49 protein-coding genes and 2 pseudogenes (2 of these 51 cut by a window edge) are annotated in these 56739 nt (G+C 74.2%); 30 read left to right on the plus strand and 21 right to left on the minus strand.

The window, feature by feature from the left end; genetic code table 11:
* From ftsH to ACZ7RU_RS28900, 5 genes are all read right to left on the minus strand, one after another.
* A protein-coding gene (gene ftsH / locus ACZ7RU_RS28880) for an ATP-dependent zinc metalloprotease FtsH (protein ID WP_470343904.1) crosses the window boundary here: on the minus strand, positions 1 to 1796 show its 5' portion. Its footprint begins 49 nt before the window's first position; the window shows 1796 of its 1845 coding nt (coding positions 1-1796); its start codon is at positions 1794 to 1796; its stop codon lies beyond the left edge, outside the window.
* A gap of 424 nt (positions 1797 to 2220) precedes the next feature.
* Positions 2221 to 2775, minus strand: coding sequence for a mycothiol-dependent nitroreductase Rv2466c family protein (locus tag ACZ7RU_RS28885; protein ID WP_470344048.1), 555 nt, complete (start codon positions 2773 to 2775; stop codon positions 2221 to 2223).
* 279 nt (positions 2776 to 3054) lie between these two features.
* Entirely contained in the window at positions 3055 to 4680 is a 1626-nt protein-coding gene (locus ACZ7RU_RS28890; protein ID WP_470343905.1) for an alpha/beta hydrolase, read from the minus strand.
* 470 nt (positions 4681 to 5150) lie between these two features.
* Positions 5151 to 5864 carry a DUF6461 domain-containing protein gene (locus ACZ7RU_RS28895; protein WP_470343906.1) on the minus strand — a complete coding sequence of 238 codons (714 nt, stop codon included), beginning with the start codon at positions 5862 to 5864 and terminating at the stop codon, positions 5151 to 5153.
* 249 nt (positions 5865 to 6113) lie between these two features.
* On the minus strand, positions 6114 to 7349 hold the full coding sequence (locus tag ACZ7RU_RS28900; RefSeq protein ID WP_470343907.1) for a glycosyltransferase: 1236 nt from the start codon (positions 7347 to 7349) through the stop codon (positions 6114 to 6116).
* Between the two features lie 804 nt (positions 7350 to 8153).
* Between ACZ7RU_RS28900 and ACZ7RU_RS28905 the strand changes: the two genes are divergently transcribed.
* Positions 8154 to 9548, plus strand: a complete 1395-nt coding sequence (locus tag ACZ7RU_RS28905) for an erythromycin esterase family protein (protein ID WP_470343908.1) — start codon at positions 8154 to 8156, stop codon at positions 9546 to 9548.
* Positions 9549 to 9621: 73 nt separating this feature from the next.
* Here ACZ7RU_RS28905 and ACZ7RU_RS28910 read toward each other — a convergent pair.
* Positions 9622 to 9833 (minus strand): annotated as a pseudogene (locus tag ACZ7RU_RS28910) (cytosine deaminase); the annotation flags it as partial.
* A gap of 197 nt (positions 9834 to 10030) precedes the next feature.
* Between ACZ7RU_RS28910 and ACZ7RU_RS28915 the strand changes: the two are divergent.
* Positions 10031 to 10522 (plus strand): HPP family protein, encoded by a 492-nt coding sequence (locus tag ACZ7RU_RS28915; RefSeq protein WP_470343909.1) that lies wholly within the window; start codon positions 10031 to 10033, stop codon positions 10520 to 10522.
* A gap of 100 nt (positions 10523 to 10622) precedes the next feature.
* On the opposite strand, the gene ACZ7RU_RS28920 is transcribed toward ACZ7RU_RS28915, so the two are convergent.
* On the minus strand, positions 10623 to 10883 hold the full coding sequence (locus tag ACZ7RU_RS28920) for a hypothetical protein (RefSeq protein ID WP_470343910.1): 261 nt from the start codon (positions 10881 to 10883) through the stop codon (positions 10623 to 10625).
* 924 nt (positions 10884 to 11807) lie between these two features.
* Positions 11808 to 12392, minus strand: a complete 585-nt coding sequence (locus ACZ7RU_RS28925; RefSeq protein WP_470343911.1) for an SRPBCC family protein — start codon at positions 12390 to 12392, stop codon at positions 11808 to 11810.
* A gap of 219 nt (positions 12393 to 12611) precedes the next feature.
* Between ACZ7RU_RS28925 and ACZ7RU_RS28930 the strand changes: the two genes are divergently transcribed.
* Positions 12612 to 13532 (plus strand): LysR family transcriptional regulator, encoded by a 921-nt coding sequence (locus tag ACZ7RU_RS28930; RefSeq protein ID WP_470343912.1) that lies wholly within the window; start codon positions 12612 to 12614, stop codon positions 13530 to 13532.
* A 116-nt stretch (positions 13533 to 13648) separates the two neighbouring features.
* On the opposite strand, the gene ACZ7RU_RS28935 is transcribed toward ACZ7RU_RS28930, so the two are convergent.
* Both ACZ7RU_RS28935 and ACZ7RU_RS28940 read right to left on the minus strand, forming a co-directional pair.
* On the minus strand, positions 13649 to 14449 hold the full coding sequence (locus tag ACZ7RU_RS28935) for a GNAT family N-acetyltransferase (RefSeq protein WP_470343913.1): 801 nt from the start codon (positions 14447 to 14449) through the stop codon (positions 13649 to 13651).
* A gap of 104 nt (positions 14450 to 14553) precedes the next feature.
* Positions 14554 to 15516 (minus strand): helix-turn-helix transcriptional regulator, encoded by a 963-nt coding sequence (locus ACZ7RU_RS28940; RefSeq protein WP_470343914.1) that lies wholly within the window; start codon positions 15514 to 15516, stop codon positions 14554 to 14556.
* Between the two features lie 94 nt (positions 15517 to 15610).
* On the opposite strand from ACZ7RU_RS28940, the gene ACZ7RU_RS28945 reads away from it, so the two are divergent.
* Complete coding sequence (locus ACZ7RU_RS28945; RefSeq protein ID WP_470343915.1) at positions 15611 to 16153, plus strand: DinB family protein; 543 nt, start codon at positions 15611 to 15613, stop codon at positions 16151 to 16153.
* 61 nt (positions 16154 to 16214) lie between these two features.
* On the opposite strand, the gene ACZ7RU_RS28950 is transcribed toward ACZ7RU_RS28945, so the two are convergent.
* A complete protein-coding gene (locus tag ACZ7RU_RS28950) occupies positions 16215 to 16430 on the minus strand; it encodes a heavy-metal-associated domain-containing protein (protein WP_470343916.1) in 216 nt (71 codons plus the stop codon).
* A gap of 372 nt (positions 16431 to 16802) precedes the next feature.
* Here ACZ7RU_RS28950 and ACZ7RU_RS28955 point away from each other — a divergent pair, with 372 nt between their 5' ends.
* The 3 genes from ACZ7RU_RS28955 to ACZ7RU_RS28965 all read left to right on the plus strand — a co-directional run bounded on the left by ACZ7RU_RS28955 (position 16803) and on the right by ACZ7RU_RS28965 (position 18856).
* Positions 16803 to 17012, plus strand: a complete 210-nt coding sequence (locus tag ACZ7RU_RS28955) for a hypothetical protein (RefSeq protein ID WP_470343917.1) — start codon at positions 16803 to 16805, stop codon at positions 17010 to 17012.
* Positions 17009 to 17707 carry a DUF3152 domain-containing protein gene (locus ACZ7RU_RS28960; RefSeq protein ID WP_470343918.1) on the plus strand — a complete coding sequence of 233 codons (699 nt, stop codon included), beginning with the start codon at positions 17009 to 17011 and terminating at the stop codon, positions 17705 to 17707. The genes ACZ7RU_RS28955 and ACZ7RU_RS28960 overlap by 4 nt, the downstream gene beginning before the upstream one ends.
* A gap of 237 nt (positions 17708 to 17944) precedes the next feature.
* Positions 17945 to 18856: a glutaminase gene (locus ACZ7RU_RS28965; protein WP_470344049.1), complete on the plus strand. Its 912-nt coding sequence runs from the start codon at positions 17945 to 17947 to the stop codon at positions 18854 to 18856.
* Between the two features lie 34 nt (positions 18857 to 18890).
* On the opposite strand, the gene glmS is transcribed toward ACZ7RU_RS28965, so the two are convergent.
* Entirely contained in the window at positions 18891 to 20717 is a 1827-nt protein-coding gene (glmS, locus tag ACZ7RU_RS28970) for a glutamine--fructose-6-phosphate transaminase (isomerizing) (protein ID WP_470343919.1), read from the minus strand.
* Between the two features lie 53 nt (positions 20718 to 20770).
* Complete coding sequence (locus tag ACZ7RU_RS28975) at positions 20771 to 21046, minus strand: hypothetical protein (protein WP_355254796.1); 276 nt, start codon at positions 21044 to 21046, stop codon at positions 20771 to 20773.
* A gap of 216 nt (positions 21047 to 21262) precedes the next feature.
* On the opposite strand from ACZ7RU_RS28975, the gene asnB reads away from it, so the two are divergent.
* The 4 genes from asnB to ACZ7RU_RS28995 all read left to right on the plus strand — a co-directional run bounded on the left by asnB (position 21263) and on the right by ACZ7RU_RS28995 (position 26673).
* A complete protein-coding gene (gene asnB, locus ACZ7RU_RS28980) occupies positions 21263 to 23113 on the plus strand; it encodes an asparagine synthase (glutamine-hydrolyzing) (protein ID WP_470343920.1) in 1851 nt (616 codons plus the stop codon).
* Positions 23114 to 23387: 274 nt separating this feature from the next.
* On the plus strand, positions 23388 to 24506 hold the full coding sequence (locus ACZ7RU_RS28985; RefSeq protein WP_470343921.1) for a hypothetical protein: 1119 nt from the start codon (positions 23388 to 23390) through the stop codon (positions 24504 to 24506).
* A gap of 194 nt (positions 24507 to 24700) precedes the next feature.
* Entirely contained in the window at positions 24701 to 26182 is a 1482-nt protein-coding gene (locus tag ACZ7RU_RS28990; protein WP_470343922.1) for a pyridoxal phosphate-dependent decarboxylase family protein, read from the plus strand.
* Between the two features lie 77 nt (positions 26183 to 26259).
* Complete coding sequence (locus tag ACZ7RU_RS28995; RefSeq protein ID WP_470343923.1) at positions 26260 to 26673, plus strand: hypothetical protein; 414 nt, start codon at positions 26260 to 26262, stop codon at positions 26671 to 26673.
* A gap of 107 nt (positions 26674 to 26780) precedes the next feature.
* Here the strand turns inward: ACZ7RU_RS28995 and ACZ7RU_RS29000 are convergent, their stop codons facing one another.
* Together ACZ7RU_RS29000 and ACZ7RU_RS29005 are read right to left on the minus strand one after the other, a co-directional pair.
* Positions 26781 to 27023: a hypothetical protein gene (locus ACZ7RU_RS29000; protein ID WP_470343924.1), complete on the minus strand. Its 243-nt coding sequence runs from the start codon at positions 27021 to 27023 to the stop codon at positions 26781 to 26783.
* A gap of 113 nt (positions 27024 to 27136) precedes the next feature.
* Entirely contained in the window at positions 27137 to 31078 is a 3942-nt protein-coding gene (locus tag ACZ7RU_RS29005; RefSeq protein WP_470343925.1) for a non-ribosomal peptide synthetase family protein, read from the minus strand.
* A 285-nt stretch (positions 31079 to 31363) separates the two neighbouring features.
* Between ACZ7RU_RS29005 and ACZ7RU_RS29010 the strand changes: the two genes are divergently transcribed.
* The 5 genes from ACZ7RU_RS29010 to ACZ7RU_RS29030 all read left to right on the plus strand — a co-directional run bounded on the left by ACZ7RU_RS29010 (position 31364) and on the right by ACZ7RU_RS29030 (position 36894).
* Entirely contained in the window at positions 31364 to 32068 is a 705-nt protein-coding gene (locus ACZ7RU_RS29010; protein WP_470343926.1) for a GNAT family N-acetyltransferase, read from the plus strand.
* Between the two features lie 282 nt (positions 32069 to 32350).
* Positions 32351 to 33613: a MurT ligase domain-containing protein gene (locus tag ACZ7RU_RS29015; RefSeq protein WP_387759178.1), complete on the plus strand. Its 1263-nt coding sequence runs from the start codon at positions 32351 to 32353 to the stop codon at positions 33611 to 33613.
* 46 nt (positions 33614 to 33659) lie between these two features.
* The gene (locus ACZ7RU_RS29020) at positions 33660 to 34388 is read left to right on the plus strand and encodes a type 1 glutamine amidotransferase (RefSeq protein WP_470343927.1); all 729 of its coding nucleotides are present in this window, start codon (positions 33660 to 33662) and stop codon (positions 34386 to 34388) included.
* A 351-nt stretch (positions 34389 to 34739) separates the two neighbouring features.
* Complete coding sequence (locus ACZ7RU_RS29025; protein WP_387759175.1) at positions 34740 to 35765, plus strand: 6-phosphofructokinase; 1026 nt, start codon at positions 34740 to 34742, stop codon at positions 35763 to 35765.
* A gap of 133 nt (positions 35766 to 35898) precedes the next feature.
* Positions 35899 to 36894 (plus strand): 2-hydroxyacid dehydrogenase, encoded by a 996-nt coding sequence (locus tag ACZ7RU_RS29030; RefSeq protein ID WP_470343928.1) that lies wholly within the window; start codon positions 35899 to 35901, stop codon positions 36892 to 36894.
* Positions 36895 to 36993: 99 nt separating this feature from the next.
* Here ACZ7RU_RS29030 and ACZ7RU_RS29035 read toward each other — a convergent pair whose 3' ends face one another.
* Positions 36994 to 37959: an NAD-dependent epimerase/dehydratase family protein gene (locus ACZ7RU_RS29035; protein WP_470343929.1), complete on the minus strand. Its 966-nt coding sequence runs from the start codon at positions 37957 to 37959 to the stop codon at positions 36994 to 36996.
* A 202-nt stretch (positions 37960 to 38161) separates the two neighbouring features.
* Between ACZ7RU_RS29035 and ACZ7RU_RS29040 the strand changes: the two genes are divergently transcribed.
* Complete coding sequence (locus tag ACZ7RU_RS29040; protein ID WP_470343930.1) at positions 38162 to 39190, plus strand: cytochrome c oxidase assembly protein; 1029 nt, start codon at positions 38162 to 38164, stop codon at positions 39188 to 39190.
* Positions 39191 to 39351: 161 nt separating this feature from the next.
* Positions 39352 to 39939, plus strand: coding sequence for a YdcF family protein (locus ACZ7RU_RS29045; RefSeq protein ID WP_470343931.1), 588 nt, complete (start codon positions 39352 to 39354; stop codon positions 39937 to 39939).
* A gap of 113 nt (positions 39940 to 40052) precedes the next feature.
* Here the strand turns inward: ACZ7RU_RS29045 and ACZ7RU_RS29050 are convergent, their stop codons facing one another.
* On the minus strand, positions 40053 to 42275 hold the full coding sequence (locus tag ACZ7RU_RS29050; RefSeq protein ID WP_470343932.1) for an NADP-dependent isocitrate dehydrogenase: 2223 nt from the start codon (positions 42273 to 42275) through the stop codon (positions 40053 to 40055).
* Between the two features lie 402 nt (positions 42276 to 42677).
* Here ACZ7RU_RS29050 and ACZ7RU_RS29055 point away from each other — a divergent pair.
* Positions 42678 to 42899 (plus strand): annotated as a pseudogene (locus tag ACZ7RU_RS29055) (SAV_915 family protein); the annotation flags it as partial.
* A 392-nt stretch (positions 42900 to 43291) separates the two neighbouring features.
* Here the strand turns inward: ACZ7RU_RS29055 and ACZ7RU_RS29060 are convergent.
* Positions 43292 to 43552 (minus strand): hypothetical protein, encoded by a 261-nt coding sequence (locus ACZ7RU_RS29060; protein ID WP_470343933.1) that lies wholly within the window; start codon positions 43550 to 43552, stop codon positions 43292 to 43294.
* A gap of 82 nt (positions 43553 to 43634) precedes the next feature.
* On the minus strand, positions 43635 to 44513 hold the full coding sequence (locus ACZ7RU_RS29065) for a DMT family transporter (protein ID WP_470343934.1): 879 nt from the start codon (positions 44511 to 44513) through the stop codon (positions 43635 to 43637).
* Positions 44514 to 44789: 276 nt separating this feature from the next.
* Between ACZ7RU_RS29065 and ACZ7RU_RS29070 the strand changes: the two genes are divergently transcribed.
* Positions 44790 to 45710 (plus strand): threonine/serine dehydratase, encoded by a 921-nt coding sequence (locus tag ACZ7RU_RS29070; RefSeq protein ID WP_470343935.1) that lies wholly within the window; start codon positions 44790 to 44792, stop codon positions 45708 to 45710.
* Between the two features lie 422 nt (positions 45711 to 46132).
* A complete protein-coding gene (locus tag ACZ7RU_RS29075) occupies positions 46133 to 47692 on the plus strand; it encodes an APC family permease (RefSeq protein WP_470344050.1) in 1560 nt (519 codons plus the stop codon).
* Between the two features lie 61 nt (positions 47693 to 47753).
* Here the strand turns inward: ACZ7RU_RS29075 and ACZ7RU_RS29080 are convergent, their stop codons facing one another.
* Entirely contained in the window at positions 47754 to 49379 is a 1626-nt protein-coding gene (locus ACZ7RU_RS29080; protein ID WP_470343936.1) for an FAD-dependent oxidoreductase, read from the minus strand.
* Between the two features lie 301 nt (positions 49380 to 49680).
* On the opposite strand from ACZ7RU_RS29080, the gene ACZ7RU_RS29085 reads away from it, so the two are divergent.
* The 9 genes from ACZ7RU_RS29085 (at position 49681) to ACZ7RU_RS29125 (ending at position 56476) form a co-directional block, all read left to right on the plus strand.
* A complete protein-coding gene (locus ACZ7RU_RS29085) occupies positions 49681 to 50856 on the plus strand; it encodes a SchA/CurD-like domain-containing protein (protein WP_470343937.1) in 1176 nt (391 codons plus the stop codon).
* A gap of 30 nt (positions 50857 to 50886) precedes the next feature.
* Positions 50887 to 51312 carry a cupin domain-containing protein gene (locus tag ACZ7RU_RS29090; protein WP_387759150.1) on the plus strand — a complete coding sequence of 142 codons (426 nt, stop codon included), beginning with the start codon at positions 50887 to 50889 and terminating at the stop codon, positions 51310 to 51312.
* The gene (locus ACZ7RU_RS29095) at positions 51309 to 52565 is read left to right on the plus strand and encodes a beta-ketoacyl-[acyl-carrier-protein] synthase family protein (protein WP_470343938.1); all 1257 of its coding nucleotides are present in this window, start codon (positions 51309 to 51311) and stop codon (positions 52563 to 52565) included. Before ACZ7RU_RS29090 ends, ACZ7RU_RS29095 begins: the two co-directional genes overlap by 4 nt.
* Before the next feature lie 5 nt (positions 52566 to 52570).
* Positions 52571 to 53809 (plus strand): ketosynthase chain-length factor, encoded by a 1239-nt coding sequence (locus ACZ7RU_RS29100; protein WP_470343939.1) that lies wholly within the window; start codon positions 52571 to 52573, stop codon positions 53807 to 53809.
* A 35-nt stretch (positions 53810 to 53844) separates the two neighbouring features.
* Positions 53845 to 54105, plus strand: coding sequence for an acyl carrier protein (locus ACZ7RU_RS29105; protein ID WP_387759145.1), 261 nt, complete (start codon positions 53845 to 53847; stop codon positions 54103 to 54105).
* A 1-nt stretch (position 54106) separates the two neighbouring features.
* Entirely contained in the window at positions 54107 to 54562 is a 456-nt protein-coding gene (locus ACZ7RU_RS29110; protein ID WP_470343940.1) for an SRPBCC family protein, read from the plus strand.
* Positions 54559 to 54888, plus strand: coding sequence for a TcmI family type II polyketide cyclase (locus tag ACZ7RU_RS29115; protein WP_470343941.1), 330 nt, complete (start codon positions 54559 to 54561; stop codon positions 54886 to 54888). The genes ACZ7RU_RS29110 and ACZ7RU_RS29115 overlap by 4 nt, the downstream gene beginning before the upstream one ends.
* 354 nt (positions 54889 to 55242) lie before the next feature.
* Complete coding sequence (locus ACZ7RU_RS29120; protein WP_470343942.1) at positions 55243 to 55677, plus strand: hypothetical protein; 435 nt, start codon at positions 55243 to 55245, stop codon at positions 55675 to 55677.
* A 112-nt stretch (positions 55678 to 55789) separates the two neighbouring features.
* The gene (locus ACZ7RU_RS29125; protein ID WP_470343943.1) at positions 55790 to 56476 is read left to right on the plus strand and encodes a class F sortase; all 687 of its coding nucleotides are present in this window, start codon (positions 55790 to 55792) and stop codon (positions 56474 to 56476) included.
* Positions 56477 to 56565: 89 nt separating this feature from the next.
* On the opposite strand, the gene ACZ7RU_RS29130 is transcribed toward ACZ7RU_RS29125, so the two are convergent.
* Positions 56566 to 56739: the 3' end of a methyltransferase gene (locus tag ACZ7RU_RS29130; protein ID WP_470343944.1), read on the minus strand. The gene runs 861 nt beyond the window's last position; 174 of the gene's 1035 nt are visible here — the last part of the coding sequence; its start codon lies beyond the right edge, outside the window; it ends in the stop codon at positions 56566 to 56568.

Genomic DNA, 56739 nt, shown 5'->3' on the forward strand with positions numbered 1-56739 from the left:
TGCAGCGAGACCGGCGGCCGCGGCCCCGGCGCCAGGTGCGCCAGGATGTCGAGCACCACCCGGCCGTCCACCGTCTCCTGGGCGACCAGCAGCGCCGCCAGCTCGTCCAGGTGGTGCCGGTGCTCGGTGAGCAGGTCGAGGGCCCGCCGTTCGGCCCGGCGCAGCAGCCGGGCGACCGCCTCGTCCACGGCGCGCTGGGTCTGCTCGGAGTACGGGCGGCGCAGCAGGTCCTCGGGGTTGTCGCCGAGGTAGTTCGGGGTGCCGCTGGAGTAGCCGACCGGGCCGAGTTCCGGGGAGAGGCCGAACTCGCGGACCATCCGGGTGGCGACCGAGGTGGCGTTGGCGAGGTCGTTGGCGGCGCCCGTGGAGCCCTCGCCGAAGACCACCAGCTCCGCCGCCCGGCCGCCGAGCTGGACGGTGAGCAGGTCGGTCAGGTAGCCCTCGCTGTACAGGTGCCGTTCGGCCTCGGGCAGCTGCTCGGTGGCACCGAGGGCGACGCCGGCCGGGAGGATCGTCACCTTGGCGACCGGGTCGGCGTGCTCGCACAGGGCGGCCACCAGCGCGTGCCCGGACTCGTGCACCGCGACGGCGTGCCGCTCCTCGGGGAGCAGCGCGTTGGAGGACTCCCGGCGGCCGAGCAGCACCCGGTCGCGGGCGGCGTCGAGGTCGTCGGCGGTGAGGGTGGCCCGGTCGGCGCGGACCGCGTTGATGGCGGCCTCGTTGACCAGGTTGGCGAGGTCGGCGCCGGAGAAGCCGGGGGTGCCGCGGGCGAGCCGTCCGAGGTCGACGTCCGGGCCCAGCGTCTTGCCGCGGGCGTGCACGGCGAGGATGGCGGCCCGCTCGGCCTGGTTGGGCAGCGGGACGGTGACCTGCCGGTCGAAGCGGCCGGGGCGCAGCAGGGCCGGATCGAGGGCGTCCGGGCGGTTGGTGGCGGCGATGACGACGATGCCGGTGCTCTGGTCGAAGCCGTCCATCTCGCTGAGCAGCTGGTTGAGGGTCTGCTCGCGCTCGTCGTTGCCGCCGATCCGGGTGCCGCCCGCGCGGCGGCCGCCGACGGCGTCGATCTCGTCGATGAAGATGATCGACGGCGCGCGTTTGCGGGCGTCCTCGAAGAGGTCGCGGACCCGGGAGGCGCCGACGCCGACGAACATCTCCACGAAGCCGGAGCCGGTCACCGAGAGGAAGGGCACCGAGGCCTCGCCGGCGACCGCCCGGGCGAGCAGCGTCTTGCCGGTGCCCGGCGGCCCGACCATGATCACCCCACGCGGCCCCTTGGCCCCGGCGGCGGCGTACCGCTCCGGGCTGCGCAGGAAGTCGACCACCTCGCTGACCTCCTGTTTCACCCCCTCGTACCCGGCCACGTCGGCGAACCCGGTGTCCGGCCGCTCGGCCTCGATGATCTTGGCCCGGGACCGTCCGATGGCGCTCAGGCCGCCGCCCAGCGAGCGGGCGGCCATCCGGCCGGACCAGAGGAACAGCGCGCCGAAGATCAGCAGCGGCAGGAACAGCAGCAGGGTGGACCAGATCGAGCCGCCGCCGCTGGTCCGGCTGCCGGTGACGGTCACGTGGTGGTCGGAGAGCGCGCTGCTGAGCCGGGAGGTGTCCAGGGCGGTGGGGATCTGGCTGGTGAAGTGGGTGCCGTCCTTGAGCGTGCCGCTCACCCCGCCGGTGTCGCTGACGTCCACGGTCTGCACCTGGCCGGCGTCGACCCGGTTCAGGAAGTCGGTGTAGCCGTAGCGGTTGCCGGGCTTGCCGGGGTTGGAGAAGAGCACCAGCAGGAGCAGCGTGACCAGCACGGCGACGGGCAGCAGCCAGCGGCGCCAGGAGGGCGGCGGGGTCCTTCCCGGGCCGCCGGGGCCTGGTCCCGGGCCCTGATTGCGGCCCTGGCCCGGGCCCCGCGGCTGGCCCCAGCCCGGCCTGGGGCCCGGTCCCGGTCCGGAACCGGGATCGGGGCTGGAACCGGGGCTGGGGCTCGAACCGGTGCCGGGGCTGGGACCGGTGCCGGGCGGGGTCGCGGGATGATGCGAAGCGCGCAGCCGGATTCGTACGATCATCCACGCTCACCGCCTCTCGGGAGGCCGGACAGCCTCCGCCCCTCCATGGTCGGACGCTCCGCGCCCGGACGGGAGTCCGAACGGGGTGGCAACGGTCCACCCGGGCGAGAATCGCCCCCTCGGCAGGGTCGGCGGCACGGATCAGTGGTTCGGGTGGAGCCGCGGGTCAGGAAAAGTCGAGCCCGCCCGTCCGGGTCCGCTTGAGCTCGAAGAAGTTCGGGTACCCGGCCAGCAGTCGTACCCCGTCGAAGACCCGTACGGCGTCCTCCCCGCGCGGGATGGCGCTCAGCACCGGGCCGAAGAAGGCGACGCCGTCCACGTGGATGGTCGGCGTGCCGACCTCCTCGCCGACCGGGTCCATGCCCTCGTGGTGGCTCTTGCGCAGGGCCTCGTCGTACTCGGTGCTGTTCGCCGCCTCGGCCAGCTCCTCCGGCAGGCCCGCCGCCGCCAGCGCCTCCCGGATGACGGTGTCGTCGGCGGCCCGGTCCTGGTCGTGCAGCCGGGTGCCGAGCTCCGTGTACAGCTCGCGCAGCACCTGCGGGCCGTGCTGCTCGGCGGCGGCGATGCAGACCCGCACCGGGCCCCAGCCGGTGGTCATCAGGCGCTGGTAGCGCTCGGGCAGGTCGGTGCGGCCCTCGTTGAGGACGGACAGGCTCATCACCCGGAAGTTCAGGTCGAGTTCGCGGTGGCGCTCGACCTCCAGGATCCACCGGGAGGTTATCCAGGCGAACGGGCAGACGGGGTCGAAGTAGAAGTCGACCTTGACGGTGTCGTCGGCGGGCTTGTGGCCGCCGTCGAGGAGCTGGGCGGGTTGCCGGTCGAGGTGCTGGGTGGGCGCGCTGTTCGTCGCTTCGTTGGTCACACCGGAGAGGCTAGTGGGTCGAGTGGCCCACTCTCCAGTGCCAATCGATGGCTGGCCCGGTGGGCCACTTCTCCGCCTCCCGCCCTCCCGCCCTCCCCCCGGCCGCCCGAGCTGCCCCGCTGCCCGCCGGTCGGCCGCTCAGCCGCAGGTCGTCCCGTCCGCCGGCACCGTGCCGTCCAGCAGGTAGGCGTCCACGGTCTGCTTCAGGCACGGGTTGCCGGTGTTGTAGCCGCCGTGCCCCTCGCCGTGCAGGGTGACGGTCACGCCGACGCCCGCGCCGAGCTGCTGCGCCATCGTGCGGGCGCCCTCGACCGGGGTCGCCGGGTCGCCGGTGGTGCCGACCACCAGGACCGGGGCGGCGCCCGGCGCGGACACCTCCGGGTGGGCGGCCTTGCCGGGGACGGGCCAGCCGGTGCAGCCGGTCAGGCCCCAGGCGGCGAAGGACCCGAACACCGGGGAGGCGGCGCGGAACCGGGGCAACTGCTGCTGCACGTCCTGGTCGGAGTAGCGCTGCTGGGCGTCCACGCAGCTGATCGCCCGGTTCGCGGCGTTCAGGTTGGTGTAGTGCCCCTGCGGGTCACGCCCGTTCAGCCCGTCGGCGAGCTGGAGCAGCGTGTCGCCGGTCCCCTGCTCCATCGCCTCGCTGAGCCCGGCGGCCAGCGCGGGCCAGGTCTCCTGGCTGTACAGGGCGCCCGCGATGCCGGTGACCGCCAGGCTCTCGGTGAGCTGCCGTCCCTGCCTGGTGGGCAGCGGCGACCGCTCCAGCTGCTGCACCAGTTCCGCGACCTTCGCGGTGCCCGCGTCGCCGCCCGCGCCGGTCGGGCAGGCGGTCCCGGCCTGGGCGGCGCAGGCCTTCATGAAGTCACCGAGGGCGAGTTGGAAGCCGTGGGCCTGGCCGAGCGCGGACTGCTGCGGGTCCTTCGTCGGGTCCACCACCGAGTCCAGCACCATCCGGCCGACCTGCTGCGGGAACAGGTGCGCGTAGACGCCGCCGAGCTGGGTGCCGTAGCTGATGCCGAAGTAGGACAGCTTCCGGTCGCCCAGCACCTGCCGCATCAGGTCCAGGTCGCGCGCGGCGCTCTCGGTGTCCACGTACGGCAGCACCGCACCGGAGTTGTGCTCGCAGGCGGCGACGAAGCGGGCGTTGCTGTCGTCCAGGGCCTTCACCTCGTCGGGGGTTTCGGGGGTGCTCTCGGCGGCGGTGGCGGCGTCCATCGCCCGGTCGTCCAGGCATGTCACCCCGGCGCTGGCGCCGACCCCGCGCGGGTCGAAACCCACCAGGTCGTAGCGGGAGTTGAGGGAGGCGTAGGTCGCGGCGAAGGCGGGCAGCGTGGCCACGCCGGAGGCGCCGGGGCCGCCGAAGTCGAACAGCAGCGAGCCGATCCGGTGCTGTTCGTCCCTGGCCCGGCTGCGGATCAGCGCGAGGTCGATCGTCGCGCCGTCGGGCTTGCCGTGGTCCAGCGGGGCCTTGAGGGTGGCGCACTGCCAGTCGGCGGCGGCGGGCGCGGTGCCGTTGCCCTGGGCGCTGGTGGGGGCGGCGCAGGCGCGCCAGTCCAGTTGCTGGGCGGCCAGTCCGGTGGTTGCGGCGGTGCCGGCGCCGGTAGCGGCCCCGGTACCGGTACCGGTACCGGTGGGGGTGCCGGTGGCCGGGGAGGTCGGCGCGGGCTCGGCGGCGGAGGAGCCCGCGTCCTGGCAGCCGGTGGCGGCGGTGAGCAGCAGGACGGTCAGGCCGAACGCTCCGACGCCGCGGACGACGGTGTGCATGGGGGTCCACCTCTCGGTCGGCCGGGCACCCCGGCGTACGACAGGGGCGGCTCGTGCGCCCGGCGCTCGGTTCGCCGACGCGAGTTCGAAGACAGACCTTAGGGGCCGGAGCCCTCCCATGCCGTGCGGAGACCGCCGGACGGGGGCGTGCGCCGAACCGGCTGCCATCGGCCGAACGAGTGCGGGCCGATCCGCGCGACCCGGCGCGGTCTCCGCCCCCGTGCCCCCTCTCCACCCCTGCCGATCAGCAGGGTGGGGACGGGGATCGCACCGCGGGAACCTCCCGATCGGCACATGTGTGACGGGCTGGCGAGGCGCCAGGATGACAGCCATCGGGGCCCCGCCGACGGGGCCCGGAGAGGAGCCCTGCCGTGACCACCCGTTGTCTGTCGTCCGTGTGCCTGCGGTCCCTGTTCCTGGTCCTGGTCCTTCTCCTGTTCCTGCTGGTCACGGGCCGCCGGCGCGCACCCTCAGCGCAGCACCATGCCCGGGGTTCCCCGCACCGCGTACGCCGGCAGGCGCAGCCCGCCGAGTGCGGCCCGGGGCAGGCTCAGCCCGAAGCGCCGCTCGACGGCGCCGAGGGTGCGGCGTCGGGCGGCCCCGTCGGTCTCCCGCCCGGGGGCGCAGGAGGTCACGCCGTCGGCCTCCAGGACTTTGGCGGCGACGAGGTCCGGCACCAGCAGGTCCGGCTCCTGGCCCCAGCGCCAGCGTTCCTCACCGAGGCCGAAGCCGCACAGCACCGCGCCGTCCCGGGCGTAGTCGAGCAGCGCCGGCCGCTGCTCCGGCATCGGGCGGAAGTGCACCACCTCGGCTCCGTCGCGCGCTATCTCGGTGAGCAGTTCACCACCGGTGGAGTCGCCGTACTCGATCGCGAACGACCAGCCGGCGCACGTGCCGACCCGGATCACGCCGTCGCCGTCGTCGTCACCGGGGCGGTACACCTCGATGTCCAGGCCCCGGATCTCGGCGTCGCTGATCGGTTCGGTCGCGGTGGCCGGCTCGGCGCCCATTCGGTGGGCGAGCTCCTCGGGCGTGATCCCCCGGGCGAAGACGACGCCGGCGGGCTCACCGTCCGGGTCGGGGCCGCCCCTCGGCGATCGGCCGACACCCGGCCGACCGATCTCCGCGAGCCACTGGATGCCGTCGCCGTCCTGCCCCGATCCCCCGTGCGTGCCGTCGGTCATGCCGCCCTCCCCTCGCGCCCGGCCTGCGGTGACCGGTCGCGCCGGTGGGCACCCTAACCGACCCGGCCGACACCCGACCGACACCCCGGCCGCCGGTCGCCTGATCGGTGCCGGAACCGGGCGCGGGCGGGCCGACAATCACCCCTGACCGATCGGAAGGAGACCTCCCCGACACCGAATTCACCCGGCCCACGCGGCCGTTCACCCGGCACCGGCGCCGCACGACTCACCGGGCACTCGCCCGACCCCTCACCCGGACACCGCCGGCACCTCCTGGCCCACCGCTTCGAACAGCAGCTTCGCGGCCACCGTCGCCCCGTCGGTGCGGATGCCGCCGGCCACGGCCTCCGCCCGGACCCGGGTCTCGGGCGCCAGAACCGTGGTGAACGCCGCGGAGAGCGATTCGACGGTCGGGGTGAGGTCGAAGTGGGCCACGCCGATGCCCAACTCGGCCACCCGGCGGGCCCAGTACGGCTGGTCCGCGATCCGGGGGACGACCACCTGGGGCACGCCCGCCACGGCCGCGGTCGTGGTGGTGCCCGCGCCGCCGTGGTGGACGACGGCGGCCACCCGGCGGAACAGGGCCTGCTGGTTCACCTCGCCGACGACGTGGCAGTCCTCGCGGTCGTCGATCGGGGCGAGCCCGGCCCAGCCGCGGGCCAGGAGCACCCGGCGGCCGACCGCGCGGCCCGCTTCGACGGCCACCCGCGCGATGTCCTCCGGGGCGTACGCGGCCATGCTGCCGAAGCCGACGTACACGGGCGGTTCACCGGCGTCCAGGAACGCCTCCAGGTCGGCCGGGAGCGGGCGGTCGTCGGGCAGGATCCACGCCCCGGTCGGCACCACGTCGAGCTCCGTCATGCCCTCGGACGGGCACAGCGTCGGGTCCGCCGCCAGCCACGGCCGCTCGGTGAAGACGTGGTCGCGGACGTTCTCCACCGGCGGCAGGCCGATCGCCGCCCGGTGGCTGTTGAGCGCCTCCCCGTACAGGCCGTTCACGCGCTGGGCGTCCTGCTCCCACAGCTTCTCGTAGTCGGTCTCGTCCTCCGGGGACGGCGTGCCCGGCCGCCGTCCGGGCCGGTGGTGCCGCGAGGGCAGTCCGAAGATGTGGAAGCAGGCCAACACGTAGTGGAGGCCGAGCTTCTCGGCGACGTCCCGCGCCCCGGCCGGCATCAGACCGGTCGCCAGCAGCACGTCGCAGCCCTCGGCCGCCGCGGTCAGCGTCTCGAACCGCGCGGCGACCAGCTCGCGGGCGAGCCGGAAGGCGTCCTCCATCGTCGGCGGCTTCGGCCCGGCGACCACCGACTGCACCGACGGCCCGAGCGGCACCAGCGGCACCCCGACCCGCGCCAGCAGCGCCACGAACTCCTCGTCCGGCGGCGCACACACCCGCACGTCCGCACCGAGCCCCCGCAGCGCCGCCGCCAGCCCCGCCAGCGGTTCGACATCCCCGCGTGATCCCCACGACGTCATCAATACGCGCATTTCACGGCTCCCGTTTTCGCAGGTCATGGCCTTACGGCCGGGATTCTGCGGCACGACGGGGGGCTTGCCGCAAGCCCCGGGTCACGCTATAGCTTGATAGTGGCAGGAGGATTCGTTCCTCCTGCCCTTTTCGTTGGCCATCCGGTCCCACCCGCTCCCCCGAACCGGCCGGACCGTCGCAATCCGGCCCGGTGCCGGCGCCTCGCGGCGCACCCCCCGCCCCGCCCGCCCCGCCCAGCCCGCCCCCGGACCCACCACACCGACGACCCGTCCCCGCCGCCTCGGCGAGGAGCGGGCCGACCGCGCCCGGCGCTGCCGGGGCCTCCGGGACTCCGGCGCCGCCGTCGTCCTGGGTCGGACCGGCCGACCACCCCCAACCCGTCCCTGGGCGTCATGGTGGGTGCCCGCCACCGCCGCCCCACCCGCGACGTGAGCCAGGCCCCGCACAATCCGGGCCAGGCAATCACCGCACTGGCGGACCCACCCGTCCTGTTGGCCGACCTGGACGGCCGCCCCACCCACCGCGCCGCCTCGCTCCGAACCACCTCCCGCCCGGTCCGATCGCCTGACCGCCCGGCGTCCCCGGCGCGTGCCCCCGAACGGGGTCGCGGGGCCGACCGGGGGTTATCCCCCTGGTCGATCCGGCGGCGTTCCTCAGCGCGTCGAGGGCTCCGGTGATCGACGATTCGTGGACCGGCGTTCGCCGGCGAACAGTCCGAACCGCTCGTCCCACCCGCCCGAACCGCCCCGGCGGCCGGGCGCATTGACGGCTCGACGAAGTGGCGACCTGAGGAGCACCCCGGAATGACCGTACGCAGCGAGGAGCACGGCAGGCCCGTCGGCCGACGCGCCCTGCTGGCCGCCACGGCGGCCGTCGCGACCACCGCCCTGCTCGCCCCGGCGGCGCGCGCGGACCAGCCGGCCGACACGGAGGCGACCGGCCGCCGGACGTCCACCGTGGTCCGCGAACTGAACGCCCTGGCCCACCCGTTGCGTTCCACCGAGCCCGGCGGCCGGACCACCGATCTGCGGCCGCTGGGCACGATGGTCGGCGACGCCACGGTGGTGGGGCTCGGCGAGGCCTCGCACGGCGCCCATGAGTTCTTCGCCATGAAGCACCGCGTCCTGCGCCATCTGGTCGAGGAGAAGGGCTTCACCACCTTCGCCCTGGAGACGAGTTGGTCCGCCGGCCTGCGGATCGACGACTACGTCCAGGGCCGCACCGGCGGCGACGCCCGGCAGGTGGTCGAGGAGGCGCTGGGCCGGACCCCCTGGGAGCGGCGGGAGTTCGCCGACCTGATCGGCTGGATGCGCGACCACAACCGCGAACACCCGCAGCGCCCGGTCCACTTCCTCGGCGACGACCTGGACTTCCCCGCCGTCGACGGCCGGCTCTTCGACGGGGTGGCCGCCTACCTTCGCGAGGCCGCCCCCGGGTCGATGCCGCAGCTGGAGCGGCTGTACGCCGGGCTGCGCCCGGTCGACGACGTGATCGGCTACATGACCACGCGCCCGCTCGCCGAACGCCGGCAGAACGCCGCCGCGGCCCGGCAGGCACTGGAACTGGTCACCGCGGCCACGGGCGAGGACGGCCGGGCCGGCGGCGGCGATGCGTACGAGTGGGCGGTGCAGCACGCCCGGAGCATCGCCCGGACCTTCACCTTCGCCGGCATGGACCGCGATGACACCGCCGACGTGGCCGCACTGCAGAACCTCCGTGACCGGGCGATGGCCGACAACGTCCTCTGGTGGCAGCGCCGCACCGGCGGGAAGGTGCTGCTCTCCGCACACAACGGCCACGTCGGATACGGGACCGCCCACCCCGAGCTCTACCCCAGGACTCAGGGCGGTTACCTGCGCGACGCCCTCGGCGCGGACTACGTAGCCGTCGGATCCACCTTCGGCCGCGGGTCCTTCCTCACCAAGGCCGACCCGTTCTCGCCCGCGTGGAAGAAGGTCACCGTTCCCCCGGCCACCCCGGACATGAACGAGCACACCCTCGACCGGGCCCGCCACCGCGACTACTTCGCGGACCTGCGCACCGCCCCGCCGGCCACCCGCGCCTGGCTCGCCGCCGCCCGCCCGACCTACGACGCCGGGTCGGTGTTCCAGGAGGACCCGCTGCCCACCCTGGCCATCGGCCCGGCCTACGACGTCCTGGTCCACCTCCACCGGACCACCGAGGCCCGCCTCCTGTGAACCCTGTCGGTGCCGGCCGCCGAGTGCGCTCTCGGCGCGCGGCCGTCAGCCCGTGCACCGCCCGTCCCGCGCGGAAGTCGGCCGGCGAGCCCGGCTCCAGGGTGGCGGCCGGCAGGTCCAGCAGGTCGGCGCCGCCGTCGGCCGCCGGGGCGAAGCCGTCGGCCGGCTACTCGTCGGTGCGGCGTCGGTGCGGGCGTCGGTGGTCCAGCCGAGCAGGTGGGCGCGGTGCGGCATGTCGGCGCTGCCGTACGGGCTCCACGGGTCGCGCACGCCGTCCGAGCCGAGCCGCGCGTCCCCCGGACCCCGCGCCGCGGGAAGGCCACCAGGTGGAGGTCCAGCACGCCGACCAGCCGCTCGCGCACCTCGGCGAGCCCGGTAAGCCCGGTCAGCCCGGTCAGCCCGCAGGAAAAACGTCCCACCTTTCCTTCAATAGTCTGCTTATCATCTCCGGGTCCCCGTCCCCTGCCCGGAGCCGCTCACGCATGTCCATACCCCCGCCCACCGCCACCCCCCGACCGCACCCGCTGCACGCCCTGCGGGACACCGTCTTCGCCATCGGCACCCTGCTCCTGCTGGTCGGGGTGGGCGTCCTGCTCGACCAACCGCTGCTGATCCCGCCGCTCGCCGCCAGCGCCGCCCTGGTGCACGGCGCGCCCGGCCTGCCGATCTCGCAGCCGCGCAACCTGGTCGGCGGTCAGCTGATGTCGGCCCTGATCGGCTACGCCACCCTGGCCGTCACCGGCAGCACCACCTGGGGCGCGGCCGTCGCCGCCGGGCTCGCGCTGGGCGCGATGATGCTCACCCACCTCTCGCACTCCCCGGCCGCGGCCACCGCCCTGATCGTGGTCCTGGAGGCGCCGCACCCCGTGCCCTTCCTCCCGCTGCTCGCACTGGCCACCGGACTGCTGGTCGTCATCGGCCTGCTGCCCGGCCGGGTCGGCGGGCACCCAGTCCGCTACCCGGTGTCCTGGTGACGGCCGCGCCGTAGCGACCGACCACACCCGCGGCCGGCCGGCCGCCGGGACCGCCCTGGTGACCGGCTCTCCACCCTCCTGCCGAACGCCCACGGCCGGGTCATCCGATCGGATGGCCCGGCCGTCGTCCGTTCCCCGGGACAAGGACGACCGCCCCGCCGACCAGGCCCTGCTGGACGCCGCCGACCACGGCGACGTCGAGGGCCGTGCCCCGCTGCTGCGAGCCGCCGCAGACCCGGTCGCCGTCGCCCGGCTGCTGGTCGAGGCCGGAGCGGACGTCAACGCCCAGGACGCGCAGCTGAACAGCCCCTGGCCGGTCACCGGCATCACCGGCATCACCGACAGCGTCCCCATGCTGCACGCCCTGCTCCCGGCGGACCGAACCTCACCCGCCGCAACTGCTACGGCCGCGTGTCGGCCATCCCCCCGCTACCGGCGACGACCACTGAGCCGACCCGCCCGGCCCAGGCACCGCCTCAGTACCCCAGGTACGTCAACACTGCCAGCACCCGGCAGCCCTCCGATCAGCGCCGGCGCCTCGCGCTCCTTGGGGCTCAGGCGCCGCAGCGGGTCGTGCCGACGGGCCAGCAGCTGGCGGACCACCTCCAGGGCGACCACCGTCCCGCCCTCGGCAACCCGGGGCAGGGCGGCGACGAAGTCCCGCGCCTCGCCGATCCGGTCCTCGAACAGGTAGCCAGTGCCCGCGCCCCGGTCCCCGGCGGAATCCAGACCCTCCGCCGCAGGCCACCACGGTGGTCGTCCCGCAGGACACGCCCGGGCTGTCCGACGCCGCCGTGGCCGCCGTGCCGGGCAACGCCTTGCTGCTGCCCACCCGGCTCTACACGGGCGGCACCGTCGTCGCCGAGATCACCCCCGGCACCGCCCCGCCGGCCGTCCTCGCCCCGCTCGGCCCAGGCGTGGAGCAGCGACCAGTACGCCGCCCGCACCAGCTCGGAGGACGACGCCCTGGTCCGGATCCTCCTGGTCATCCTGATCGGCATGTCGCTCGGCTGCACCTGCCTGGCCGTCGCCAACACCCTGCCGATGGCCACCGCCCAGCGGACCGCGGACTTCGCCGTGCTGCGGCTGTCCGGCACGACCCGCCGCCGGCACTGACCATCAGCGTCTGCCTGCTGCCCGCCCGCTCGGGCCTGCGCCCGGCCGACCGGTTGACCGGGGATCGGGGATCGGGGATCGGGGCCTCTCGGTTGGGCTCCTCGCCGTACGGCCCGTGCAACGCGTACGACGCGTGCGTCGGGAGGAGACCCAACCGGGCTTCGGCGCGCTAGGAAGCCTGCTCGGCCAGCGACTTGATGCCTTCGAGGGTAGCTGTCATGCCGGTGCGCAGCTCGTTCAGCCGGAAGTCCACGATCTTCTCCTCCAGCTCCGGCTTGGCGTCGATGACCAGGCTGGGGCCGCTGCGGCCCGGGCCGATCACCACCGACTGGCGCAGCCGGGTGCCGCCGTCCTCGGGGGTCAGCTCGAAGCGCCACCGGGCCAGCGACCCGGCGAGGTCGGACACCGGTTCACCGTAGCGGCCGTCCGCGTCCATCACGCCCCAGGCGAAGACCCTCCGGCCGTCCGGCCCCTCCGATCCGGCCTGTCCCACCGTCCCGGTCAGCTCGGTCAGCTCGGTCACCTCGGTGATCTCGGAGACCGTCCGCCAGTCGGGCATGCCCGCGCGGCTGTTGTGCCCCTCGAAGCGGGCGCCCACCGCGGGGCCGTCCGCGCCGTCCAGCCAGGCGACCCGCTGGAGCTCGGGGCTGAGCCGGGCGGGCAGAGCGATGTCCGTCACCAGCTCCCACACCCGTTCCACCGGCGCCCCGACGAACACCTCGCACTGCGTACCCGGACCATCGGCGTACCGCATGCCCGTTCCCCCTCTTCCGTACGTCATCGTTCTCGCGCATCGCGCTCGCGCATCGATGCGGGTCGACACCCGCCCGCACCCCCGTCACAGCGTCCGGAACGCCGGCGGGGGCAGCGGGCGGGTTGCCGCCCTGGGCCCTGACTCGATGATCGATCCACCGAACACCCAAGTCAATCCGCCGATTTACTGGGACACCTCCAAGCGATACCTTGGGTAGCCGTGACCCTTGACGACCTCCGCGTCTTCGCCGCGGTCTGCCGGGCCGGCTCGCTCAGCGCCGTCGCCCGGGACCTGAACCGCACCCAGTCCGCCGTCAGCCAGCACGTGAAGCGGCTCGAACGGGAGGTCGGGCTCCCCCTGATCGAGCGCCACCCGCGCGGGGTCGTCCCCACCCGGGCGGGGAGCCTGCTGCGCACGGCGATCGCCGCCGGGCTCGGCGGCATCGACCACGCGCTCCACCGGATCGCCGAACTCACCCGCGGCGAGGGCGGTTCCGTCCGGATCACCACCGGGGCCACCAGCATCCGGCACTTCATGTCCGCGGCCGTGGTGGACTTCCGGCGGCGCTTCCCGCAGGTCAGCCTGGAGTTCCAGACCGAGGTCTCCAGCCGCAGCTGTCTGGAGTCGCTCAACGCCGGCCGGGTCGACCTCGCCTGGATCACCCTCGGCGTCCCGGCCCGGGGCATCGACCAGCGGCCGGTGATCGACCTGCCCTGGGTGCTCGCGGTCGCGGCGGGCGACCCGCTCGCCGCCCGGGCCCGGATCTCGCCCGCCGACCTCCAGGACGCCCGGCTGATCGGGCTGCCGCAGAACTCCGTCTCCCGCTCCCAGGTCGAGGCCTGGCTGGGGAAGTCGGGCGTCCGGCCGGTCTTCGACACCAGCGTCGCGGACTGGGACACCGCGATCCTGCTCGCCGAACTCGGCCTCGGCCACGCCGTCGTCCCCGCCCTCCCGCAGTGGCAGGGCCCCGGCCACCCCGGCCTGCGGCTGCTCCCGCTGCCCGACCTGCCCGCCCTCACCGCCGGCTGGGCCGTCCGGGACTGGGAGAACCTGGGCCCGCTCGCCCACGCCTTCGCCGACACCGTCGCCGCCCACTGCGGCCGTGAGGACCCGCCGGCCGCCGGCCCGGAGACGGCCTGAGCCGTTCCGCCCGGGCGCCGCTACCCGTCGCCTTCCCGGGCCGACGCCGCACACCCCGGCCCACGCCGTACGCCCCGGCCCGCGTGGCGCCCCGGCCCACGCCGCACGCCCGGCCGTCACCGGCTCCCGCTGACTGCCGCTGTCCGCCACCGGCTGCTGAAGGACGAGTTGCGCCCGATCTCCACGAAGCCCCGGCGGCCGTACCACTCGCGCGGCCAGTCCGCCGCGTCCGCGAGCAGGAACAGCTGCGGGATGCCGGCCTCGGCCGCCAGCGCCAGGCCGGTCGCCAGCAGGGTGTCACCGTGCCCCGCACCGCGGTGCCGCGAGCCGGTCACCCCGTCCTCCATCTGCGCGAGTCCGACGGCCGGTTCGAGGTAGAGGTCACTCCAGGCCGCGACCTCGCCGCTCGGCATCCGCGCCGCCAGGAAGTGCACCTGTTCCGCACCGCGCAGCCGGGCGGCGCGGCGGTCGGTGAGCTGCCGGGCGACCTCCTCGTCCTCGCTCCACTCCCGCTGCTGGCGCAGCACCGCCTCCCGCATCTCGGTCAACTCCACCGGGAGGGCGGCCGGTTCGGGCCGCAGGCAGCCGTCCGTGGGCCGGGCCAGGATCACGATTCCCTGCCGCTCCCACCCGGCCGCCGCCAGCACCGGGGCGGCGCGCTCGCCGACCTCCGGGTCCAGCACGGTGACGGAGTGCCGGCGGCGGCGCCCCAGCCACCGGGCGGCCAGCTCGGGCAGCGCCGCCGGGTCGGTGCCCGGGCCCTCCACGATCAGCTGGTTGTGCTCCTCGGAGAGGGCGAACCCGGCGTCCCGGACGGCGAACACCCCGGGGAACTCGGGCCGTTCGACGAGCTCGGCCGCCTGGCGGCGGGCGAAGGCGGCGCGGAAGGCGGTCACGCGGGCAAGCAGATCCGACATCCCGCCATGGTCACTCCCCCGGCCCTCGCGGGCAACGGCTTTCCCTACCCCGCCCAGCTGCCCAGAGGCCCCCGCCCGCACCAGAAGTCGGCCCGGCCGACTTCCTACTCCCCCGCAGCCCGCGCGAAGCGGGCGCTCCAGTCCACGAGGAGGGTGCGGAGGGCGTCCGGGGCGACGACCCGGAACTCGGCGCCGATCGAGCCCAGGGCCATGGCGGGCCAGTCGAGGGAGTCGGCGGTCATCCGCAGGCGGCAGCGGTGCGGGGTGACGGGTTCCACGGTGGCCCAGCGGCCGACGCGGGCCCGGACGTGGTCCGCCGGGGCCTCGATCAGGGCCTCCACCTGGTGCGGCCGGGGGATGCCGTGGAGGCCCGCGCGGACGAACTCCGCCGCGTCGGCGGCCGGGAGGGCGCGCGGGGCGAAGCGGGTGCCGCTGCCGGACGGGAAGGTGAGGCGGTCGAGGCGGAAGCTGCGCCAGTCGGCGCGGTCGAGGTCGTACGCGACCAGGTACCAGCGGCGGTGCAGGCAGACCAGCCGGTGCGGTTCGACGTGCCGCTCCGTACCGCGCCCGTCGGCGGCCGTGTACGAGAACCGCACCCGCTCGCCGTCCCGGCAGGCGAGCGCCACCACCGTCAGGACGTCCGGGTCGACGCCGGCGCCCGTCTGGGCGCCCCAGTCCACCGGGACGGTCACCGCGCGCAGCGCCTCGACCCGTCGGCGCAGCCGGGCCGGCATCACCTGGGCCACCTTCGCCAGCACCCGCACCGAGGCCTCGGCGACGCCCTCCACCGGGCTCTCGGCCGCCGCTTGGAGGCCCACCGCGAGGGCCACCGCCTCCTCGTCGTCGATCACCAGTGGCGGCAGCGCCGCGCCCGCGGCCAGCTGGTAGCCGCCGTCGACGCCTCGCTGCGCCTCGACGGGGTAGCCGAGTTCGCGCAGCCGGTCGACGTCCCGGCGCAGGGTGCGGACGGAGACGCCGAGCCGGTCGGCCAGTTCCTCGCCCGGCCAGTACCGGTGGGTCTGGAGCAGGGAGAGCAGTCGCAGCGTCCGGGTGCTGGTGTTCGCCATGCCGCCGATTCTCCCTGGGATTCAGGACAGGAAGTGACCGCAATGGTCCGTAACGTTGTTCTTGTCCGAGGGAGCAGGAACCGACCGAAAGGCCATGACGATGACCCCGACCACCACCGCCCAGAACCTCACCGGCGAGCGCGCCGACCTCCTGGTGTCCCTGGAGAAGCAGCGGCACTTCCTGCGCTTCACCACCCGTGACCTCACCGACGAGCAGGCCGGCCTGCGGACCTGTGCGAGCGAGCTGTGCCTGGGCGGCCTGATCAAGCACGTGACCAACGTCGAGCGGCTCTGGGCGGAGTTCATCGTGAAGGGCCCGTCCGCGATGCCCGACTTCACCAACTGGACCGAGGAGGACCTCGCCCGCCGCGCGGACGAGTTCCGCATGCTGCCCGGCGAGACGCTGGCCGGCGTCCTCGCGGCCTACGCCGAGGTGGCCCGGCACACCGACGAGCTGGTGGCCACCCTCCCCGACCTGGACGCCACCCAGCCGCTGCCGAAGGCCCCCTGGTTCGAGGCGGACGCCGAGTGGTCGGCCCGCCGTGTGCTGCTGCACATCGCCAACGAGACCGCCCAGCACGCCGGTCACGCCGACATCGTCCGCGAGTCCCTGGACGGCGCGAAGAGCATGGGCTGAGCCCGGCCCGCGGCCCGGTCGCGGGGCCCGTCCGACGACCGGACGGGCCCCGGCACCGCACTCAGGTCCGCCCGACGAAGGTGAACCCGGCCCCGTCGACCACGCCGCGGACCAGGGCCTCGTCCAGCGGCTGGGCGGAGGCCACCGTGACCCGGCCGCTCGGCGCGTCGGCGCTGACGTCGGTGACGCCCGGCAGCGCGGCGAGCCCGGCGCTGACCGTCCTCTCGCAGTGGCCGCAGCTCATGCCGTCGACGGTGAATACAGCGGTGGTGGACATGACGGCGCCTCCGATGACTGGCCGGACGGGAAGGGTCGACCCGGCGGGCCGCCCCTGACGGATCGGCCCCGCCGAGTCGATCCGGACGGATCGCTCCGGACGGATCGGCCCGGACGGACCGACCCGCCCTACGACACCCGAATCCGACGGCACCGCCCAGGGACACGCCGCCCGGGTGACACCATCGAGCGGTTCCGGGAACCGTCCGGGCCTCCCGTCCGACGGCGGCCCGCGCCGTGGCGCACGCCACGTCCTGAACCGCCGCCGCGCCCCGTACCGTTCTCCAGGTACCACCGTTTCGCACAACCGGGCGACGGCCCGGCCGAGGATCGGCCGCCCGGCCCGCCGATCCCGCCCTGGAGCACTTCCGCCATGTCCACCCTGGCCCCGGTCCACGCCCGACCGGACACCACCGACCCGCTGATGACCCACCCCGCCCTGCGCGGCGAGTCCGCCCGCCTCGCCCTCCGTACCCTCCGCGCCCCCCACTCCCTCCGCCCGTTCCGCCCGACGCTCCCCGCCCACCAGCGGCGGACGCGCGGGGTGTACGGCCCCCTGGACGTGGCGGGAGCGGGCCGTTGAGGGCCCTGGCGCGGCTCCGCCGCTGGAAGCCCTGGCACGGCGGGCTCGCCCTCGCCCTGGTCGCGGCGCTGACCGCCGGGCTGCTCTGGTGGCAGCCGTGGAGCGGCGGGGACGGGGACCGGCTGGCGTTCACCACCGCCCCCGGCGGCTCCGCCCGCTTCGGCACCGGCGAGCGCCTGTACCGCTACAAGGTCCGGGTGGAGGACGGGATCGCGGAGAGCCCGGCGCGGTTCGCCGCCGAGGTGGACGCCATCCTCGGCGACGTCACCCACGGCTGGGCGGCCGGCGGTACGGTCGCGTTCCAGCGGATGCCCGCCGACCCGGTGGACTTCACCGTCTACCTGGCCACCCCGAAGTCCACCGACCGGATCTGCGGCCAGTACGGGCTGGACACCGGCGGCTGGGTGAACTGCGGCGTCACCCACCAGGTGGTCGTCAACCTCAAGCGCTGGACCGAGCTGTCCGAGTTCTACCGGGGCCGGCCCGAGCTGTACCACGCGCTCGCCGTCAACCACGAGGTCGGCCACATCCTCGGCAACGGCCACGTCGACTGCCCCGGCCCGGGCGCCCCGGCGCCGGTGATGATGCAGCAGATCAAGGGGCTGCACGGCTGCGTCCCCAACGGCTGGCCGTACTCCGACTCCGGCACCCTGCTCACCGGCCCGCCCATCCAGGCCCCCACCAACGCGCCGTGACCGGCCCGCCCGACACCGGCCGCCGCACCGCACGGCACCGCCGGAGCGACACCGCCTACGCGGCGCCGCAGGACACCGGACGAGGCCGACCACCCACCCCCTCCCGAACCCGCCACCCGATACACGGATAATCCTGGTCGGACCGGACGCACCCGCACCGCGCGCCCGGTCCCGGTCATGTCCCCAGTCGGTGCCGGTGGAGGAGAAGCGTTGAACGGTGTGCCCGGTGGGGAGATCCTGGACTGGCCGGTCCTGCTGGAGGCCGCCGAGGCGGCCGCCCGGGCGACCACGGGCCGGGGCCGGGTCGCCGACTACATCCCGGCCCTCGCCTCCGCCGACCCGGAGGCCTTCGGCATGGCCGTCGCCACCGTCGACGGGGAGCTGCACGGTGTCGGGGACTGGGAGCGGCCGTTCTCCGTCCAGAGCGTCTCCAAGCTGTTCACGCTCGCCCTCGCGGTGGCCTACGGCGGCGACGCCCTCTGGCAGGGCGTCGGCCGCGAACCGTCCGGCAACCCGTTCAACTCCCTGGTGCAGCTGGAGACCGAGCACGGCATCCCGCGCAACCCGTTCATCAACGCGGGCGCCCTGGTGGTCACCGACCGCCTCCAGACGATGACCGGCGACGCCTCGGGCGCGGTACGGGAGTTCCTGCGCCGCGAGTCCGGCAACCCGTTGCTCGACACGGACCCGGTGGTCGCCGCCTCGGAGGCCGAACACGGCCACCGCAACGCCGCGCTGGCGCACTTCATCGCCAGCCACGGCAATCTGGAGAACCCGGTCGAGACCGTCCTGGAGCACTACTACGCCCACTGCGCCGTCGCCACCAGCTGCCGCGACCTGGTGCTGGCCGGCTCCTTCCTCGCCCGCTACGGCGTGCGCGCCGACGGCACCCGGCTGATGTCCCGCAGCGAGACCAAGCGGATCAACGCCGTCCTGCTCACCTGCGGCACCTACGACGCCGCCGGCGAGTTCGCCTTCCGCGTGGGTCTGCCGGGCAAGAGCGGCGTCGGCGGCGGCATCCTCGCCATACTCCCGGGCCGCGCCGCCGTCTGCGCCTGGGGCCCGCGCCTGGACCAGGCCGGCAACTCCGTCGCCGCGGTCGCCGCCCTGGACACCCTGACCACCCTCTCCGGCTGCTCGGTGTTCTGAGGGTTCCGCCGTCGCCCCCCCCGAAGGCGAGGGCCTACTCCACCGTCACGCTCTTCGCCAGGTTGCGCGGCTTGTCCACGTCGCGGCCGAGGGCGACGGCGGCGTGGTAGGCCAGCAGTTGGAGCGGGATGTTGAGCAGCAGCGGGTCCAGCTCGGGCTCGCTCTTGGGCACCAGGATGCAGTGGTCCGCGAGCTTCTCCTCCGGCCGCCGGTGGGCGACGGCGATGACCCGCCCGGAGCGGGCCTTGATCTCGCCCAGCGTGGTCAGGTTCTTGTCCAGCAGCTCGTCGTCCGGAACCAGCGCCACGGTGGGCAGTTCGGGGCTGATCAGCGCCAGCGGGCCGTGCTTGAGCTCGCTCGCCGGGTAGGCCTCGGCGTGCACGTAGGAGATCTCCTTGAGCTTCTGCGCGCCCTCCCGGGCGACCGGGTAGCCGCGCACCCGGCCGATGAACATCATGCCCACGGAGTCGGCGTACTCGGCGGCGAGTGCGGCGATGGCCTCGCTCTGCTCCAGCACCTCGCGGATCTGGTCCGGCAGCGCCCGGAGCGCCGAGACGATCCGGCGCCCGTCGGCGGGCGACAGGTCGTGGATGCGCCCGAAGTGCAGGGCGAGCAGCGCGAAGGCGACCACGGTGGAGGTGAACGCCTTGGTGGAGGCCACCGAGACCTCCGGACCGGCGTGCAGGTAGATACCGCCATCACACTCCCGGGCGATGGCACTGCCCACCGTGTTGACGACACCGAGCACCCGGCCGCCCTTGCGCTTGACCTCCTGGACGGCGGCCAGCGTGTCGTAGGTCTCGCCGGACTGGCTGACCGCGACGTACAGGGTGTCCGCCTCGATCACCGGGTTGCGGTAGCGGAACTCCGAGGCGGGCTCGCTGTGGGCGGGGATGCGGGCCAGCTCCTCGATCAGCTGCGCGCCCATCTCGCCCGCGTAGTAGGCCGATCCGCAGCCGAGGATCTTCACCCGGCGGATCTCGCGCAGCTCCCGGGCGTCCAGGTTGAGGCCGCCGAGGTGCGCGGTGGCGAAGCGCTCGTCCAGTCGGCCGCTCAGGGTGCGCTCGACCGAGCCGGGCTGCTCGTGGATCTCCTTGAGCAGGAAGTGCTCGAAGCCGCCGGTGTCGTAGGAGTCGACCTCCCAGTCCACGGTGGACGGCTGACGGTGGGTGGTGCGGGCGTCCTCGGTGAAGGTGCGGAAGCCGTCGGCCCGGACGGTGGCCAGCTCGCCGTCCTCCAGGTGGACGACCTGGCGGGTGTACCGGACCAGTGCGGAGACGTCCGAGGCGGCGAACATCTCCTTCTCGCCGATGCCCAGCACGATCGGGCTGCCGTTGCGGGCGACGACGATGCGGTCCGGCTGTTCGGCGTCGAGCACCGCGATGCCGTAGGTGCCGACCACCCGGCCGAGCGCGGCGCGCACGGCGTCCTCCAGCTCGACGCCCTCGGCGACGTTCGCGGCGATCAGGTGGGCGAGCACCTCGGTGTCGGTCTCCGAGCGGAACACCGCGCCGTCGGCGGCGAGCTTGGCGCGCAGCTCGTCGGCGTTCTCGATGATGCCGTTGTGGACGACGGCGATCCGCTCGGCGTTGTCCAGGTGCGGGTGCGCGTTGGCGTCGCTGGGGACGCCGTGGGTGGCCCAGCGGGTGTGGCCGATGCCGGTGGTGCCCTTGAACCGGGCCGGCACGGCGGCGGCCAGGTCGGCGACCCGGCCCTTCACCTTGCGCAGCTTGATCCCGCCGCTGCGCCCCGTGACGGCGACGCCGGCCGAGTCGTAGCCGCGGTACTCCAGCCGCGCCAGCCCCTCCAGCAGGAAGGGGGTCGCGTCCTTGGGGCCGATGTAGGCCACGATTCCGCACATGCGTGGTCTCCTCTTCGAAGTCTTCGGAAGTTCGGACGGGCGGGAGCGGCGGCTCAGCCGTAGACGATCCGCCGCAGCTGGCGGGCCGAGAGCTCCGGCGCCGAGACCCGGCGCTGCGGCAGTTCCTCGGCGAGCCGGGCGAAGATCCGCTCGTTGGTCAGACCGCGTGCCTGGAGCTCGGTGTGGCGGCGGCGCACGTACTCCTCGGTGCTCTCGGAGAAGTACGCCAGCACCTCAGCCACGACCCGCGCCGCCTCCCGGGGCCCGAGCGGACTGGTCCGGGTGAGGTGGGCGAGGAGGTCTTCGTGAGGGTGGGGTGAGCTCGGCACGAGTGAGGAGCCTAGGCCGGGCGGACCGGCGAAGCCAAAGTTCCTGCCCGAAATCGGGCAGACATTACGACTTTCAGCCCACGTCCACTATTCCTTCACATTCGACCGTCGGGCGGCCGCTCGTTCGCCCCCGTTCTCGAAAGCCCCTTGAAGCGGCGCCAACTCCGCACGTAGCGTGACCCTCTGAACACGAAGCGGAAGACCGGAGGCTTGCGGATGTGCGGGATCACCGGATGGGTCGCGTTCGAGCGCGACCTCACCGCCGAGCGGGGTGTCCTCGACGCGATGACGGCCACCCAGCTCCGGCGCGGCCCGGACGCCGGCGGCGTGCACCTGGAGCGGCACGCCGCGCTCGGCCACCGGCGGCTCGCGGTGATCGACATCGCGGGCGGCGTCCAGCCGATGACGGTGGAGCACGACGGCCGGACGCTGGCCGTGCTCACCTACAGCGGCGAGGTCTACAACCACCGCGAACTGCGCGCGGAACTGGAGGCGGCCGGGCACCGCTTCCGCACCCGCAGCGACACCGAGGTCGTGCTGCGCGCCTACCTGGAGTGGGGCGAGCACCTGGCCGAGCGGCTCAACGGCATGTTCGCCTTCGCGGTCTGGGACGTCCGGCAGGAGGAGCTGTTCCTGGTCCGCGACCGGATGGGCGTCAAACCCCTGTACTACCACCGCACCCCGGACGGCGTGGTCTTCGGCTCCGAGGTCAAGGCCCTGCTCGCCCACCCCGCCGTCCGCCCGGTGGTGGACCTGGACGGGCTGCGCGAACTGCTCGGCTACACCCGCACCCCCGGCCTCACCCCGTACCGGGACATCCACGAGGTCCGGCCCGGGCACGTCGTACGGGTGCGCCGCGAGGGCCTCTCGGTCCGCCGCTACTGGGCGCTGGAGGCCCGCGAGCACCGCGACGGCCTGGAGGCCACCGTCGCCACCGTCCGGGCCCTGCTGGACGACATCGTGCACCGTCAGCTGGAGGCGGACGTCCCGCTCTGCTCGCTGCTCTCCGGCGGCCTGGACTCCAGCGCCGTCACCGCCCTGGCCGCCCGGACGCTGGAAGCCGCCGGGGCCGGCCCGGTCCGCTCCTTCTCCGTCGGCTTCGCCGGGCAGAGCGAGACCTTCCACGCCAGCGACGTCCGGCAGACCCAGGACGGCCCGTTCGCCCGGCTGCTCGCCGACCACATCGGGGCCGACCACAGCGTCGTCGAGCTGGACGCGGCCGACCTGACCGACCCGTCCCGGCGCTCCGTCGTGCTGCGCGCCCGCGACCTGCCGAACGGCGTGGGCGACATGGACACCTCGCTGCTGCTGCTCTTCCAGGGCGTGCGCCGCCACTCCACCGTCGCGCTGTCCGGCGAGTCCGCGGACGAGCTGTTCGGCGGCTACCGCTGGTTCCACGACCCGCGGACCATCGCCGTCGAGGACTTCCCCTGGGCCCTCGGCCTGACCGACATCGCCGGCGGCGGAGCCACCCCGCGCGAGCACCTCCTGGACGCCGAGCTGCTCCGCAAGCTCGACCTGGACGGCTACCGCAGGGCCCGCTACCGCGAGGCGGTCGCCGAGGTCCCGCACCTGCCGGCGGCCGATCCGCTGGAACGGCGGATGCGCGAGATCTCGTACCTCAACCTCACCCGCTTCGTCTGCATCCTGCTCGACCGCAAGGACCGGATGAGCATGGCCAACGGCCTGGAGGTGCGGGTGCCGTTCTGCGACCACCGGCTGGTCCAGTACGTCTTCAACGCCCCGTGGGCGATGAAGTCCTTCGACGGACGGGAGAAGAGCCTGCTGCGCGCCGCCGTCCGGGACGTGCTGCCGACCGCCGTCGCCGAGCGGCCGAAGAGCCCGTACCCGGTCACCACCGACCCGCACTACCCGGCGAAGCTGCGCGCCGAACTCGCCCGGCTCGCCGCCGAGGGCACCTCCCCGGCCCTGGGCCTGCTCGACCGGCGGCGCCTGGCCGACGCGCTCGCCCCGGACACCGACCCGCAGTCCGTCCGGCTCGCCGTCGACCTCGCCCTGGACTTCGACGCCTGGCTGACGGACTACCGGGTGACGCTGGAGCTGTGACCGCCGGCCGGGTAGGCGGCGCCGGGGCGCCGAACGGCGGAGGGCGGGACGCCGGGGCGCGGGTGCCGCCCCTCGGACGGCGCAGTGGACGGCGCCCGCATCCCCATACTCCGTTCGGGTGATTGTGCGGAACCATCCCGCCGGTCCCGGCGGTCCCACGGTGCGGTAGCGTCGCCGACACCTCCCGAATGGCGGGCGAATTCGCGGACCACCCGCTCACGTGCCGTCAGGATGGGAGCGAAACGTTCACCTCGATCCGCCGGGGGATCCCGTCATGCAGCCGCGAGTCTTCGCGATTCTCACCGCCCTGCTCCTGGGCGTCCTGGGCCTGGGGTCGGTGGCCGTCACCGACTGGTCGCCCGCGGCGGCCACCGCGACCCAGCCCGCCGCCGCCCCAGGGACCTCCGCCGCCGGCGCCCAGCCGGCCGCGGCCGGCCCCGCGAGCGCCACCCCGACCGGCGACCCGGCGGTGTGGACCCGCTCCACCCTGCGCAACAAGCTGATGGCCGAGATGGACGCCACCGACCCCGGCGTCGCCCTGGCCGACCTCGACAAGATCAGCAAGGAGAAGCCGTACACCGTGCGCTTCTGCCACCCGATCGCGCACGAGCTCGGCCACGCGGCGGTCAAGCGCTTCAACGCCGACTTCCAGAAGGTCATCTCCTTCCCGCACGAGACCTGCGCGGCCGGCTACCTGCACGGCGCGGTCGAGGAGATGCTCAACGCCTCCGCCCAGCCCGAGACGGACCTGCTCAAGCTCTGCGCGCCCAAGAACTCCGGGCCCTGCATCCACGGCGTCGGCCACGGCACCATGTTCGTGGTCAAGCAGGACGTCGCCAAGGCGCGCGACCTGTGCAACAAGTTCCCCTCCGACCAGAACCGGATCCGCTGCTCCGAGGGCCTGTTCATGCAGCTCTTCGGCCCGGACGAGGAGGACGAGCAGGCCAAGGCCAACCTGCCCGCCGACAAGCTCGCCCAGGACCCGCTCTACCCGTGCAAGGACCAGCCGGCGCTGTTCCAGTCCGCCTGCTTCTTCTACGCCCCGACCTTCTTCCTGTCCTCGCACGACTACCCGAACCACCCCGAGGTCTACGCCGAGGCCCTCAAGTGGTGCCTCAACGGCAAGGCCAGCGGCGGGGCGGTGGACTGCAGCCGCGGTGTCGGCTCGCGCACCATGAAGTACAACCTGGACCGCGAGGACTGGGCCGCCGAGCAGTGCGCCACCGCCGCCGACGGCTGGCAGCGCAAGGCCTGCGCCGAGGGCCTGGTCAGCTACTACACGGTCAACTACACGGACGGGGGCGCGGCCGGCCGGCTCTGCGCCAAGATCACCAACAAGGAGATGCAGGGCTACTGCCGCTCGGCGAGCGGCCTGTCCAGCTCGTTGGACTGACGTCCGCCGGTCCCCCGGACCACTCTCCCCCTGGACCCCCCGGTCCCCGGACCGCCTCCCCGGTCTCACCATGAGGGCCCGCGCCGCACGGCGCGGGCCCGTTTGCGTAGGATCGCCCGATCATCGCCTGATCAGGGTGCGCCAAGGACGCCGCGCCTCGCCCCGCCCGTCCCCCGGCCTCCCTGGAGCACGCCATGACCACCGAGGACTTCCCCGGCACCGACCGCCCCGGCACCGACTCCCGCCGGACCGCCCCCGCCACCGACTTCCGCCGGGCCGCCCACGCCACCGCCGACCTGGTCTCCGACTACCTCGCCGACCTGCCCGGGCGCCCGGTCTGGCAGCCCATGGACGAGACCGCCCGCCGGGCCCTGCTCGACGCCCCGCTGCCCGCCGAGGGCCGCCCGCTCGACGAGCTGATCGGCGCCATCGGCCGGGACGTCCTGCCGTACCCGATGGGCAACGGCAACCCGCGCTTCTTCGGCTGGGTCAACTCCGCCCCCGCGCCCGCCGGAGTGCTCGCCACCCTCGCCGCCTCCGCGATGAACCCCAGCTCGGCCGGCGGCGACCACGCCGACGTCCACCTGGAACGCGCCGTGGTCCGCTGGATCGCCGAGCTGGTCGGCTTCCCGCACCCGGCCGGCGGCGGCCTGCTCACCTCCGGCACGTCGATGGCGACCATCGTCTGCCTCGCCGCCGCCCGCAACCGCGCCGCCCGGCGGGCCGGCCGGGACGTCCGCGAGGAGGGCCTGTCCGGCCTGCCGCCGCTGGTCGGCTACGTCACCGGCGAGACCCACTCCTGCGTCCGCAAGGCCGCCGAGCTCCTCGGCCTCGGCAGCAGGCACCTGCGCACCGTGGCCACCGGCCCCGACGGCCGGCTGGACCTCGCCGACCTGCGCTCGGCCGTCGAGCGCGACCGAGCGGCCGGACTGCTGCCCTTCCTGGTGGTCGCCTCGGCCGGCACCGTCGGCGCCGGCGCGGTGGACGCGTTCGACCCGATCGCCGACCTCTGCGAGGAGCAGGGCCTCTGGCTGCACGTGGACGGCGCGTACGGCGCCTTCGGCCGGCTCGACCCGGCCATCGCCCACCGCTACGCCGGCCTGGAGCGCGCCGACTCCCTCGCCCTCGACCCGCACAAGTGGCTCGGCGTCCCGGTCGACTGCGGCTGCGCGCTGGTCCGCGACACCGAGGAGCTGCGCGGCACCTTCAGCCTCGTCCCGTCCTACCTGCGCGACGAGGCGGCCGGCTCGCTCGGCTGGTTCGCCGAGTACGGCACCGAGCAGACCCGCCCGTTCCGGGCCCTCAAGGTCTGGGCCACCATCGCCCACAAGGGCCGCACCGGCCTCGCCCGGGACATCGCCCACTGCACCGCCCTGGCCCGCCGGCTCGGCGAACTCGTCGAGGCGGACGGGGAGCTGGAGCTGCTCGCCGAGGTGCAGACCTCGATCGTGGCGTTCCGCCACCGCGCCCCGGGCCTGGACGCGGCCGCCCGCGACGCCCTCAACCGCGACCTCCCCGTCGCCGTCCAGCGGCGCGGCCGGGTCTTCGTCACCGGCGCCAGGCTCGGCGGGCACGAGATGCTCCGCGCCTGCCTCCTCAACGCCACCACGACGGAGGAGGACCTCCACCTGCTGCTCGCCGAGGTCAAGGCCGCCGCCTGCGAACTGCTCCCGTAACACACCGCGACGGATCTTAACCAGCAGGTCACGACCGGCTCGCGGCCGGGAAACACCGGTCGGGCACGGTAGTGGCCATGGAGCACTCGAAGCCCACCGTGCGCCGTGCCCACCACTGGCGCCGCGACACGGTCGAACTCGCCGCCGTCTTCCTCTCCGTCACCGCCGCCGACCTCATCGCCAAGCTCGTGGTGGACGGCCCGGACGGCCCGGTCGTCCTGGCCACCTCCGCCCTCGCGCTGCTCGCCACCGCCCTGTTCCACACCTGGTGGTCACCCCACGCGCCGCCCCCGACGACCGTGTGGCGGGTCCGCACCACGGCGCTCGCCCACACCCCCGCGGCCCTCGCCGACCACCGGATCACCCTGCTCTCCCTCCACCCCGAGGAGCTCTTCCTCCGCACCCCCCACTCCGTCACCCCGACGGACCTCGCCGACCTCCTCACCACCACCGGCCACACCGTCCAGGACGCCCCCACCCGGATCGCCTGACCGGCGCGCGGCGCGACGGTCAGCACGGTGTTCAGGGCGCCGGATGCGCGTCAGCGCGCGGACGCCCCCCTTCCGGGGAGTCCGCGCGCTGACGGGTCGTGCGCGGCTCAGCCCTTCTGGGCGGGCTGCACGACGCACACCGCGTTGCCCAGCATCGAGCCGAAGCCGCCGAGCAGGGCGCTGGTGACGGCCTTGCAGGTCGCGGCCTCCTCCGGGGTCTTCGGGCCGTTGCCGTCGGAGGAGGAGGTGACGGCGGAGGAGGAGACGGCGGCGGCGGGCTGGGCGAGCGCGACCGGGGCGACGAGGAACAACGCGCAACAGGCGACGGCCCGTACGGACTTCTGGAACACAGCGAACCCCTTCGGATCGGGACGGGATCGGCGGAGAGCCGAGCCATCCCTATCCGAAGGGGCGCCCCCGCTCACGGATCCTGGGCCATCCGTGAGCGTGTCTGATCATCCGATCAGCGGCCCGGGAGATCGCCGGGCACCGTCCGCTCCACCTCCCGGATCGCGGCGGCCAGCTCGGCCACCCCGTGCTCCCGCAGCACCCCGTAGTGGTCGCCGGCCAGGTCGACCACGGTGGGCGGGGCGGCCGAGTAGCCGGTGCTGCCCTCGATGAAGGAGTAGTCGTCGCCCGCGGCCTTGAAGACGGTCACCGGCGCGTCCAGCCGCCGCTCGGCGAGTTCGCGGAAGCTGTACTCGAACTCGTAGGTCTCCCCGACGATCCCGGCGATCCGCCGGATCAGCTCCTCGTCCAGCTCCGGCAGCAGCCGGTGCACGGCCGCGACGAAGGTCGGCTCGTCCGTCGTCCCGGCCAGGCAGCGCTCCAGCTCCGGACCGCTGATCCGGCCGGTGAACACCCCGAACAGGATGGTCAGGTACGCCGGGTTGGCGTACGAGGCCTCGCGGCCCCACTGCCGGCCGTCGTCCTGGCGCACCTTCGGGTTGCCGGGGCAGATCAGCAGCAGCCGCTCCACCCGCCGGCCGGCCCGCTCCAGCTGCCAGGCCGCCTCGAAGGCGACCCGGGCGCCGAAGGAGAAGCCCCACAGCGTGTACGGGCCCTCCGGCTGCACCCGGCGCAGCTCGGCGACGTCGGCGGCGGCCATCTCCCGGATGGTCGGGTACGGCGTCTCGCCGGGGTTGATGCCGTGCGCCTGGATCCCGTAGAACGCCCGGCCCGCGCCGGCCTCCCGGCCGAGCAGCCGCAGGTTCATCGGGTAGCCGCCCAGCCCGGGCCAGCAGAACACCGGTCGGCCGGACTCGCCCGGGTGCAGCGGTATCAGCCGGGAGCCGGGCGCCTGGGCGCCGGCCGCGCCGCGGGCCCGCTCGATGCGCGCGGCCAGGTCGCCCAGCCGGGGGCACTCGAACAGCACCTGGAGCGGCAGCGTGACGCCGAACTCGCGGTTGATCCGGTTGACCAGGGCGACGGCGATCAGCGAGTTCCCGCCGACGGCGAAGAACTCGTCCGTCACCGACACGTCCTCGTACTTCAGCGCCCTCCCCCACGCCCCGGCCAGCCACCGCTCGTGGTCGGTGGCCGGGGCGACGTACTCGCCGCGCACGTCGGCCGTGCGGACGGCCTCGGAGGCGGCCAGGGCCCTGAGGTCCACCTTGCCGTTCGCGGTGAGCGGCAGGGCGTCCACCACCAGCACCCGGTTGGGCAGCATGTAGTCGGGCAGCAGGTTGGCCAGTTCGTCCTTGATGATCTCGGCCGGGCCCTTCATGTGGACGGTGTCCTCGTGCATGCCCTCGCTGCGGACCTGCTCCTCGCTCACCTTGCCGCCGAGGAAGAAGTACGACGGCCCGGGGGTGATGCCGCGACCGGCCAGGATCTCGTCGATGCGGCGCGAGGCGGGCAGCGGGTGGCCGGACCTGGAGCTGTAGCCGGAGGACATGAAGCCCAGGCCCAGGCCGTTGCGCTGGAGGCGGTGCAGCACCGCGCCGAGCGCGATGTACTCCAGCCACTCCTCCTCGGCGCGGCTGACGGCGGTGATGCCGAACGCGGCCCGGGCGTAGACGGCCTGGTTGATCGCGATCACGTGCCGGGACTCCACCACCGCGTCCGAGACGTGCGTCAACTCGCCCTCGGCGTACCGGTAGAGGCCGCCCGGCAGTCCGTCCACCCGGTCCTCGTGGGCCTGGACGTACAGCTCGGTGGCGCCTTCGGCCCGTGCCGCGGCGTCGGCCCGGACGACCGCGAAGCCGCCCAGGTAGTGGTCCTCCTCGGCGACGTCCAGCCGTTCCCGGACCGCCGGGTCGAGGCCGAGCGGGCGCACGTCCAGCCCGTACTCGGGCAGCACCTCCTCCAGGACGCCCAGCATGTGGCCGGTCTCGAACTCCAGCACCTCCCGGATGTTGTTCCGGTAGACCGGCTCGATGGCACCGTGCTTCCCGGAGAAGTGCAGCGTCAGGTACGCCTCGGACCGCGGCTCGGCGGGCCCGATCCGGACCAGGACGTGCTCGACCGGGTGGTAGTAGTACAGCCCGGCCGCGAGCCCGTCCAGGCCGCCGGTCTCCAGGTACAGCTGGGTCGCGTACAGCGCGCCGGGCGAGGCGTAGGCGTACTTCGGCAGCAGCCGCTCCTCGCTGTGGAACTGGCCGAACCACCGCAGGACGCGGCCGAGTTCGGGCAGGCTCAGCAGTGCCAGGTCGCGGCCGAAGGTGCCGGGCGGGCGAGGGGCGAGCAGGGCGGTGAGGTCGTCCCGGGTGACCGTGCCACCGTCGTAGAAGCGGTAGGTCTTGCGGGCGAAGGCCTCCCGGCGCTGGGCCTCGGTCTCCTTCCGGCCGGGCAGTTCGACCCGCTCGCGGCCCGCCAGCCGGGCCGGCTCGCGCAGGCCCGGGTCCGACAGCTGGGCCCTGACCTGGAGTTTGCTGGCCTTGGACTGGTGGTGGCCGCCGTGGTTGCCCTGGTCCATCAGGGCGGCCTCGCGCGGGTTGAGCTCCACGCAGGCGACCAGGCTCGGGTGCCCGGTGCGGTCGTCCCCGGTGACGACCGCGGCCGAGCGGCGCACCCAGGTGTGCTCCTCGATCGCGCGGGCGATCTCGTCCAGCTCGACCCGGTAGCCGCGCAGCTTGACCTGGTTGTCCACCCGGCCGGCGAACTGGAGGGTGCCGTCCGGGTTCCACCGCACGAGGTCGCCCGTGCGGTAGAGCCGCTCGTCGGCGGCGAACGGGGAGCGGACGAACCGCTCCGCGGTCAGCTCCGGGCGGTTCAGGTAGCCGCGGGCCAGCTGGACGCCGCCGATGTACAGCTCGCCGACGCCGTCGGCGGCCACCGGCACCAGCTCCTCGTCGAGGACGTAGCACCGGGTGTCGGCCACCGGCCGGCCGATCGGCACCGAGCCGGCGCCGTCGGCCGGGTCGGCTGGGTCGACCAGGTGCGACGTGGCGTTGATGGTGCACTCGGTCGGGCCGTACAGGTTGACCAGCGCGGCCTGCGGCAGGGCCTGCCCCAGCTCGCGGGCGAGCCGCCGGGAGAGCGCCTCGCCGCCGGAGAACAGCCGGGTCAGGCCGGTGCAGTCGGTGAAGCCCTCGGTGTCCAGCAGCGCCCGGAGCAGGGTGGGCACGCACTGGAGCGCGGTCACCCGGTGCCGCCGGACGGCGGCGACCAGCGCCTCCGGGTCCCGGTGGAGGCCGGGCGTGCCGGCCACCACCCGGGCGCCGACGGCCGGGGCGAGGATCTCCCACTGCGCGGCGTCGAAGCTCATCGGGGTCTTCTGCAGCACGGTGACCTCGGGGTCGAGGTGCCCGGCGGAGTGCATCCAGCGCAGCTGGGAGACCACCGAGCGGTGCTCGATCATCACGCCCTTGGGCCGGCCGGTGCTGCCCGAGGTGTAGATCACGTAGGCCAGCGACTCCGGCTCGACGGCCTCCTCCTGCGCCGTGTCCCGCACCGGCGGGGCGTCCTCGACCTGCGGGGCGTCCTCGAAGGTGACCACCGCCGTCCCGGCCGGGACCAGCGCGGCCAGCCGCTCGCGCAGGTGCGCCTGGGTCAGCACGATCCGGGTGCCGCTGTCCTCGATCATGTAGCGCAGCCGCTCCTCGGGGTACTCGGGCGACAGCGGCAGGTAGCCGGCCCCGGCGTACAGCACGCCCCAGGCCCCGGCGACCAGCTCGACGGACGGCTCGACGTACAGGCCGACGCAGCCGTCCGGGCCGGCGCCCAGGCGGCGCAGCCGCGCGGCCAGTCGGCGGGCGGTCGCGGACAGCTCCTGGAAGGTGAGGCCGCCGCCCTCGCCGAGGACGGCCGGCGAGCCGGGCCGGGTGCCCGCCTGCCGGTCGAGCAGCCCGGTGAGCGCGGTGCCGACCTGCACGCGGCGGGCGTGCGGGACGGCAGGGGTGGCGGTTTCGGTGGAGGTCGAGGTGGAGGTGCCGGTGGTGGGGACGGACGGGGTGTTGCGCATGGAAACGGCCTTCGGTGGGTGGACGTACGGGGCCCGGTCTCCTGCTCACCAGGGGCGCCGGGTATGTCGTCCACCGTCGGCCGCCCGCCGTCCCGGCCGCCTGAGGCACCGGTCGTGACCTGCGCCGACGCCGTCCCGGCCGACCCGCCCCCGGTCCCGGGCGTGTCCCGGGCCGGTCCCACCGCCGCCCGGCCCGGTGTCCCACCGCCAGGCCCGGCCGCAGGGCATTCGGCCGTTCACGGTCACGTAACCGAGCGGAAGCGCACCGTCGGTAGCGTCGGCGGCATGACGGCATCACGCACTCGCCCCGAACGGCTCTGGCACCGGCCCTTCCGCAGGTCCGACCGCAGGTGCGCGGCGCCCGAGGGCCAGGCCACCCGGCTGCCCGCGCTCACCGGCGGCCCGTACCGGACCGCCCGACCGCACCCGCACCCGCCCGCGGCCCGTCCCGCCGGCCAGGCCCCGGAGGCCCCGTCCCGGCTGTCCCCGCCGGACGGGACGGAGCTGCTGCTACGCCCGGCGGGGCCGGCCGACCGGGCGGCGGCGCTGGCGATGCACGGCCGCTGCTCCCCCGACTCCCTGCGGCAGCGCTACCACGGCCCGGTCCGCGACGCCGGCCGCTACCTGGACCACCTGCTGGACCCCCGGCACGGCCGCAGCTACGCGGTGACCGCCCCGGACGGGCGGGTCGTCGCGCTCGGGCACCTGATGTGGGACGACGACGAGGCCGAGCTGGCCGTCCTGGTCGAGGACGCCTGGCAGCGGCGCGGGCTGGGCCTGGCGCTGCTGCGGCGGCTGTCGGCGGCGGCCCGGGCGGCCGGCGTCCGGACGGCGTACGCGGTGACCCAGGGCGGCAACACCGGGCTGATCGCCGCGATGCGACGGCTGGACGCGCCGCTGGACTTCCGGGCCGAGGACGGCACCCTGGTGATCACTGCCGCGCTGGCCGCCGGGGATCCGGCCGATCGCGCCCACCGTCCGGGCCACTGATCATTTCTTCACCAGATCCTCACCCGGCCGCCCCGGGAACCCGGCGGTGCCCGTGGAGCGTCGTCAAGCAGCAAGGGGTTGGAGCCGATCCCTCGGGGTCGCTCCGTACACCGCCCTCCTTGACGGGCCGTCAGCAGTACCCGCGAACGCGTCGCAGCAGGCGGCGTGGGGTCCGGTTCGTCCGGTCGGGCGACGGAGTCGGTAGGCTGATCCCCGTCCCCGCCGCCCGACGGCCCGTTATCCGGCCACGGGTGGTGCCGCAGCAAGGAGGAACCACTGAGCATGGCAGGCACCGAATCGGAGCCCACAGGCGCACGCGACGCCTCGCTGCCGGCACGCGCCAAGATCGCGGTCACCGCCGGCCGGGTCGCCGCCGCCGTGTCGCGCAAGGCCGGGCGCGGTAGCGGCTCGGTGATCGGCGGCAAGGTCGCCCTCAAGCTCGACCCCGACCTGCTCGCCACCCTCGCCGACCACCTCGACGTCGTCCTGGTCAGCGCGACCAACGGCAAGACCACCACCACCCGCCTGATCGCCGAGGCGCTGCGCGCCGCCGGCCCGGTGGTCTCCAACGCCCTGGGCGCCAACATGCCCGCCGGCATCACCTCCGCCCTGGCCGGCGGCACGGACGCCCGCTTCGGCGTGATCGAGGTCGACGAGAAGTACCTGGCGATGGTCGCCCGCGACACCCGCCCCAAGGCGATCGCCCTGCTCAACCTCTCCCGCGACCAGCTCGACCGCGCCGCCGAGACCCGGATGATGGCCGAGAAGTGGCGCGAGGGCCTCCAGAACACCGAGGCCGTGGTCATCGCCAACGCCGACGACCCGCTGGTGACCTGGGCCGCCTCCTCCTGCAAGAAGGTGGTCTGGGTGGCCGCCGGCCAGGCCTGGAAGGAGGACGCCTGGTCCTGCCCCGCCTGCGGCGGCGTGATGCAGCGCCCCGGCGAGGACTGGTTCTGCCAGGACTGCGGCTTCCGCCGGCCCAACCCGCACTGGGCGCTCCAGGGCACCCACGTGATCGACCCGCAGCGCGGCGCCTGGCCGATCCAGCTCCAGCTGCCCGGCCGGGCCAACCTGGCCAACGCCACCAGCTCGGCCGCCGTCGCCGCCGTGTTCGGCGTCGCCCCGCAGGTCGCCCTGGAGCGGATGCGCTCGGTGGCCGCCGTGGCCGGCCGCTACGACGTGGTCCAGTACCAGGGCCGGGACATCCGCCTGCTGCTCGCCAAGAACCCGGCCGGCTGGCTGGAGACCTTCTCGCTGATCGACGGCCCGCCCGCCCCGGTGATCCTCTCCGTCAACGCCCTCGACGCCGACGGCACCGACACCTCGTGGCTGTGGGACGTCGACTACGAGCGCCTCGCCGGGCACCCGGTCTTCGTGATGGGCCAGCGCAAGCTGGACCTGGCCGTCCGCCTGGAGGTCGCCGGGCTCCAGTTCCACGTCGTGGACACCCTGGAGCAGGCTGTCCGGATGGCCCCGCCCGGCCGGATCGAGGCCATCGCCAACTACACCGCCTTCCAGCAGCTGCGGAAGGTCGTGGCCGGCTGATGCCGCGCCCGCACACCAGTCTTTACGTGACGGAAGGCCTTCGAGGATGAGTGAGAGCAGCCTGCGCGTGGTCTGGGTCTACCCGGACCTGCTCAGCACCTACGGCGACCGGGGCAACGCCCTGGTCGTGGAGCGCCGGGCCCGCCAGCGCCACCTCAACGTGACCCGGATCGACGTCCGCTCCGACCAGGCGATCCCCACCAGCGGCGACATCTACCTGATCGGCGGCGGCGAGGACCGCCCGCAGCGCCTGGCCGCCGAGCGGCTGCGCGCCGACAGCGGCCTGGTGCGGGCCGCCGAGAACGGCGCGATCATCTTCGGCGTCTGCGCCGGCTTCCAGATCATGGGCCACGAGTTCATCAACGACCTCGGTGAGCGCGAGCCGGGCCTGGGCCTGCTGGACGTCTGGACCACCCGCGGCGAGGGCGCCCGCTGCGTCGGCGACGTGCTCGCCGACGTCGACCCCCGGCTCGGCCTGCCGCAGCTGACCGGCTTCGAGAACCACCAGGGCGTCACCCACCTCGGCCAGGGCGTGCAGCCCTTCGCCACCGTCAACGTCGGCCGGGGCAACGGCACCGGCGACGGCACCGAGGGCGCCTGGCGGGACACCGTGTTCGGCACCTACCTGCACGGCCCGGTGCTGGCCCGCAACCCCGCCGTGGCCGACATGCTGCTGAAGCTGGCGCTGGACGTCAGCGCCCTGCCGCCGGCCGACACCACCTGGTACGACGCGCTGCGCGCCGAGCGCATCGCGGCCGCGACGCGCCCCCAGTAGTACATCCGTACGCCCCGGCCGGGTGCCCGCCATGCGGTCACCCGGTCCGCGGGCGGCCCCGGACGTACCACAATGGGGCTGCCTACTGCACACCCTCCTCGGCAGCAGGCTGCAATTCCGCGCGGGGGCGCCGACGGCGCCGCTCCCGCGTCGGCTCCTGCCCGGCCGGACCAGGGGCCGTATGCTCGACTTCGCGGCCGTTTTCGGGCATTTCGTCCGGATCGGCCGGTCCTTCACCCCACGGCCACCTCCCCGCCACCACGGTGTGGGAGCGCCCCGTTACGGTGACGGCTCGTCGTCCCAGCCTGTAGTCCGGCCGTTCCTCGGTTCTGCTCGGGAGTTGCAAAGCTAATGCGTATCGGAGTGCTGACCAGCGGCGGTGACTGCCCCGGCCTGAACGCGGTGATCCGTTCCGTGGTCCACCGGGGGGTGGTCGACCACGGCGACGAGATCATCGGGTTCGAGGACGGGTGGCGCGGATTCCTGGAGGGCCACCACCGTCCCCTCACCCTGGACTCGGTGAGCGGCATCCTGGCCCAGGGCGGCACCATCCTCGGTTCCTCCCGGGTTCAGCCGAGCCACCTGCGGGACGGCGTCGAACGGGCCCGGAAGTACTGCTCCGACCTCGGTCTGGACGCGGTCATCCCGATCGGCGGCGAGGGCACCCTGAAGGCCGCCAAGCTGATGAGCGACGCGGGCCTGCCGATCGTCGGCGTGCCGAAGACCATCGACAACGACATCGCCGCCACCGACGTGACCTTCGGCTTCGACACCGCCGTCTCGGTGGCCACCGAGGCGCTGGACCGGCTGAAGACCACCGCCGAGTCCCACCAGCGGGTCATGGTCGTCGAGGTCATGGGCCGGCACACCGGCTGGATCGCGCTGAACGCGGGCATGGCGGCCGGCGCCCACGCCATCGTCGTCCCGGAGCGCCCGTTCCACATCGACAAGCTCACCGACGTCGTCCGCGAACGCTTCGACCGCCAGAAGAAGTTCGCCATCGTGGTCTGCGCCGAGGGCGCCAAGCCCGAGCCCGGCACCATGCACTGGGAGGAGGGCACCAAGGACATCTACGGCCACGAGCGGTTCACCGGCATCGCCACCCAGCTCTCCCGCGAGCTGGAGCACCGCCTCGGCAAGGAGGCCCGCCCGGTGATCCTCGGCCACACCCAGCGCGGCGGCACCCCGACCGCCTACGACCGGGTGCTCGCCACCCGCTTCGGCTGGCACGCCGTCGAGGCCGTCCACAAGGGCGCCTTCGGGCACATCACCGCGCTCCAGGGCACCAACATCAACCTGGTGCCGCTGGCCGAGGCGGTCGCCGAGCTGAAGACCGTGCCGCAGGACCGCTACCTGGAGGCCGAGACGGTCATCTGACCGTCCGCCGCCCTCCCCAGGCCCCCGGCCCCCGCACCGCGCGGTCCGGGGGCCCCGCGCTGCCCGCGCCCGGTGGGCGGCGCCCGGCCCGGCCCGCTAGCGTGGCCGCAGGAGCCGACCGGAGGGACCGGAGATGGAGATCCTCGCGTACGGGGTGCAGGCCGACGAACGGCCGTTGCTGGAGCAGGCCTTCGCGGGCCGGCACGCCCTGCGCTGCCTGGACGTGTTCCTCAACCGCGACACCGCCCCGCTCGCCGCCGGCTACCCGGCCGTCAGCAGCAGCGTCAACGCCGTCCTCGACGCCGAGACCCTCGCCGTCCTGGCTGCGGGCGGCACCGAACTGGTCGCCCAGCGCTCCACCGGCTTCAACAACATCGACCTCGACGCCGCCGCCGAACTCGGCCTCACCGTCGCCCGAGTCTCCCAGTACAGCCCGTACTCGGTCGCCGAACACGCCTGGACGCTCGCCCTGGCGGTCAACCGGCGGCTCACCCGCGCCGCCAACCGCACCCGCGAGTTCGACTTCCGCCTCGACGGCCTCCTCGGCCGCGACATCCACGGCATGACCGTCGGCGTCATCGGCACCGGCAAGATCGGCGAGTGCTTCGCCCGCATCGCCGCCGGCTTCGGCACCGAACTCCTCGGCTGGGACATCGCGCGGAACCCGGCCTGCCTCGACCTCGGCATGACCTACACCGAACTGCCCGAACTCCTCGGCCGCGCCGACCTGGTGAGCCTCCACGTCCCCCTCCTCCCGGCCACCCGCCACCTGATCGACGGGGCCGCGCTCGCCCGGATGAAGGACGACGCCATCCTCATCAACTCCAGCCGCGGCGGCCTGGTCGACAGCGCCGCCCTGGTCGAGACCCTGCGCGCCGGACGCCTCTCCGGCGTCGGCCTCGACGTCTACGAGGAGGAGACCGGCGTCTTCTTCACCGACCGCTCGATCCACGGCATCACCGACGACGTCCTCGCCCGCCTCGTCACCTTCCCCCAGGTCCTGGTCACCAGCCACCAGGCCTACTTCACCCGCACCGCCGTCGGCCAGATCATCGACGCCACCGCCCGCAACATCGACGACTTCGCCGCCGGCCGCACCAGCGAGAACACCCTGGTGCCCAGGAACTGAGCGGGCCCCGGGCGGCCTCGGCCCCGACCCGCCTCCGCGCCACACCCTGCGGCCGCGCCACGGCCCCGGACGCCGACCCGCCGGCACCGACGCGGCCGGCTAGGACGTCCCCCGGCCGAGCACCTCGCGGTACCAGGCGGCGGCCTGCGGGAGGCGGGCCAGGGGGCCGGGGCCGGGTGGGCAGGCGGCGAGGCGCCAGATCCGCTCGCTGCGGTACCAGTGGTCGCGGGCGATCAGGCCGAACTGGCGCTCGGAGACCCGGCCGGGCGCGGCGGCCAGCAGCCGGCGGCACTCCTCCCAGGGCACGGCCGGGCCGGACGGGGCGGGCAGCAGGCCGAGGGCGGCCAGGGCGTCGAGGAGGTCGCCGCCGCGGACCGGTTCGGGGTGGGAGGCGTGGTGGACGCCCGGCGGGGCGGCGTGCCCGTCCAGGGCGAGCGCGGTGATCAGCCGTGCCAGGTCGGCGCGGTCCACCATCGAGAGCCGGCTGCTGCCGCCCTCCCAGCGGACCGGCACCCGGCGGACCAGCTCGGCCAGGGCGGGCACCACCCAGCGGTCGCCGGTCCCGGTCACCAGCCCGGGGCGCAGCACGTGCCCGCCGGCCGCCAGCGCGTGGCGCTCGCCGAGCAGCCGGGTGCGGCTGGCCTCGGACACCGGCGCGGGGGGCACCTCGTCCACCTCGACGCCCGCGTGCGGGCCCTCGCCGTAGACCGCCGCCGTGGAGAGGTGGACGATCCGCCGCACCCCGGCGCGGGTGGCGGCCGCCATCAGGGCGGCGGTGCCCCGGTCGTTCACCGCCTCGCACTCCTCGGCGCCGCCGTCGACCCGGGAGGCGAGGTGCACCAGCGCCCCGGCGCCCGTACAGAGCTCCGTGAGCGCCGCCGGGTCGGCGAGGTCGCCCGGTACCCAGGCGGGGCCCGGCGCGGCCTCCTGCGGCGGTCTGCGGGCCAGCGCCCGCACCCGGACGCCGCGCGCCGCGAGGGCCGCCAGCACGGCGGACCCGATGAAACCCGTCGCCCCGGTCAGCGCGACCGTGGGGTGCGCCGCGGGTCCGTCCTCCGTCGCCATCTCCGAGCCTCCCTGCCGACCGGCCGGTCAGTCTAGCCAGCGGGCGGCACCGGCGGGGAGACACCCGTACGGAGGGGGCGGCGGGTGGCCCGAGGTAAGGCCCACCTAGGCTGTATGTCAAGCAAAACGGGCGAACCGGACCCTCACCAGGGACCACCAGGACGGAAAGCGGGACCCGCCGATGGGCGACGGAATGTCAGGAATGCACCACCACGGCGGGATGACCCGACTAGGCCCGTTCAGCTTGTCGAACGTCTGGAACTGGTCCCCCGACTGGGTGTTCCTGCTCGGCGGCCTGGTCGTCCTGGGGCTGTACGCGGCGGGCGTGGTGCGGCTGTACCGGCGCGGCGACCGCTGGCCGGTCGGCCGGATGGTCGGCTGGGCGGCGGGTGTCGCCAGCATGCTGCTGGTCACCTGCACCGGGCTGAACGACTACGGCATGGTGCTGTTCAGCGCGCACATGATCCAGCACATGGTGCTCTCCATGCTGACCCCGATCCTGCTGCTGCTGGGCGCCCCGATCACGCTGGCGCTGCGCGCGCTGCGCCCGACCGGCAAGGGGCGTCCGCGCGGGCCGCGCGAGCTGCTGGTGGCGCTGCTGCACAGCCGGTACGTCCGGATCATCTCGCACCCGGCGTTCACCATCCCGATGTTCATCGCGAGCCTGTACGGGGTCTACTTCACCCCGCTGTTCGACTTCCTGATGCAGTACCGCCTCGGGCACATCTTCATGATGGTGCACTTCCTGTTCACCGGTCTGGCCTTCTTCTGGCCGATCATGGGCGTGGACCCGGGCCCGCACCGCCCCGGCCACGTGATGCGGATCATCGAGCTGTTCATGGGGATGCCGTTCCACGCCTTCTTCGGCGTGGCGGTGATGATGGCCGGCCACCCGCTGGTCACCACCTTCACCGTGGAGGGCGCACCACCGGGGACGAACCTGCTGGAGGACCAGAAGCTGGCCGGCGGGATCACCTGGGCGTTCGGCGAGATCCCGACCGCGATCGTGCTGATCGCGCTGGTCTACCAGTGGATGGGCTCCGAGCAGCGGCAGGCCCGCCGTCGCGACCGCTCCGAGGAGCGCACCGGCGACGCCGAGCTGGAGGCGTACAACGCCTACCTGGCCTCGCTGCACAAGCGCGACCGGCGCGCGGGCGGCGCGGCTCCGACCGCCCCTGCCGCTCAGCCGGCCCCGGTCACCGGCGCCGCCCCGGCGGCCGAGGCCGGCTGAGCCCGCCGCCGCCCACCGCGGAACCCCCGTTCCCCGGGAACCCTCGTTCCACCTGCGGAACGGGGGTTCCGCCGTTTCCGGCCCGCCCCGGAACGACGGTTGCGCCGGACGGTTGCGCCGGACGCCGGAACGGTCGTTCCGCCGTACGCGTTCGAACGGACATGCACGTCCTGTTGATCGTCGCCGTCCTGCTCTGCGGGTCCGTCCTGCTCTGGCTGCTCGGCTTCCTCGGCCTGGCGCTGCACCACCGCCGTCGGCCCGCGCCGGCCGGCTCCGACTACCTGGTGGTGCTGGGCGCCGCGCTGGAGGGCTGCGAGCCCGCGCCCCCGCTGGCGGCCCGGCTGGACGCAGCGCTGGAACGTTTCGCCGCCGAGGAGGAGGCCGGGTACGCCCCGCTGGTCCTGGTGACCGGTGGGAAGGGCCCGCACGAGGAGTGCACCGAGGCCGCCGCGATGGCCCGCTACCTGGTCGCCCGGGGCGTCCCGGCCGAGCGGATCCGGCGCGAGGAGCGGGCCGTGAACACCGCCGAGAACCTGCGCTTCAGCGCCGCCCTGATGGCCGCCGAGCGCCCCGGCTACCGCTGCACGGTGGTCACCAACGGCTTCCACACCGTCCGCTCCGCCCTGGCCGCCCGCCGGGCCGGCGTCCCCGCCGCCGTGCTCGGCGCGGACGGCCCGCTGGCACACGGCCCGTACCTGCTGCTGCGCGAGGCCGTCGGCACCGCCCTCGCCCTGCTCGGCCGCGCCTGACCCGGGAGTCCGGGCCCCCGGCGGACCCCGCCCCGCCCGCCGGTGCCCGAGCAGCCGGAAGGCCCCGGGTCCGCATCGGACCCGGGGCCTTCGTCAGCTCAACTCGCCCTGGTTCAGCCGAGGTTGGCGAGCGCCTCGTTGAAGGTCTTGGACGGGCGCATCACCGCGGCGGCCTTGGCCGCGTCCGGCTGGTAGTAGCCGCCGAGGTCGACCGGCGCGCCCTGGACGGCGATCAGCTCCTCGACGATGGCCGACTCCTGCTCGGTCAGCGTCGCGGCCAGTCCGGCGAAGGCCTGGGCCAGCTCGGCGTCGTCGGCCTGCTTGGCCAGCTCCTGGGCCCAGTACATGGCCAGGTAGAAGTGGCTGCCGCGGTTGTCGATGCCACCGAGGCGGCGGCTCGGCGACTTGTCCTCGTTGAGGAAGGTGCCGGTGGCGCGGTCCAGGGTGTCGGCCAGCACCTTGGCGCGGGCGTTGTCGGTGGTGCTGGCCAGGTGCTCGAAGCTCGCGGCCAGCGCGAAGAACTCGCCCAGGCTGTCCCAGCGCAGGTAGTTCTCCTTGACCAGCTGCTGGACGTGCTTCGGGGCGGAGCCGCCGGCACCGGTCTCGAACAGGCCGCCGCCCGCCATCAGCGGGACGACCGACAGCATCTTGGCGCTGGTGCCCAGCTCCAGGATCGGGAACAGGTCGGTCAGGTAGTCACGCAGCACGTTGCCGGTCACCGAGATGGTGTCCTCGCCGCGGCGGATGCGCTCCAGCGAGAACTTGGTGGCCTCGACCGGCGACTTGATCTCGATCTGCAGGCCCTCGGTGTCGTGCTCCGGCAGGTACTGCTTGACCTTGCCGATCAGCACCGCGTCGTGGGCGCGGTCCTCGTCCAGCCAGAACACCGCCGGGACGCCGGTGGCGCGGGCGCGGGTGACGGCCAGCTTGACCCAGTCCTGGATCGGCAGGTCCTTGGTCTGGCAGGCGCGGAAGATGTCGCCCGGCTGGACGGCCTGCTCCAGCACCACGTTGCCCTCGGTGTCGACCAGGCGGACGGTGCCCGCGGTGGCGATCTCGAAGGTCTTGTCGTGCGAGCCGTACTCCTCGGCCTTCTGGGCCATCAGACCGACGTTCGGCACCGAGCCGATGGTCGCCGGGTCCAGGGCACCGTGGGCGCGGCAGTCGTCGATGACGGCCTGGTACACGCCGGAGTAGCTGCTGTCCGGCAGCACGGCGAGGGTGTCGGCCTCCTTGCCGTCCGGGCCCCACATGTGGCCGGAGGTGCGGATCATGGCCGGCATCGAGGCGTCGACGATGACGTCGCTCGGCACGTGCAGGTTGGTGATGCCCTTGTCGGAGTCGACCATGGCCAGGGCCGGGCCCTCGGCCAGCTCGGCCTCGAAGGAGGCCTTGATCTCGGCACCCAGGTGCGGCACGTTGTCGAGGCCGGCCAGGATGCCGCCGAGGCCGTTGTTCGGGTTCAGACCGGCGGCGACCAGCGCCTCGCCGTACTTGGCGAAGGTCTTCGGGAAGAAGGCGCGGACCACGTGGCCGAAGATGATCGGGTCGGAGACCTTCATCATGGTGGCCTTGAGGTGCACCGAGAACAGCACGCCCTCGGCCTTGGCCCGGGCGACCTGCGCGGCCAGGAACTCGTTCAGGGCGGCGACGCGCAGCACCGAGGCGTCGACGACCTCGCCCGCCAGCACCGGCACCTTCTCGCGCAGCACGGTGGTGGTGCCGTCCTCGCCGAGCAGCTCGATGCGCAGGGCACCGTCGGCGGCGATCACGGCGGACTTCTCGGTGGACCGGAAGTCGTTCTCACCCATGGTGGCGACGTTGGTCTTGGAATCGGCCGACCAGGCGCCCATGCGGTGCGGGTGGGTCTTGGCGTAGTTCTTGACCGACTGCGGGGCGCGGCGGTCCGAGTTGCCCTCGCGCAGGACCGGGTTGACGGCGCTGCCCTTGACCTTGTCGTAACGGGCGCGGACGTCCTTGTCCTCGTCGGTCTGCGGGTCGTCCGGGTAGTCCGGCAGGGCGTAGCCCTGGGCCTGGAGCTCGGCGATGGCGGCCTTGAGCTGCGGCACCGAGGCCGAGATGTTCGGCAGCTTGATGATGTTGGCGCCCGGGGTCTTGGCCAGCTCACCCAGCTCGGCGAGGGCGTCGCCGATCCGCTGCGCCTCGGTCAGACGCTCCGGGAAGCTCGCGATGATCCGCCCGGCCAGGGAGATGTCGCGGGTCTCCACCCGCACACCCGCCGTCGAGGCGTAGGCCTGGACCACCGGCAGGAACGAGTAGGTCGCCAGGGCCGGAGCCTCGTCGGTGTGCGTATAGATGATGGTCGAGTCAGTCATCGGTACTCCGCTTCACGTCTCCAACGTCTTGACGTCAAGATATCTCGTCACGGGGCTCCGACTCCACCTCCCCCCGCCTCCGAGCGCCCACCGGGCGCGTCGGGGGGTGCCGCGGCGGGTGCGGCGGCCCCCGCGACGGGGGCGGTTCCGGCGGTCGCGGCGGGGGACGGAGCGAGGTGTGAGCGGGCGCGGACTCCACGGTCGTCCGGGTCGGGGCGGGTGGCAAGCGGAACGCCCGACCGGTGGTTTGCTCCACCCGGGTGAGCCGGACGTCAGGAGTGCGTCAACGCGCGACCCCATTCGGTCAACGGTGCGTCAGGACCGGCGACCCCCGGGCCGGGTCGCCCTAGCTTCGAGGAAGTAGTTCCGGCAGGCACCACCACCCCACTCGGGAGCATCCGCATGGCCCGCCACGTCTGGCACGTTCCGGTCACCACCTCCGGCACCGGGAGCACCACCGCACTCCGCCTGTTCCGCCTGCGCGACGGCCGCCGCTGCGCGGTCGGATTCTCCAGCCTCGAAGCCCTCGCCGCCCTCCTCGGGCCCGACCAGGCCCACACCGAGCTCGGCGAGCCCGCCCTCCGCGGCCTCATCGCCCCGCTCGGGATCGACACCGTGGTGCTGGACCCGAGGCTGGTCGCCCCGTCCGTCACCGCCCCCTCCGTCGCCACGTCATCCGTCACCGCGCCGCCCGGCGACCCGGCCCCGGATCAGCCACGGCCCGGTCCCGCTCGACTTCGACCGCCTCGCGGCCGAGTTCCCGGCCGTCCAGAGCGGCCTGGCGCTGGCCGGCGAGGCCGACCTCGAACTGCGCCTCGCCTGCACCGGCCCCGACGAGTTGCGGACGATCGCCACCGCCCTGCACCGCGCGGGCGCCGCCAGGGTGCACATCGACCTCGTCCTGCGCGCCCTCACCCCGGCCCCGGTCACCCTGCGCCCGGTGCCCTGACCCGAACCGCCACGGGCCCCGCGACCCGCTCCCCGACCGGGGGCGGGTCGCGGGGCCCGTACCGTGCTCACTCCTCCCCGGGCCGCGGATCCGGGTTGATCGCCTGACCGTCGACGGGCTGGCCCCAGGCGTCGTCGCCGACCGCGTCGACGCAGTAGCCGCTGCCCTCGACGTGCCCGCCCGCGCCCCGGCACTGCTCCGCGGTGACGTCCCGGCGCCCGCCGGCCGCCGCCGGTCCGGCGGCGGCGACCACGGCCCCGGCGACGGTGGTGAGCAGGAGGACGGAGGCGGTCGCGGCGGCCACCCGGGCCGGGAGTGAGCTGTTCATGCGGACCACCACAGCACGCCACGGGGCCCTCGGCGACCACAGGGCGCCCGCCCGGGTGGCCGCCGGAGCCCGCCGCCCTCGGCTACTCGCGCGCCAGCGCCGCGATGGCCGCGAGCAGCAGCGCCGAGCCCGCCAGCAGGCCCGCCGTCAGCGGCTCGCCGAGGAACAGCACGCCGATCACCGCCGCCGTCGCGGGCTCCAGCAGGACCAGCACCGCGGCCGTCGTGCTGGGCACGGCGGTCAGGCCGGTGAAGTACCAGCGGTAGGCGTACAGCGTGGGCACCGTGCCGAGGAAGAGCAGCGCCACCGCGGTGGCGACCGGGTCCCCGCCCGTCGGCAGCACGCCGTGGACGCCCTGGACGGCCGCGAGCGGGAGCAGGCAGAGCAGGCCGGCGGTGAACGCGCCGGTGCCGGCCCGGGCCGAGCCGCCGCCCCGGGCCCAGAGGGTGAGGCCGCTCTGGCCGGCGCCCGCGAGGACGGCCAGCGCGACCCCGAGGGCCGGGCGCGGGCCCGCCGCCGGGGCGGCCACCAGCAGGGCGAGGCCGCCCAGGGCCAGGACCACCGCGGCCGCCGCGCGCCGGGTCAGCCGCTCGCCGAGCAGCAGGTGGGCGCCGAGGCTGGTGAACACCGGGCCGGCGCCGATGGTGACCAGGGTGCCCAGGCCGAGGCCCGCGTACCGTACCGAGCCGAAGTAGGCGCACTGGCTGACCGCGAGGCCGAGCCCGGTCAGCACGGCGGGGCGCCACCGGGCGGCGCCCCGCTCGGCGCGCGGCTCGCGGCCCGGCAGCAGGGCCAGGCAGAGCGCGGCGACGCCGAAGCGCCAGCAGGAGACGCCCGCCGGACCGAGCCCGCTGGTGCGCATCAGCAGCGCGGACACGGCGCCGCCCACGCCCCAGGCGACGGCGGCGGCGGAAATGGACAGGAGGCCGTGCCGGAAGGGCACGGCGGCGTACGAGGTCATGCGTCGGTACTCCACGATGAGTCGCCGGTCGGGGTCCCTGAACGCGGGCGGCAGTCATCGCCCCGGCTGCGGGCTGGTCCCGTCGGGCCGGAGTGGGTGGAGTGGGCCGCCCGCTAGCGGGTCGGCGGGGCGAGGATCACAGGACGCACGGGGGCAGCCTACGCCCCGCCCGGCGCCGGTGATCGCGAGCTTCCCCCCGTCCACGAACGGGACGTACCGTCGCCCTGGCCGGGACTCCCGGTGGAACGCACCCCCTCGACGAAGGAGCGGAACACGATGGACCAGCTGACGTACGACGAGGTCGAGGCCGCCGGGAAGCGGATCGCCGGGCGGGTGCGCCCGGTGGCGGTGGCACCGGGGGACGACGGCGGACGGACCTGGCTGGCGCTGGAGTTCCTCCAGCACACCGGCAGCTTCAAGGCCCGCGGCGCGCAGAACTTCCTGCTCGCCCACGCCGAGGCGGGCACCCTCCCGGACACCGGGGTGACCATCGCCTCGGGCGGCAACGCCGGGCTGGCCTGCGCCTGGGCGGCCCGTGAACTCGGCGTCCGGGCAACGGTGTTCCTGCCCGAGACGGCCTCCCCGGTGAAGCTGGCGCGGCTGCGCTCGTACGGCGCGGACGTGCGGCTGACGGGCCGTGAGTACGCGGAGGCGCTGGCCGCCTGCGAGGAGTTCGCGGCCGACAGCGGGGCACTGCCCTCGCACGCGTACGACCACCCGCTGATCGCGGCCGGCGCCGGGACGATCCTGGCGGAGATGCGCGCCGAGGTGCCCGGACTGGACACCGTGGTGGTGTCGGTCGGCGGCGGCGGCCTGTTCGCCGGGGTGGCGGTGGCGGCCCGCGAGCACGGCATCCGGGTGCTGGCCGTGGAGCCGACGGGCAGTCGCGCGCTGAACGCCGCCCTGGAGGCGGGCCGCCCGGTGGACGTCCCGGTCGACTCCGTCGCCCAGGACGCGCTCGGCGCCCGCCGCGCCACCGCCCTCGCCGTGGACGCGGCCGCGCACCCCGGCGTCCGCTCGGTGCTGGTCGACGACGAGGCCATCGTGCGCGCCCGCCGGCAGCTCTGGGAGGACCGCCGGATCGCCGTCGAGTACGCGGCCTCCACCGCCCTCGCCGCGCTCGGGCAGGCCGAGGGCGAGCGGGTGGCCGTCCTGCTCTGCGGCGCCAACACCGACCCGTCCGACCTGGCGAACTGACGGCACGTCAGGCCTGGCCCGGCCGGCCCGCTCCGGGCCGGCCGGCATGACCATGCATGGCCCGCTATTCCTATAACCCCCGGGGGCGACAATATTGCCGGACCGGAATGACCAAGCTCAAGGCATGCTCAAATGCTGGACCTACCGCCCGGTAACGTAACAGACAACTGAACAGAATGCCTCCTACCTGCACGGATATCCGGCAAAGAAGGTAAACATTCAGTAATGAAATCTGTGCAGACCTCTATGAATAGACCTACTGTGTGGCAACTCTCCGCGCTCCGCCCACCCCGGAGCCCCCACCCACAGAGAGATCGTTCATGGCTTCCCTCAACCAGATCTCGCCGCCCGGACAGAGCACTGGCTCAGAACCCGGCACGACCAACCGGTCGCTCAAGCGCCACGTAGGCCTCATCGGCCTCATGTGGGCCTCGGTCGGCTCGATCATCGGCTCCGGCTGGCTGTTCGGCGCGAAGAACGCCGTCGTCGCCGCCGGACCGGCCGCCCTCGTCTCCTGGGGCATCGGCGCCGTGGCGATCGTGCTGCTGGCACTCGTGCACGCCGAGCTCGGCGGGATGTTCCCGGTCGCCGGCGGCACCGCGCGCTACCCGCACTACGCCTTCGGCGGCCTGGCCGGCATGTCGTTCGGCTGGTTCTCCTGGCTCCAGGCCGCCACCGTCGCCCCGATCGAGGTCGAGGCGATGATCGGCTACGCCGGCCACTGGGAGTTCGCCAAGAGCTTCCTCAACGACAACGGCACCCTCACCACCAGCGGGTTCGTCGTCGCGGTGCTCCTGATGGGCGTGTTCGTCGCGGTCAACTTCCTCGGTGTCCGGGTCCTGGCGGCCACCAACTCGGTCGCGACCTGGCTCAAGATCGGCGTCCCGCTGCTCACGATCCTGGCGCTGTCGATCAACAACTTCCACGGCTCGAACTTCACCTCGCACGGCTTCGCCCCGTTCGGCGCCCACGGCGTGCTCGCCGCGATCAGCTCCAGCGGCATCATCTTCGCGCTGCTCGGCTTCGAGCAGGCCATCCAGATCTCCGGCGAGAGCCGCAACCCCAAGCGCGACATCCCCCGCGCCGTGCTCGGCTCGGTCGCCATCGGCACCCTGATCTACGTCCTGCTCCAGGTCGCCTTCATCGGCGCGCTGCCGGTCAGCTCCTTCGTCAACGGCTGGGACAAGCTCGACTTCCCCGGCATCGAGGGCCCGTTCGCCGGCCTCGCCACCGTGGTCGGCCTGGGCTGGCTCGCCTGGGTGCTGTACTTCGACGCCATCGTCTCCCCCGGCGGCACCGGCCTGATCTACACCACCTCCACCTCGCGCATCTCCTACGGCCTGAGCAAGAACGGCTACGCGCCGCAGAAGTTCGAGCAGCTGGACAAGAACGGCGTGCCGTGGTTCGGCCTGGCCATGTCGTTCGTCACCGGCGTGATCTGCTTCCTGCCCTTCCCGAGCTGGCAGGAGCTGGTCGGCTTCATCACCTCGGCCAGCGTGCTGATGTACGCCGGCGCCCCGCTGGCCTTCGGCGCCCTGCGCCGCCGGCTGCCCGACCGGGAGCGCTCCTACCGGCTGCCGCTGGGCGGCGTGATCTCCCCGGCCGCGTTCGTGGTCTCCAGCCTGATCATCTACTGGGCCGGCTGGCACACCCTGTCCCGCCTGGGCATCGCGATCGTGCTCGGCTACGTCCTGCTCGGCGGCTACGCGGCGTACGCGATCCGCAAGGGCCTGCCGAACGCGCCGCGGCTGAGCTGGAAGTCCGCCCAGTGGCTGCCGGTCTACCTGGTGGGCCTGGGCCTGATCTCCTGGCAGGGCGGCTTCGGCGACGGCACCGGCCGGATCCCGATGTGGTGGGACATGGCCCTGGTGGCGGTGTTCGCGCTGGTCATCTACTTCTGGGCGATCCGGGTCGCGCTGCCCGCCGAGGCGATCGAGCACGAGGTCGCCGACATCGAGGTGGTCGACGCGGGCGGCCACTGACCGACCCCGCACACCCCGGAAGGGCCCGCCGGCCGTGCGACCGGCGGGCCCTTCCGCGCGCTCACAGACCCAGCACCGTCCGCAGCACCGTGACCATCTCGGCCTCCGCGTCCTGCGCCGGGCCGGGCGAGCGCCAGGCGACGAAGCCGTCCGGGCGGACCAGCACGGCGCCCTGCGGGCCGATGCCGTGCAGCGCGGCGAAGTCCGCGCCGGGCTCCGGGGCCAGGTCGTCCTCCGCCCCGTCGCCGATCCGGTGGCCGTCCAGCGGGACGGCCAGCCGGTCGGCCGCGCGCCGGGCCCCGGCCTGCCAGGCACCGCCCTCGGGGCCGGTGAGCAGCACCATCGCCTGCTCGTACAGGTCCAGCGTGGACAGCCGCACCCCCGCCCGCAGCAGCCACTGGTGCGGCGCCCGGCTGCCCGGCTCGCCCGCCGACTCGAACTGCTCGGGGACCACCGGGCCGTCGCGGTCCGCGCCGACCACGGCGCCGACCGGGTAGCGGTAGCCGAGCGCCACCGCCAGCACCCCGGCCTGCCGGCCGACGCCCGGCACCACCGCGTAGCCCGGGTGGCTGTGCTCGGCGGAGCGGGCCGAGGCGCGCTCGCCGGTCACCCGGGCGACCGGACGGCGCTCCTGCCCGTACGTCTCCAGCAGCCGCGGCCCGGCCCAGCCGCAGAGCACCGCGGCGATCTTCCAGGCCAGGTTGTGGGCGTCCTGGATGCCGGTGTTGGATCCGAACGCGCCGGTCGGGGACATCTCGTGGGCGGAGTCCCCGGCGAGGAAGACCCGCCCCGCGCCGTACCGCTCGGCCACCCGCTCGGCGGCGTGCCAGGGCGCCCGGCCGGTGACCTCGACGTCCAGCTCCGGCAGGCCGACGGCGGTGCGGATGTGCCGCTCGCAGCGCTCGTCGGTGAAGGCCTCCAGCGGCTCGCCGTGCTCCGGGTGCCAGGGCGCGTGGAAGACCCACTCCTCCTGGTTGTCCACCGGCAGCAGCGCGCCGTCCGCCTCCGGGTTCGTCAGGTAGCAGGCGATGAAGTGCCGGTCGCCGACCACCTCGGCCAGCCGCTTGGCCCGGAAGGTGATGCTGACGTTGTGGAACAGCTCGCCCTTGCCGCTCTGGCCGATGCCCAGCGCCTCCCGGACCGGGCTGCGCGGGCCGTCCGCGGCGATCAGGAACTCCGAGCGCACCACCCGCTCCTCGCCGCTCTCCCGGCTGCGCAGCACCGAGGTCACGCCGTCCGCGTCCTGCTCGAAGGAGACCAGCTCGGTGCTGAACCGCAGGTCGCCACCGAGCTCGCGGGCCGCCCGCACCAGCACCGGCTCCAGGTCGTTCTGGCTGCACAGGCACCAGGAGCTGGGGCTGAACCGGGCCAGCCGGCCGCCCGGGTCGATGTCCCGGAACAGCCACTCCTGCTCGGCGCCGGTCAGCGAGGGCGCCTGGAGGATGCCGTGGTTGGGGGCCAGGATCGAGGCCGCCTCGCGGATCGCCGGCTCGACCCCGGCCACCCGGTACAGCTCCATGGTGCGGACGTTGTTGCCGCGGCCCCGCGGATGATGCGAGGTGTCGGCGTGCTTCTCGACCAGCAGGTGTCCAACCCCCAGCCGACCGAGGAAGAGTGAGGCCGACAGCCCCACCAGCGAGCCGCCCACGATCAGGACCGGCACCCGGTCGTCAACCTTCGGATTCATCAGTTGCTCCACCCTGTCAGGGGATTCCGCGGCCCGGCGACTGGGCCCGGCGCCGCCCGACGGGCCCGCTCAGCCGGGGGCCCCGGTCTTCCATCCCCCGCTGGAGGGCGTCCGTGCCGCCCCTTCGCCCGGATGGCCCGCAAATCTCGCGCCGCGCCCGGTGCGCCGCCCACGATCGACCTCAGGCCTGGCGCCGACTCGCCCGGCCGAACCGCCGTCGCACCGCCCTCCCAGGCCGGGGAGCACCCGCCGGGCAGGCCGACACGGCCCGCAGCGTGCGGCCCAGAGCAGAAAGTGGACCATGACAACTCTGTCCGAACCCCAGCCGAAGCAGCACGACGAGGCCGACACCCGGCTGCGGGTCGTGCTGATGCTGGAGATCCAGGACGGCGCCCAGCAGCGCTTCCTCGACGTGTACGAGCAGCTGCGGCACCAGGTGGCCTCCGTCCCCGGCCACGTCAGCGACCAGCTGTGCCAGTCGATCAACGACCCGCGCCAGTGGCTGATCACCAGCGAGTGGAAGGACCAGGAGACCTTCCTGAAGTGGGTGGACAGCCCGGCCCACCGGGAGATGGTCAAGCCGATGCACGGCTGCGTCAGCGACAACTTCCGCTCGCTGCGCTACGCCGTGCTGCGCGAGACCTCGGCGGCCGGCTCGACCGGCACCCGGGCCCCGATGGAGGTGCCGCCCGGGCTGCCGCGCACCACGCCCGCCGGACACGTCGGGCCGCCCAGGGCCGACCCGGGCCCGGACGGCGTGGTCCGCCACGCGCTGACCTTCACCGTCAAGCCCGGCAGCGAGCCCGAGGTGGCCCGGATCCTCTCCGGCTACGCCTCCCCCCGGGCCGAGGTGGACGAGCACACCAGGCTGCGCCGCACCTCGCTGTTCATGCTCGGCAACCGGGTGGTCCGCGCCGTCGAGGTGATCGGCGACCTCGGCGACGCGCTGCGCCACGTGGCGATGCAGCCCGAGGTGCGGGCCGTCGAGGAGGCGCTCAACCCGCACCTGGAGGAGGCCCGCCAGTTGGGCGACCCGCAGGCCGCCCGGGCGTTCTTCGCCAGGGCCGCGCTGCCCGCCCGGCACCAGGCGGTCGCCGGCTCCCCCGCCTCCGCCCGGCTGCACCGGCACGCCGTGCTCTACCCGGTCCGCCCGGGCCGGGGGCAGGCCGTGGCCGAGCTGCTGGCCGAGCACGACGACCTGGCCACCGCCGACCCGACCGGGCCGGTCGCGGCGGCCACCGTCTTCCACCGCGAGGACGTGGTGGTGCGCCTGGTGGACCTGCGGGTGCCGGCCGAGGCCGACCCGGCGGCCGCCCTCGGCGTGACCGACGACCGGCAGGCCGCCGTGCTCGCCGGGCTGCTCGACCTCGGCCCGCAGGGCGACCTGCGCACCTCCGCCGGGCTCGGCGCCTTCCTCGCCGCCCGCGCCATGAACCCGGTCACCGACCGCGTCTCCGCCGACCCGATCAACAACTGACGTTCCGTCACTCCACACGGGAGGATCTCCATGACCACGCAGTCCCCACGGATCGTCAGCGTCCACGAGGCACCGGAGAACCGCCGCCACGGCGCCGAACTGCGCACCATGCTCACTCCGACCAGCTGCGGCGCGACCAGCGGCTTCATGGGCCTGGCGATCGTCAAGCCCGGCGAGCGGATCGGCGAGCACTACCACCCGTACTCCGAGGAGTTCGTGTTCGTCGTCTGCGGCGACCTCGAGGTGGACCTGGACGGGAAGCCCCACCCGCTCAAGCCGGACCAGGGCCTGATGATCCCGATCAACATGCGCCACCGCTTCCGCAACGTCGGCGACACCGAGGCCCGGATGGTCTTCCACCTCGGCCCGCTCGCCCCGCGCCCCGACCTCGGGCACGTGAGCACCGAGGGGACCGCGGCGTCCGGGCCGCCGGAACACGCCAAGGTGGGCTCGTGACCCGGCGCGTCGCCGTCACCGGGATCGGCGTGGTCGCACCCGGCGGGGTCGGCGTACCGGCGTTCTGGGACCTGCTGACGGCCGGCCGCACCGCGACCCGGGGCATCACGCTCTTCGACCCCACCGGGTTCCGCTCCCGGATCGCCGCCGAGGTCGACTTCGACCCGGCGGCCCACGGGTTGGGCCGGGAGGACGTCCAACGGGCGGACCGCTACGTGCAGTTCGCGATGGTCGCGGCCGACGAGGCGATCGCCGACGCCGGCCTGGACCTGGCCGCCGAGGACCCGTGGCGGATCGCCGTCTCGCTCGGCACCGCCGTCGGCGGCACCACTCGGCTGGAGCACGACTACGCCCTGGTGAGCGCGGCCGGAGCCCGCTGGGACGTGGACCACCGGCAGGCCGAGCCGCAGCTGCACCGGGCCTTCGCCCCCAGCACGCTGGCCTCCGCGGTGGCCGAGCGGACCGGCGCGCACGGCCCGGTGCAGACCGTCTCCACCGGCTGCACCTCCGGCCTGGACGCGATCGGCTACGGCTTCCAGACGGTCGAGGAGGGACGCGCCGACATCTGCGTCGCCGGCGCCTCCGACTCCCCGATCTCGCCGATCACCGTCGCCTGCTTCGACGCCATCAAGGCCACCAGCGAGCGCAACGATGACCCCCGGCACGCCTCCCGGCCCTTCGACGCCGACCGGGACGGCTTCGTCCTCGGCGAGGGCGGCGCCGTCCTGGTGCTGGAGGAACTGGAGCACGCCCGCCGCCGCGGCGCCCGGATCTACGGCGAGATCGGCGGCTTCGCCACCTTCGGCAACGCCTACCACATGACCGGCCTCACCAAGGAGGGGCTGGAGATGTCCCGGGCGATCGACCACGCGCTCGCCCACGCCCGGGTGGACCGCACCGAGGTGGACTACGTCAACGCGCACGGCTCGGGCACCAAGCAGAACGACCGGCACGAGACCGCCGCGGTCAAGCGCTCGCTGGGCTCACACGCCTTCAGGACGCCGATGAGCTCGATCAAGTCGATGGTCGGGCACTCGCTCGGCGCGATCGGCGCCATCGAGGTCGTCGCCTGCACCCTGGCGCTCGCCCACGGCGTCGTGCCGCCGACCGCCAACTACGAGACTCCGGATCCGGAGTGCGACCTCGACTACGTGCCGCGCACCGCGCGCGAGCTGCCGCTGAGCCACATCCTCTCGGTCGGCAGCGGATTCGGCGGATTCCAGTCCGCCGTCGTGCTCAACAGAACGGGGTGAGTTCCATGACGTCACGTCAACAGGGCCGCCGGGCGGTGGTCACCGGCCTCGGCGTGGTGGCGCCGAACGGGGTCGGGGCCGACGCCTTCTGGAAGGCCACCAGGCAGGGCGTGAGCGTCCTCGACCGGATATCCCGCGAGGGCTGCACCGGGCTGCCGCTCCGGATCGCGGGCCAGGTGAACGGGTTCGAACCGCAGTCGACGATCGACAACCGCTTCCTGGTGCAGACCGACCGTTTCACGCACTACGCGATGGCCGCCGCCGACCTGGCGGTGGCGGACGCCGGGTTCCGGTCCGACCCGGACGAGCCCTACGCGGTCGGCGTGGTGACCGCGGCCGGCTCCGGCGGCGGCGAGTTCGGCCAGCGCGAGCTCCAGCAGCTCTGGGGCCAGGGACCGAGGTTCGTCGGCCCGTACCAGTCCATCGCCTGGTTCTACGCGGCCAGCACCGGCCAGATCTCGATCCGCGGCGGCTACAAGGGCCCCTGCGGGGTGGTCGCCAGCGACGAGGCCGGCGGGCTGGACGCCCTCGCGCACGCCGCGCGCACGATCGAGCGCGGCACCGACGCCGTGGTGGTCGGCGCCGCCGAGGCCCCGCTGGCGCCGTACTCGATGGTCTGCCAGCTCGGCTACCCCGAGCTCAGCCTGGCCGAGGACCCCGAGCGGGCGTACCTGCCGTTCACCGCGCAGGCCTGCGGCTTCTCCCCCGCCGAGGGCGGCGCGATGCTGCTGCTGGAGGACGAACGGACGGCCCGCCTGCGCGGCGCCCGCGTCCGGGCGCGGCTGGCCGGCCACGGCGCCACCTTCACCGGGCCCTCCCGCTGGGCGGAGTCCCGGGAGGGGATGGCGGCCGCGATCCGGATCGCGCTGGACGAGGCCCGCATCGCGCCCGAGGAGATCGACGTGGTCTTCGCGGACGCCCTGGGGGTGCCGGCCGCCGACCGGGCGGAGGCCCTGGCGCTGGCCGACGCGCTCGGCCCGTACGCCGAACGGGTCCCGGTCACCGCGCCCAAGTCCGGTACGGGGCGGGCCTACTGCGGCGCCCCGATGCTCGACGTGACCGCGGCCGTACTCGCCATGGAGGACGGCGTGCTGCCGCCCACCCCCAACGTCACCGAGGTCTGCCACGACCTCGCCCTGGTGACCGACCGCGCCCGCCCGGCCGAGCTGAACACCGCCCTGGTGGTCAGCCGCGGACTGATGGGCTCCAACTCCGCGCTGGTGGTCCGGTCCGCGCGGCCCTGAACCACTCCCGTCACACCATCGAAGGGACACACCCCGTGAGCAACACCCTCAGCTATCCGGAACTCGCCGAACTGCTCCAGGCCCGGGCCGGGGTCACCGTCGACCCGGGCGACCTGGCGCGGCCGGGAGCGGAGTTCGACGCGTTCGGCATCGACTCGCTCGGCCTGCTCGGCGTGGTCGGCGAGCTGGAGAACCGGCACAGCCTCAAGGTCACCTCGGGCGCCGAGTCGGCCAAGACCCCCGCCGAGTTCCTGGAACTGGTCAACTCCTCCCTCGCCACGAAGGCTGGTGCCTGAGATGCCCGGACACACCGACAACGAGATCGTCATCGCCGCTCCGCTCGACCTGGTCTGGGAGATGACCAACGACCTGGAGAACTGGCCGCAGCTGTTCAGCGAGTACGCCTCGGTGGAGGTGCTGGACCGGCGGGGCGACCTCGTCCGGTTCCGGCTCACCATGCACCCGGACGACAACGGCCAGGTGTGGAGCTGGGTCTCCGAGCGGGAGACCGACCGGGACGCGCTGACGGTGCGCGCCCGCCGGGTGGAGCCCGGCCCGTTCGAGTTCATGGAGATCCGCTGGGACTACGCGGAGGTGCCGGCCGGGACGAAGATGCGCTGGATCCAGGACTTCGCGATGAAGCCGACCGCCCCGGTCGACGACGAGGGCATGACCGGCCACATCAACCGCAACTCGAAGATCCAGATGCAGCTGATCCGGGAGAAGGTCGAGAAGCGGGCGGCGGAGCTGTGACCGGCGCGCACCGGGCGCTGATCGTCGCCCGGATGAAGCCCGAGGCCGCGCCGGACATCGCCGAGGTGTTCGCCGATTCCGACCGGGGCGAACTGCCCCACCTGATCGGCGTCACCGGCCGCAGCCTCTTCCAGTTCGGCGACGTCTACCTGCACCTGATCGAGGCCGACCGCCCGCCGGGACCGGCCGTCGCCAAGGTCGCCGGGCACCCGGAGTTCCGGACCGTCAGCGACCGCCTGACCGCCTACGTGCAGGCGTACGACCCGGCCACCTGGCGGGAGCCGAAGGACGCGATGGCGCGGGAGTTCTACCGCTGGGAGCGCTGACCGCGCGTCCCGACGGGCCCGCCCCCGGCCGTGTGCCGGGGGCGGGCCCGCGCATGCCCGGCCGGGCTCGCCCGGCTCGGGTCCACCCCGCGCGGGCACGCTCGGCGCGTGCCCGCCCGACCCCGATTCACCGGCCCGATTCACCCGGCTCGGATTCACCCGGATCCACCGGCCGGTCGGGTGAACACACCCGGGACTCCACCCGAAGGGCGCACCCTGCGCACCGGCGCTGCCACGCTCCGGTGGCAGGCGGCCGCACGGTGGATGACGGTGGATCAGGCGCACCCCCCGCGAGTCCCCTTGTCCGGCACCGTGCCGGCAGTCGCGGTCCTGCGCGCCGGAAGGATCATCCTCATGCGTTCTGCACGCACGCTGCTCGCCGGGGCGGCCGTCGCCGCCGTCCTGACCGTCGGTACCCCCATGGCCTTCGCCGACGGTGCCGCCGACCAGGGCAAGAACCTGACCTGGCAGGAGAAGCAGTCCGAGACGAAGACCTCCGACAACTCCAAGGCCACCGACGAGAAGAAGGTCGGTGCCGCCTCCGAGGAGCACAAGGGCGCCGACGAGCACAAGGCCACCGACGAGCACAAGAGCACCGACGAGCACAAGGCCACCGAAGCCAAGGACGAGGACCACAGGACCCCGCACGGCGGCGTGCACACCGGTGGCGGCGGTCTGGCGCTGTCCGGTGGCGGGCTCGCCTCCGGCGCGGTGCTGCTGCTCGGCGGCCTCGGGGCGGGCGCGTACGCCCTGCGCCGCGGTCGCCGCGCCTCCGGCGCGGTCGCCTGACGCCTGACGCGTAGGGCACCTGCTTCCGCCGCCTCCGGGCGTCCTCCCCGCACCGGGGCGGGCGCGCCGGGGGCGGCGGTCCGTCGCGGAACCGGTTGAGCGGAGGACAGGAATGACGGGCGGTCCCGCCTCTGGAATGCCCCGGCTGCTGCGCGCGGGGATGGGCGCGGCAGCGGTCGGGCTGCTGCTGATCTACAACTCGGTGGACACCGGGTCGGACGCCGACGCGCAGGACGGCAAGCCCGCTCCCCCGGCGGCCGCCGGGCCGGCCGTCCCCGGGCCGTCGGGGGCCACTCCCCAGGCCCCGGCCGGCGGCTCGCGGACGCCGGTGCTCAAGCGCGCCAAGCCGACCCGGCTGCGGATCCCGCAGATCGCCGTGGACGCGCCGTTCACCGAACTGGCGCTCAACCCGGCCGGCCAGCTCGACGCGCCGCCGCCGGACGAGAAGAACCTGGTCGGCTGGTACCGGGACGGCGTCACCCCGGGCGAGCGCGGCAGCGCCGTCCTGGCCGGCCACGTGGACACCTCCAAGGGCCCGGCGGTGTTCCTGCTGCTGAGCTTCCTGCTGCCGGGCAACAAGATCGAGGTGAGCCGCGCGGACGGCACGGTCGCGGTGTTCTCGGTGGACTCGGTGGAGACCTTCGCCAAGGACGCCTTCCCCGACGCGAAGGTCTACGGCAGGACCCCCGACGCCCAGCTGCGGCTGATCACCTGCGGCGGCACGTACGACAAGAAGCGGCGGGACTACCTCGACAACGTGGTGGTCTTCGCCCACCTGGAGTCCTCGCACCCCGGCTGACCCGCACGCCGGTCGTCCGATTCGACGCCGACGACCGCCGGCCCCCGAGTGTCGGGGGCCGGCGGTCGTGTGCGGGGGGGCGGCGGGGCTCAGCCGCTCACGGTGGCTTCGAAGGCGTGCAGGTAGGGGTTGACCGGGCGGACCGCGGTGACGGTCAGCCCGGCCTCCGCCATCAGCCCGACCATGCTCTCCTCGGAGTGCTTGGCGCCGCCGACGTTGAGCATCAGCATCAGGTCCATGGCGGTGGTGAACCGCATCGAGGG

It is taken from the genome of Kitasatospora sp. NPDC114501 (genome assembly GCF_055633695.1).

Coding starts and splice junctions, on each gene's coding strand:
- ACZ7RU_RS28890 (WP_470343905.1), bottom strand. CDS start 4,680: ATGCACACCGTCGTCCGCGGCGTCGGAGCGTTCGGCCTGACCGTCCTG.
- ACZ7RU_RS28895 (WP_470343906.1), bottom strand. CDS start 5,864: ATGACCGACGGCACGCACGGGGGATCGGGGCAGGACGGCGACGGCATC.
- ACZ7RU_RS28900 (WP_470343907.1), bottom strand. CDS start 7,349: ATGCGCGTATTGATGACGTCGTGGGGATCACGCGGGGATGTCGAACCG.
- ACZ7RU_RS28905 (WP_470343908.1), top strand. CDS start 8,154: ATGACCGTACGCAGCGAGGAGCACGGCAGGCCCGTCGGCCGACGCGCC.
- ACZ7RU_RS28915 (WP_470343909.1), top strand. CDS start 10,031: ATGTCCATACCCCCGCCCACCGCCACCCCCCGACCGCACCCGCTGCAC.
- ACZ7RU_RS28925 (WP_470343911.1), bottom strand. CDS start 12,392: ATGCGGTACGCCGATGGTCCGGGTACGCAGTGCGAGGTGTTCGTCGGG.
- ACZ7RU_RS28935 (WP_470343913.1), bottom strand. CDS start 14,449: ATGTCGGATCTGCTTGCCCGCGTGACCGCCTTCCGCGCCGCCTTCGCC.
- ACZ7RU_RS28940 (WP_470343914.1), bottom strand. CDS start 15,516: ATGGCGAACACCAGCACCCGGACGCTGCGACTGCTCTCCCTGCTCCAG.
- ACZ7RU_RS28945 (WP_470343915.1), top strand. CDS start 15,611: ATGACGATGACCCCGACCACCACCGCCCAGAACCTCACCGGCGAGCGC.
- ACZ7RU_RS28950 (WP_470343916.1), bottom strand. CDS start 16,430: ATGTCCACCACCGCTGTATTCACCGTCGACGGCATGAGCTGCGGCCAC.
- ACZ7RU_RS28955 (WP_470343917.1), top strand. CDS start 16,803: ATGTCCACCCTGGCCCCGGTCCACGCCCGACCGGACACCACCGACCCG.
- glmS (WP_470343919.1), bottom strand. CDS start 20,717: ATGTGCGGAATCGTGGCCTACATCGGCCCCAAGGACGCGACCCCCTTC.
- asnB (WP_470343920.1), top strand. CDS start 21,263: ATGTGCGGGATCACCGGATGGGTCGCGTTCGAGCGCGACCTCACCGCC.
- ACZ7RU_RS28985 (WP_470343921.1), top strand. CDS start 23,388: ATGCAGCCGCGAGTCTTCGCGATTCTCACCGCCCTGCTCCTGGGCGTC.
- ACZ7RU_RS28990 (WP_470343922.1), top strand. CDS start 24,701: ATGACCACCGAGGACTTCCCCGGCACCGACCGCCCCGGCACCGACTCC.
- ACZ7RU_RS28995 (WP_470343923.1), top strand. CDS start 26,260: ATGGAGCACTCGAAGCCCACCGTGCGCCGTGCCCACCACTGGCGCCGC.
- ACZ7RU_RS29005 (WP_470343925.1), bottom strand. CDS start 31,078: ATGCGCAACACCCCGTCCGTCCCCACCACCGGCACCTCCACCTCGACC.
- ACZ7RU_RS29010 (WP_470343926.1), top strand. CDS start 31,364: ATGACGGCATCACGCACTCGCCCCGAACGGCTCTGGCACCGGCCCTTC.
- ACZ7RU_RS29015 (WP_387759178.1), top strand. CDS start 32,351: ATGGCAGGCACCGAATCGGAGCCCACAGGCGCACGCGACGCCTCGCTG.
- ACZ7RU_RS29020 (WP_470343927.1), top strand. CDS start 33,660: ATGAGTGAGAGCAGCCTGCGCGTGGTCTGGGTCTACCCGGACCTGCTC.
- ACZ7RU_RS29025 (WP_387759175.1), top strand. CDS start 34,740: ATGCGTATCGGAGTGCTGACCAGCGGCGGTGACTGCCCCGGCCTGAAC.
- ACZ7RU_RS29030 (WP_470343928.1), top strand. CDS start 35,899: ATGGAGATCCTCGCGTACGGGGTGCAGGCCGACGAACGGCCGTTGCTG.
- ACZ7RU_RS29035 (WP_470343929.1), bottom strand. CDS start 37,959: ATGGCGACGGAGGACGGACCCGCGGCGCACCCCACGGTCGCGCTGACC.
- ACZ7RU_RS29040 (WP_470343930.1), top strand. CDS start 38,162: ATGCACCACCACGGCGGGATGACCCGACTAGGCCCGTTCAGCTTGTCG.
- ACZ7RU_RS29045 (WP_470343931.1), top strand. CDS start 39,352: ATGCACGTCCTGTTGATCGTCGCCGTCCTGCTCTGCGGGTCCGTCCTG.
- ACZ7RU_RS29050 (WP_470343932.1), bottom strand. CDS start 42,275: ATGACTGACTCGACCATCATCTATACGCACACCGACGAGGCTCCGGCC.
- ACZ7RU_RS29060 (WP_470343933.1), bottom strand. CDS start 43,552: ATGAACAGCTCACTCCCGGCCCGGGTGGCCGCCGCGACCGCCTCCGTC.
- ACZ7RU_RS29065 (WP_470343934.1), bottom strand. CDS start 44,513: ATGACCTCGTACGCCGCCGTGCCCTTCCGGCACGGCCTCCTGTCCATT.
- ACZ7RU_RS29070 (WP_470343935.1), top strand. CDS start 44,790: ATGGACCAGCTGACGTACGACGAGGTCGAGGCCGCCGGGAAGCGGATC.
- ACZ7RU_RS29075 (WP_470344050.1), top strand. CDS start 46,133: ATGTGGGCCTCGGTCGGCTCGATCATCGGCTCCGGCTGGCTGTTCGGC.
- ACZ7RU_RS29080 (WP_470343936.1), bottom strand. CDS start 49,379: ATGAATCCGAAGGTTGACGACCGGGTGCCGGTCCTGATCGTGGGCGGC.
- ACZ7RU_RS29085 (WP_470343937.1), top strand. CDS start 49,681: ATGACAACTCTGTCCGAACCCCAGCCGAAGCAGCACGACGAGGCCGAC.
- ACZ7RU_RS29090 (WP_387759150.1), top strand. CDS start 50,887: ATGACCACGCAGTCCCCACGGATCGTCAGCGTCCACGAGGCACCGGAG.
- ACZ7RU_RS29100 (WP_470343939.1), top strand. CDS start 52,571: ATGACGTCACGTCAACAGGGCCGCCGGGCGGTGGTCACCGGCCTCGGC.
- ACZ7RU_RS29110 (WP_470343940.1), top strand. CDS start 54,107: ATGCCCGGACACACCGACAACGAGATCGTCATCGCCGCTCCGCTCGAC.
- ACZ7RU_RS29120 (WP_470343942.1), top strand. CDS start 55,243: ATGCGTTCTGCACGCACGCTGCTCGCCGGGGCGGCCGTCGCCGCCGTC.
- ACZ7RU_RS29125 (WP_470343943.1), top strand. CDS start 55,790: ATGACGGGCGGTCCCGCCTCTGGAATGCCCCGGCTGCTGCGCGCGGGG.